Origin of the sequence: Klebsiella sp. KE9456, from assembly GCF_043832615.1 — a bacterium.
In the GTDB taxonomy this organism is placed as follows: Bacteria; Pseudomonadota; Gammaproteobacteria; order Enterobacterales; family Enterobacteriaceae; genus Klebsiella; species Klebsiella indica.
The window spans coordinates 1-57,671 of record NZ_JBDYQK010000018.1; the positions used below are offsets into that span (position 1 = coordinate 1).

The 57,671-nt window shown below is 54.9% G+C and carries 51 protein-coding genes and 1 other RNA gene (1 of these 52 running past the window's edge); 30 read left to right on the forward strand and 22 right to left on the reverse strand.

Annotated features, from left to right (window positions below):
- Positions 1–104: hypothetical protein (locus ABK821_RS17800; protein WP_244500604.1), on the forward strand; the 104-nt coding region annotated here is incomplete at its 5' end.
- A gap of 136 nt (positions 105–240) precedes the next feature.
- Positions 241–1,683, forward strand: a complete 1,443-nt coding sequence (gene selO / locus ABK821_RS17805; protein WP_343178277.1) for a protein adenylyltransferase SelO — start codon at positions 241–243, stop codon at positions 1,681–1,683.
- A gap of 36 nt (positions 1,684–1,719) precedes the next feature.
- On the opposite strand, the gene hemP is transcribed toward selO, so the two are convergent.
- From hemP to ABK821_RS17820, 3 genes are all read right to left on the reverse strand, one after another.
- Positions 1,720–1,899, reverse strand: coding sequence for a hemin uptake protein HemP (hemP, locus tag ABK821_RS17810; RefSeq protein WP_138360403.1), 180 nt, complete (start codon positions 1,897–1,899; stop codon positions 1,720–1,722).
- A gap of 159 nt (positions 1,900–2,058) precedes the next feature.
- A complete protein-coding gene (gene aroH, locus ABK821_RS17815; protein WP_343178278.1) occupies positions 2,059–3,105 on the reverse strand; it encodes a 3-deoxy-7-phosphoheptulonate synthase AroH in 1,047 nt (348 codons plus the stop codon).
- A 156-nt stretch (positions 3,106–3,261) separates the two neighbouring features.
- Entirely contained in the window at positions 3,262–4,095 is an 834-nt protein-coding gene (locus tag ABK821_RS17820; protein ID WP_138360383.1) for a pyruvate, water dikinase regulatory protein, read from the reverse strand.
- A 464-nt stretch (positions 4,096–4,559) separates the two neighbouring features.
- Between ABK821_RS17820 and ppsA the strand changes: the two genes are divergently transcribed.
- The 3 genes from ppsA to ABK821_RS17835 all read left to right on the forward strand — a co-directional run bounded on the left by ppsA (position 4,560) and on the right by ABK821_RS17835 (position 11,381).
- Entirely contained in the window at positions 4,560–6,938 is a 2,379-nt protein-coding gene (gene ppsA / locus ABK821_RS17825) for a phosphoenolpyruvate synthase (protein WP_138360384.1), read from the forward strand.
- A gap of 671 nt (positions 6,939–7,609) precedes the next feature.
- Complete coding sequence (locus ABK821_RS17830) at positions 7,610–9,010, forward strand: MFS transporter (protein ID WP_142501423.1); 1,401 nt, start codon at positions 7,610–7,612, stop codon at positions 9,008–9,010.
- A gap of 1 nt (position 9,011) precedes the next feature.
- The gene (locus ABK821_RS17835; RefSeq protein WP_343178279.1) at positions 9,012–11,381 is read left to right on the forward strand and encodes a glycoside hydrolase family 3 N-terminal domain-containing protein; all 2,370 of its coding nucleotides are present in this window, start codon (positions 9,012–9,014) and stop codon (positions 11,379–11,381) included.
- Here the strand turns inward: ABK821_RS17835 and rprA are convergent.
- Together rprA and ydiK are read right to left on the reverse strand one after the other, a co-directional pair.
- An RNA gene (gene rprA, locus ABK821_RS17840) (antisense sRNA RprA) lies at positions 11,381–11,488 on the reverse strand. The genes ABK821_RS17835 and rprA overlap by 1 nt on opposite strands.
- A gap of 324 nt (positions 11,489–11,812) precedes the next feature.
- Positions 11,813–12,934 carry an AI-2E family transporter YdiK gene (gene ydiK / locus ABK821_RS17845; RefSeq protein WP_138358681.1) on the reverse strand — a complete coding sequence of 374 codons (1,122 nt, stop codon included), beginning with the start codon at positions 12,932–12,934 and terminating at the stop codon, positions 11,813–11,815.
- Between the two features lie 203 nt (positions 12,935–13,137).
- Here ydiK and ABK821_RS17850 point away from each other — a divergent pair, with 203 nt between their 5' ends.
- The 3 genes from ABK821_RS17850 (at position 13,138) to ABK821_RS17860 (ending at position 17,347) form a co-directional block, all read left to right on the forward strand.
- Positions 13,138–16,194, forward strand: a complete 3,057-nt coding sequence (locus tag ABK821_RS17850) for an FAD-binding and (Fe-S)-binding domain-containing protein (protein WP_343178280.1) — start codon at positions 13,138–13,140, stop codon at positions 16,192–16,194.
- Complete coding sequence (gene menI / locus ABK821_RS17855; protein WP_138358685.1) at positions 16,191–16,601, forward strand: 1,4-dihydroxy-2-naphthoyl-CoA hydrolase; 411 nt, start codon at positions 16,191–16,193, stop codon at positions 16,599–16,601. Before ABK821_RS17850 ends, menI begins: the two co-directional genes overlap by 4 nt.
- Positions 16,602–17,098: 497 nt before the next feature.
- On the forward strand, positions 17,099–17,347 hold the full coding sequence (locus ABK821_RS17860) for a GlsB/YeaQ/YmgE family stress response membrane protein (protein ID WP_138358687.1): 249 nt from the start codon (positions 17,099–17,101) through the stop codon (positions 17,345–17,347).
- A 124-nt stretch (positions 17,348–17,471) separates the two neighbouring features.
- Here the strand turns inward: ABK821_RS17860 and ABK821_RS17865 are convergent, their stop codons facing one another.
- Both ABK821_RS17865 and ABK821_RS17870 read right to left on the reverse strand, forming a co-directional pair.
- The gene (locus ABK821_RS17865; RefSeq protein WP_138358689.1) at positions 17,472–17,789 is read right to left on the reverse strand and encodes a hypothetical protein; all 318 of its coding nucleotides are present in this window, start codon (positions 17,787–17,789) and stop codon (positions 17,472–17,474) included.
- Between the two features lie 550 nt (positions 17,790–18,339).
- Entirely contained in the window at positions 18,340–19,722 is a 1,383-nt protein-coding gene (locus ABK821_RS17870; RefSeq protein WP_343178281.1) for a formimidoylglutamate deiminase, read from the reverse strand.
- Between the two features lie 106 nt (positions 19,723–19,828).
- Here ABK821_RS17870 and hutC point away from each other — a divergent pair, with 106 nt between their 5' ends.
- Both hutC and ABK821_RS17880 read left to right on the forward strand, forming a co-directional pair.
- Entirely contained in the window at positions 19,829–20,590 is a 762-nt protein-coding gene (hutC, locus tag ABK821_RS17875) for a histidine utilization repressor (RefSeq protein ID WP_142501418.1), read from the forward strand.
- Positions 20,587–21,156, forward strand: coding sequence for a HutD family protein (locus tag ABK821_RS17880; RefSeq protein WP_138358695.1), 570 nt, complete (start codon positions 20,587–20,589; stop codon positions 21,154–21,156). Before hutC ends, ABK821_RS17880 begins: the two co-directional genes overlap by 4 nt.
- Here ABK821_RS17880 and ABK821_RS17885 read toward each other — a convergent pair.
- Genes ABK821_RS17885 through ABK821_RS17920 form a run of 8 tightly spaced genes read right to left on the reverse strand, consistent with a single transcriptional unit; the run spans position 21,153 to position 28,935 of the window.
- Positions 21,153–21,920, reverse strand: a complete 768-nt coding sequence (locus ABK821_RS17885; RefSeq protein ID WP_308561456.1) for an enoyl-CoA hydratase-related protein — start codon at positions 21,918–21,920, stop codon at positions 21,153–21,155. The two genes, ABK821_RS17880 and ABK821_RS17885, sit on opposite strands and share 4 nt — an antisense overlap.
- Positions 21,913–22,809 (reverse strand): 3-hydroxyacyl-CoA dehydrogenase family protein, encoded by an 897-nt coding sequence (locus ABK821_RS17890; RefSeq protein WP_343178282.1) that lies wholly within the window; start codon positions 22,807–22,809, stop codon positions 21,913–21,915. The genes ABK821_RS17885 and ABK821_RS17890 overlap by 8 nt, the downstream gene beginning before the upstream one ends.
- Positions 22,810–22,824: 15 nt before the next feature.
- The gene (locus ABK821_RS17895; protein WP_138358701.1) at positions 22,825–24,021 is read right to left on the reverse strand and encodes a CaiB/BaiF CoA-transferase family protein; all 1,197 of its coding nucleotides are present in this window, start codon (positions 24,019–24,021) and stop codon (positions 22,825–22,827) included.
- Positions 24,014–25,573, reverse strand: coding sequence for a histidine ammonia-lyase (gene hutH / locus ABK821_RS17900; protein ID WP_138358703.1), 1,560 nt, complete (start codon positions 25,571–25,573; stop codon positions 24,014–24,016). Before hutH ends, ABK821_RS17895 begins: the two co-directional genes overlap by 8 nt.
- A gap of 18 nt (positions 25,574–25,591) precedes the next feature.
- Entirely contained in the window at positions 25,592–26,479 is an 888-nt protein-coding gene (locus ABK821_RS17905) for an ABC transporter substrate-binding protein (protein ID WP_142501416.1), read from the reverse strand.
- Positions 26,480–26,512: 33 nt separating this feature from the next.
- Entirely contained in the window at positions 26,513–27,193 is a 681-nt protein-coding gene (locus ABK821_RS17910; protein WP_142501415.1) for an ABC transporter permease, read from the reverse strand.
- Between the two features lie 3 nt (positions 27,194–27,196).
- Complete coding sequence (locus ABK821_RS17915; protein ID WP_138358709.1) at positions 27,197–27,841, reverse strand: ABC transporter permease; 645 nt, start codon at positions 27,839–27,841, stop codon at positions 27,197–27,199.
- Positions 27,838–28,935 (reverse strand): ABC transporter ATP-binding protein, encoded by a 1,098-nt coding sequence (locus tag ABK821_RS17920; protein WP_138358711.1) that lies wholly within the window; start codon positions 28,933–28,935, stop codon positions 27,838–27,840. The genes ABK821_RS17915 and ABK821_RS17920 overlap by 4 nt, the downstream gene beginning before the upstream one ends.
- Before the next feature lie 494 nt (positions 28,936–29,429).
- On the opposite strand from ABK821_RS17920, the gene hutU reads away from it, so the two are divergent.
- From hutU to ABK821_RS17975, 11 genes are all read left to right on the forward strand, one after another.
- Positions 29,430–31,106 (forward strand): urocanate hydratase, encoded by a 1,677-nt coding sequence (gene hutU / locus ABK821_RS17925; protein ID WP_138358713.1) that lies wholly within the window; start codon positions 29,430–29,432, stop codon positions 31,104–31,106.
- A 58-nt stretch (positions 31,107–31,164) separates the two neighbouring features.
- Entirely contained in the window at positions 31,165–32,562 is a 1,398-nt protein-coding gene (locus ABK821_RS17930; RefSeq protein ID WP_138358715.1) for a cytosine permease, read from the forward strand.
- A 10-nt stretch (positions 32,563–32,572) separates the two neighbouring features.
- On the forward strand, positions 32,573–33,781 hold the full coding sequence (gene hutI, locus ABK821_RS17935; protein WP_138358717.1) for an imidazolonepropionase: 1,209 nt from the start codon (positions 32,573–32,575) through the stop codon (positions 33,779–33,781).
- Positions 33,774–34,577: an N-formylglutamate deformylase gene (hutG, locus tag ABK821_RS17940; protein WP_142501412.1), complete on the forward strand. Its 804-nt coding sequence runs from the start codon at positions 33,774–33,776 to the stop codon at positions 34,575–34,577. The genes hutI and hutG overlap by 8 nt, the downstream gene beginning before the upstream one ends.
- 626 nt (positions 34,578–35,203) lie before the next feature.
- Entirely contained in the window at positions 35,204–35,581 is a 378-nt protein-coding gene (gene sufA, locus ABK821_RS17945) for a Fe-S cluster assembly scaffold SufA (protein ID WP_343178283.1), read from the forward strand.
- A 2-nt stretch (positions 35,582–35,583) separates the two neighbouring features.
- Positions 35,584–37,071: a Fe-S cluster assembly protein SufB gene (gene sufB / locus ABK821_RS17950; protein ID WP_138358723.1), complete on the forward strand. Its 1,488-nt coding sequence runs from the start codon at positions 35,584–35,586 to the stop codon at positions 37,069–37,071.
- A gap of 163 nt (positions 37,072–37,234) precedes the next feature.
- Complete coding sequence (sufC, locus tag ABK821_RS17955; protein WP_138358725.1) at positions 37,235–37,981, forward strand: Fe-S cluster assembly ATPase SufC; 747 nt, start codon at positions 37,235–37,237, stop codon at positions 37,979–37,981.
- Positions 37,956–39,230: a Fe-S cluster assembly protein SufD gene (gene sufD, locus ABK821_RS17960; protein WP_343178284.1), complete on the forward strand. Its 1,275-nt coding sequence runs from the start codon at positions 37,956–37,958 to the stop codon at positions 39,228–39,230. Before sufC ends, sufD begins: the two co-directional genes overlap by 26 nt.
- Positions 39,227–40,447 carry a cysteine desulfurase SufS gene (gene sufS, locus ABK821_RS17965; protein WP_138358729.1) on the forward strand — a complete coding sequence of 407 codons (1,221 nt, stop codon included), beginning with the start codon at positions 39,227–39,229 and terminating at the stop codon, positions 40,445–40,447. Before sufD ends, sufS begins: the two co-directional genes overlap by 4 nt.
- An 11-nt stretch (positions 40,448–40,458) precedes the next feature.
- Positions 40,459–40,875, forward strand: coding sequence for a cysteine desulfuration protein SufE (sufE, locus tag ABK821_RS17970; protein WP_343178285.1), 417 nt, complete (start codon positions 40,459–40,461; stop codon positions 40,873–40,875).
- Positions 40,876–40,973: 98 nt separating this feature from the next.
- Positions 40,974–41,957, forward strand: coding sequence for a L,D-transpeptidase family protein (locus ABK821_RS17975; protein WP_138358733.1), 984 nt, complete (start codon positions 40,974–40,976; stop codon positions 41,955–41,957).
- 62 nt (positions 41,958–42,019) lie between these two features.
- Here ABK821_RS17975 and lpp read toward each other — a convergent pair whose 3' ends face one another.
- Positions 42,020–42,256 carry a murein lipoprotein Lpp gene (gene lpp / locus ABK821_RS17980; protein ID WP_001082307.1) on the reverse strand — a complete coding sequence of 79 codons (237 nt, stop codon included), beginning with the start codon at positions 42,254–42,256 and terminating at the stop codon, positions 42,020–42,022.
- A gap of 311 nt (positions 42,257–42,567) precedes the next feature.
- Positions 42,568–43,980 (reverse strand): pyruvate kinase PykF, encoded by a 1,413-nt coding sequence (gene pykF, locus ABK821_RS17985; RefSeq protein ID WP_138358735.1) that lies wholly within the window; start codon positions 43,978–43,980, stop codon positions 42,568–42,570.
- 508 nt (positions 43,981–44,488) lie between these two features.
- Here pykF and fumD point away from each other — a divergent pair.
- Complete coding sequence (gene fumD / locus ABK821_RS17990) at positions 44,489–44,701, forward strand: fumarate hydratase FumD (RefSeq protein ID WP_138358737.1); 213 nt, start codon at positions 44,489–44,491, stop codon at positions 44,699–44,701.
- A gap of 23 nt (positions 44,702–44,724) precedes the next feature.
- Here the strand turns inward: fumD and ABK821_RS17995 are convergent, their stop codons facing one another.
- Positions 44,725–45,363 (reverse strand): TetR/AcrR family transcriptional regulator, encoded by a 639-nt coding sequence (locus ABK821_RS17995; protein WP_138358739.1) that lies wholly within the window; start codon positions 45,361–45,363, stop codon positions 44,725–44,727.
- Between the two features lie 143 nt (positions 45,364–45,506).
- Here ABK821_RS17995 and ABK821_RS18000 point away from each other — a divergent pair, with 143 nt between their 5' ends.
- Together ABK821_RS18000 and ABK821_RS18005 are read left to right on the forward strand one after the other, a co-directional pair.
- A complete protein-coding gene (locus ABK821_RS18000) occupies positions 45,507–47,369 on the forward strand; it encodes a TIM barrel protein (protein ID WP_343178286.1) in 1,863 nt (620 codons plus the stop codon).
- Positions 47,370–47,461: 92 nt separating this feature from the next.
- Positions 47,462–48,202, forward strand: a complete 741-nt coding sequence (locus ABK821_RS18005) for a substrate-binding domain-containing protein (RefSeq protein ID WP_138358743.1) — start codon at positions 47,462–47,464, stop codon at positions 48,200–48,202.
- On the opposite strand, the gene ABK821_RS18010 is transcribed toward ABK821_RS18005, so the two are convergent.
- The 4 genes from ABK821_RS18010 to ABK821_RS18025 form a co-directional block, all read right to left on the reverse strand.
- Positions 48,186–48,935, reverse strand: a complete 750-nt coding sequence (locus ABK821_RS18010) for an ABC transporter ATP-binding protein (protein ID WP_138358745.1) — start codon at positions 48,933–48,935, stop codon at positions 48,186–48,188. The two genes, ABK821_RS18005 and ABK821_RS18010, sit on opposite strands and share 17 nt — an antisense overlap.
- Entirely contained in the window at positions 48,932–49,939 is a 1,008-nt protein-coding gene (locus ABK821_RS18015; RefSeq protein WP_395034004.1) for a FecCD family ABC transporter permease, read from the reverse strand. The genes ABK821_RS18010 and ABK821_RS18015 overlap by 4 nt, the downstream gene beginning before the upstream one ends.
- Positions 49,929–50,990, reverse strand: a complete 1,062-nt coding sequence (locus ABK821_RS18020) for an ABC transporter substrate-binding protein (protein WP_138358749.1) — start codon at positions 50,988–50,990, stop codon at positions 49,929–49,931. Before ABK821_RS18020 ends, ABK821_RS18015 begins: the two co-directional genes overlap by 11 nt.
- Positions 50,991–51,088: 98 nt before the next feature.
- The gene (locus ABK821_RS18025) at positions 51,089–51,895 is read right to left on the reverse strand and encodes a DNA-binding transcriptional regulator (protein ID WP_395034005.1); all 807 of its coding nucleotides are present in this window, start codon (positions 51,893–51,895) and stop codon (positions 51,089–51,091) included.
- A gap of 190 nt (positions 51,896–52,085) precedes the next feature.
- Between ABK821_RS18025 and ABK821_RS18030 the strand changes: the two genes are divergently transcribed.
- The 6 genes in view from ABK821_RS18030 to mhpE are tightly spaced (at most 17 nt apart) and all read left to right on the forward strand, a layout consistent with a single transcriptional unit that may run on beyond the window.
- Positions 52,086–53,750: a bifunctional 3-(3-hydroxy-phenyl)propionate/3-hydroxycinnamic acid hydroxylase gene (locus ABK821_RS18030; protein ID WP_138358753.1), complete on the forward strand. Its 1,665-nt coding sequence runs from the start codon at positions 52,086–52,088 to the stop codon at positions 53,748–53,750.
- 1 nt (position 53,751) lies between these two features.
- Positions 53,752–54,696, forward strand: a complete 945-nt coding sequence (mhpB, locus tag ABK821_RS18035) for a 2,3-dihydroxyphenylpropionate/2,3-dihydroxicinnamic acid 1,2-dioxygenase (protein ID WP_395034006.1) — start codon at positions 53,752–53,754, stop codon at positions 54,694–54,696.
- Between the two features lie 17 nt (positions 54,697–54,713).
- Positions 54,714–55,580 carry a 2-hydroxy-6-oxonona-2,4-dienedioate hydrolase gene (gene mhpC / locus ABK821_RS18040; RefSeq protein WP_308561554.1) on the forward strand — a complete coding sequence of 289 codons (867 nt, stop codon included), beginning with the start codon at positions 54,714–54,716 and terminating at the stop codon, positions 55,578–55,580.
- A 9-nt stretch (positions 55,581–55,589) separates the two neighbouring features.
- On the forward strand, positions 55,590–56,396 hold the full coding sequence (gene mhpD, locus ABK821_RS18045) for a 2-keto-4-pentenoate hydratase (protein WP_138358757.1): 807 nt from the start codon (positions 55,590–55,592) through the stop codon (positions 56,394–56,396).
- Positions 56,389–57,339: an acetaldehyde dehydrogenase gene (mhpF, locus tag ABK821_RS18050; RefSeq protein WP_343178291.1), complete on the forward strand. Its 951-nt coding sequence runs from the start codon at positions 56,389–56,391 to the stop codon at positions 57,337–57,339. Before mhpD ends, mhpF begins: the two co-directional genes overlap by 8 nt.
- A protein-coding gene (gene mhpE, locus ABK821_RS18055; RefSeq protein ID WP_395034007.1) for a 4-hydroxy-2-oxovalerate aldolase crosses the window boundary here: on the forward strand, positions 57,336–57,671 show its beginning. Its footprint extends 681 nt past the window's final position; 336 of the gene's 1,017 nt are visible here — the first part of the coding sequence; its start codon is at positions 57,336–57,338; its stop codon lies beyond the right edge, outside the window. Before mhpF ends, mhpE begins: the two co-directional genes overlap by 4 nt.

Here is a 57,671-nt window from a genome sequence, read left to right on the forward strand (position 1 = left end):
ATCACCAGTGCCGTTCAATGTGGCAACTGTTGAAAAAGGTTCGTCACTTTATGGATACCGTCAGCCCATTCCCCGGTGGAAAGCATGGGCTGGCTAAAGTGTAGCGGTATTAGGATCAGTTATTTAGCATCGAACAATTATCCGGAGGGAGGCGACGCTCTTGCCTTTTTAGCCAATATCCCTGAAATCGCTCCGTGTTAATAGTTTGTTGAAAGCACTACACTGAAGACAGGAGGAACCATGACCCTGTCTTTTACAACCCACTGGCATGATGAACTGCCGGATTTTTACACCGCTCTGGCCCCAACGCCGTTAGAGAATGCGCGACTTGCCTGGCACAATGCGTCGCTGGCGCAAACGCTGGGTATTCCCGAAACGCTATTCCGTCCACAGCAGGGAGCAGGCGTCTGGGGAGGCGAAACGTTGCTGCCCGGTATGTCGCCGCTGGCGCAGGTTTACAGCGGTCACCAGTTCGGCGCGTGGGCCGGTCAGCTTGGCGATGGGCGCGGCATTCTGCTCGGCGAACAGCAGCTATCCGATGGCCGTCGTTTTGACTGGCATCTCAAGGGGGCTGGGTTGACGCTCTATTCACGCATGGGCGACGGGCGGGCAGTACTGCGTTCGACGATTCGTGAAGCTCTGGCGTCGGAAGCGATGCATGCGCTCGGTATCCCCACCACGCGTGCGCTGGCTATGGTGACCAGCGATACCCCGGTGTACCGTGAAACCGTCGAGAGCGGAGCGATGCTGATGCGTCTTGCCGAAAGCCATGTCCGCTTTGGCCATTTTGAGCATTTTTACTATCGCCGTGAGCCGCAAAAGGTCCAACAACTGGCGGACTATGTGATCCGTCATCACTGGCCACATCTGCAGAACGAAGCGGATAAGTATATTTTGTGGTTCAGTGACGTTGTCACGCGGACGGCGGAAATGATTGCCGGCTGGCAGACGATCGGCTTCGCGCATGGGGTAATGAATACCGATAATATGTCGATTCTGGGGCTGACAATGGACTACGGTCCATATGGTTTCCTCGATGATTTCCAGCCAGGCTTTATCTGTAACCACTCTGATTATCAGGGGCGCTACAGCTTTGACAATCAGCCTGCTGTCGGGCTGTGGAATTTACAGCGGCTGGCGCAATCATTGTCACCGTTTATCAACGCGGAGGCATTGAATTGCGCTCTGGATAGTTACCAGCACAAACTACTGACGGCTTATGGTCAGCGTATGCGCGATAAACTGGGGCTGTTAACCCAACAGAAAGGGGATAATGAGCTACTGAATGGCCTGTTTTCCCTGATGGAACGTGAAGGCAGCGACTACACGCGAACGTTCCGGATGTTGAGCGAGAGTGAACAGGCCAGCGCCGCTTCGCCATTGCGCGATGAATTTATTGACCGTGCCGCCTTTGATAGCTGGTTTGCTGGTTACCGTTCGCGCCTGTGCGATGAGCAGATTGATGATGCGCGGCGACAGGCGCATATGCGGAGCGTGAATCCGGCGATCGTATTGCGCAACTGGCTGGCGCAACGGGCGATTGAGCAGGCGGAACAAGGGGATATGAGTGAACTGGCGCGTCTGCACAACGCATTATCTCAGCCTTTTGCCGATCGGTCGGACGATTATACCCATCGCCCGCCGGAATGGGGGAAACGTCTTGAAGTGAGCTGTTCCAGTTAGGTTTGGCCATCCCCGTCGCGCAAATGGCGGGGATCATTATTTAGTCAGGATCAGCTTACCGGCATGGGTCTGGCGGAGTAAATAACGCTGACCGCTGTGTTCAATGACCACTCGCCCTTCAGGGCCTAATAATTCAAGGCTGCTTATCACTCTGTCAGAGGGGACAGGATAGGGAGTATTGTCTTTTGTTATTTCTGCTGTGGCAGCGTTATCCATATGCGTCAAAGCACCCAAAATCAAATCAACAATGATAATCATTATCAATAATGTTGTTTTTCATCGCAAGGATTATTTAACCCGTGATGCCAGTTGGCCGGTGACAGACCGGAAATCAATGCGAGGGACTCCCCACCGCGGTGTCGGTGGGGGGAAGGGCTACAGGCGGCTGGCGGTTGCGTCGGCTAATTCATCAAGCAATCGTTCGCTATCTTCCCAGCTCAGACAAGGGTCGGTGATTGATTGGCCCCAGGTCAACGGCTGGCCGGGAATCACCTTCTGTGTCCCTTCTTGCAGGAAACTTTCGGCCATGATCCCGGCAATGGCGGTCGATCCTGCGCGGATCTGCTGGCAAATATCGGCGCAAACCTCCAGTTGGCGGCGGTGCTGCTTCTGGCAGTTGCCATGGCTGAAATCGACGACCAGTTGTTCCGGGAGGTCGAATTCCGCCAGCGCCCTTCCGGCGGCGGCAATATCATCAGCGTGATAATTCGGTTTTTTACCACCGCGCATAATGATATGACCGTAAGGGTTGCCGCTGGTCTGGTAGATAGTCATCTGCCCCTGCTTGTCCGGCGACAGGAACATATGGCTGGCGCGAGAAGCGCGAATGGCATCAATGGCGATACGTGTATTACCATCGGTGCCGTTCTTAAAACCTACCGGACAGGAGAGCGCGGAGGCCATTTCACGGTGGATTTGGCTCTCAGTGGTGCGTGCGCCAATCGCGCCCCAGCTTATCAGGTCGGCAATAAACTGCCCGGTCACCATATCGAGAAACTCGGTGGCGGTCGGTACGCCCAGCTCGTTCACTTGTAACAGCAGGCTCCGTGCCAGCTCAATACCGTGATTAACCCGGTAACTGCCGTTCAGGTCAGGGTCCGAGATGAGCCCCTTCCAGCCGACTACCGTACGAGGCTTCTCAAAGTAGGTGCGCATAACGATTTCCAGTTGTGGCTGATAGCGTCTGCGCATCCCTTGCAGGCGGCGAGCATATTCCATCGCCGCATCTGTATCGTGAATGGAACATGGACCGATCACCACCAGCAGGCGGCGATCTTCACCGGTGAGGATTTTCTCGATTCGGCGGCGTGTTGCGGAAACATGTGCTGCAACGGCGGCGGATATAGGGTGCCGTTGCGCCAGTTCCGCGGGCGTGACCAGGCCTTCAAGGCGCGCGGTACGCAATTCGTCTGTTTTATTCATTCGGGGGTCTCAAAAATCTGTTTCTTCCTCGGCGAAAATACCAGGAAGTGATGCGTATCACGATAAAGCAATCCCTGTTTATTGCAAGAGCAGGGCATAATCCTGTATAGGGTGCAAGTGATAGCATAAACAAATTTATAACATCGTACTAGTCTATTAGTACATTTTACGACTTAGACCCATAATGTCCATAATTTTGGTGGCGATCTCTTCCACGGAATAATTGGTACTGTTCAGGCAAGGAATTTTGTTTTTGCGGTACAGCGCTTCGACTTCGGTGACCTCCATGCGGCACTGGCGCAAAGAAGCATAGCGACTATTTTCCCGCCGCTCCTCGCGGATGGCCGCCAGGCGCTCCGCATTGATTGTTAAACCGAAAAGTTTGTGCTGCAGCGGCTTTAACGATGCAGGAAGAATCAGATTGTCCATATCATCGGCGATAAATGGATAGTTAGCGGCGCGGATACCATACTGCATCGCCAGATACAGACTGGTGGGCGTCTTTCCACAGCGTGAGACGCCAAGAAGGATCACCTGAGCCTGATCAAGATTACGCAACGAGATCCCGTCATCGTGAGCAAGGGTGTAATCAATCGCTGCGATACGCGCGTCGTATTTGTTCAGATTGCCCGGCGTCAGGCCATGAGTGCGATGGGCGATGGGCGTCGGGTCAAGGCGTAGCTCCTGCTGTAACGGTGCCACCAGCGCCTGGACAATATCCTGACAAAAGCCTTCGCTTTGCACGATGATGTCGCGGATTTCCGGAAGTACAATGGAATAGAAAACCAGTGGCCGAATACCGGTTTGTTCAAAAATGGCGTCAATTTGCTCTTTCACGGCCCGTGCACGGCTGATATTTTCAACAAAGGGCAGGGTCACGCTGCTGGTGGTAACCGGGAATTGCGACATGACCGCATGCCCTAAAACTTCTGCCGTAATGGCGGTTCCATCGGAAATATAAAACACGTGGCGATCGACAACACTTTCCATTTTGACCATCCGGTATAACACGATTAATTGTTTGAAAGTTGATATTAAATTTAAGCATATCGTGCCACTCTTTGTCTCAATTTTAAAAAATGAAATGCTATTTTTATTTTTAATGAAAAGGTGAGTTCATTTTTATTATTGGTCTGGCTTTGGTATTAAATCTCACCAGATTCCGAAAGAATCATGGAGTTATGTATAACCGGCAAAGAATCCTAAAAATGAAAAAATAATTTGCTTGAACGATTCACCGTTTTTTTCAGTCGCATAAATATGTCAGGATAAATCCGGTAGTTGATCGTGAATTATTTATACACAACACCATTCAGAATGCCGTCTGGCGGCGAGCGATGGAATCCCCGAGCGCGGTGATAACGCGGCGACAGGGATTCAATGCGCCGTTAACGGGAAAACAGTCTGAAAGGGCGTGTATATCACTGGTATTAAATCACAAAAGGATTGTCTCAATGTCCAACAATGGCTCGTCACCGCTGGTGCTTTGGTATAACCAACTCGGCATGAATGATGTAGACAGGGTTGGGGGCAAAAATGCCTCCCTTGGTGAAATGATTACAAATCTGTCAGGTATGGGCGTTTCCGTACCGAACGGGTTTGCCACTACCGCTGATGCGTTTAATCAGTTTTTGGACCAAAGTGGTGTAAACCAGCGTATTTATGAACTGCTGGATGCAACCGACATTGACGACGTTTCCGCATTAGCGAACGCCGGCGCGCAGATCCGTCAGTGGATCATCGATACGCCGTTCCAGAGCGAGCTGGAAAACGCGATTCGCGACGCGTATACCCGATTGTCCGCCGACAATGCTGAGGCCTCCTTTGCTGTGCGCTCTTCCGCGACGGCGGAAGATATGCCGGACGCCTCCTTCGCCGGGCAGCAAGAGACATTTCTTAACGTACAGGGCTTTGATGCGGTTCTGGTTGCCGTTAAGCACGTATTTGCATCGTTGTTTAACGATCGCGCAATTTCCTACCGCGTGCATCAGGGCTACGATCATCGCGGCGTGGCGCTCTCCGCCGGGGTGCAGAGGATGGTGCGTTCCGATCTCGCATCGTCCGGCGTCATGTTCTCCATCGACACCGAATCCGGTTTTGATCAGGTGGTGTTTATCACTTCCGCCTGGGGGCTCGGCGAGATGGTGGTGCAGGGGGCGGTAAACCCGGATGAGTTTTACGTTCATAAGCCCACGCTTGCGGCGGGTCGCCCGGCTATCGTGCGCCGCACGATGGGGTCGAAAAAGATCCGCATGGTTTATGCCGCAACCCAGGAACATGGGAAACAGGTGCGTATCGAAGATGTTCCGCAGGCGCAACGCGATGTTTTCTCCCTGACCGACGCCGAAGTGCAGGCACTGGCGAAACAAGCGGTGCAAATCGAGAAGCACTACAACCGTCCGATGGATATCGAATGGGCGAAAGATGGTCATACTGGTGAGTTGTTCATCGTGCAGGCGCGTCCGGAAACGGTCCGTTCCCGCGGCCAGGTGATGGAGCGTTACACCCTGCATGCGCAAGGGCAGATTATTTCTGAGGGGCGCGCTATCGGTCATCGCATCGGTGCCGGGCCGGTAAAAGTTATTCATGATATCAGTGAAATGAACCGCATTGAGCCCGGCGATGTGCTGGTCACTGATATGACCGACCCGGACTGGGAACCGATCATGAAGAAAGCGGCGGCGATTGTGACTAACCGCGGCGGGCGTACCTGTCATGCGGCGATTATCGCTCGCGAACTGGGGATCCCGGCGGTGGTTGGCTGCGGCAATGCGACCGATCGCATCCAGGAAAATCAGAACGTGACCGTCTCCTGCGCCGAAGGCGATACCGGCTACGTGTATGCCGAAATACTCGACTTTAGCGTGAAGAGCTCCTGCGTTGGCGACATGCCGGATCTGCCGCTGAAGATCATGATGAACGTCGGTAACCCGGATCGCGCCTTTGATTTTGCCTGCCTGCCAAACGAAGGCGTGGGCCTTGCGCGTCTGGAGTTTATTATCAACCGCATGATCGGCGTACACCCCCGCGCCTTGCTGGAGTTTGACGATCAGGAACCGGCATTGCAGGGCGAAATCCGCGAGTTGATGAAGGGTTATGATTCACCCAGAGAGTTCTATGTCGGTCGCCTGACGGAGGGGATTTCAACCCTTGGTGCGGCTTTCTTCCCGAAACGGGTGATTGTGCGTCTTTCTGACTTTAAATCTAACGAGTACGCGAATCTGGTCGGCGGCGAGCGTTACGAGCCGGAAGAAGAGAACCCGATGCTGGGTTTCCGCGGTGCCGGTCGTTATGTTTCCGAAAGCTTCCGTGACTGCTTTGCGCTGGAGTGTGAGGCGGTTAAGCGGGTGCGTAACGACATGGGGCTGACTAACGTCGAAATCATGGTGCCGTTTGTCCGGACCGTCGCACAGGCAAAAGCTGTGGTCGAAGAGCTCGCGCGTCAGGGGCTTAAGCGTGGCGAGAATGGCCTGAAGCTCATTATGATGTGTGAAATCCCATCGAATGCGCTACTGGCGGAGCAGTTCCTCGAATACTTTGACGGCTTCTCAATCGGTTCCAACGACATGACGCAACTGGCGTTGGGTCTGGATCGTGATTCCGGCGTGGTTTCTGAGCTGTTTGATGAGCGCAACGATGCGGTAAAAGCGCTGCTGTCGATGGCTATTCGTGCGGCGAAGAAACAGGGTAAATACGTGGGTATTTGCGGTCAGGGGCCATCCGATCACGAAGACTTCGCTGCCTGGCTGATGGAGGAGGGGATTGATAGCCTTTCCCTGAATCCTGATACCGTCGTGCAAACCTGGCTAGGCCTGGCGGAGCTGAATAAGTAAGCTGTTGATATACACTATTCCCGTCCAATGGCGTAATACTGGTCAGAGGCTTTCAGTTAAAGAGGTGGCTTTGGCGAAAATGGCGCATTTTTCGTTTTCGCCGGGTTTGGGTCGGTGAACTGTTCTGTTCACTGTCCATCCGAGGATATGGGTCATCTCCACAGCCTGTGAACGGCATGGGGGCGTTTCGCTCGCCCCCATAACCCGGCATTGCGCTGAAAACCTGCCGCTACGCGGTCAGTTCCACTCCGACTTCATCTGACGGCCAGTCCTGGATGCGTACCTGCGTTCTCGCCAGGTTTCCCTGATGCGCCCAACCCCCATGCGATGATCCCGCACTCAGTCAGCGGCTGTCCGGGTGCTGAATGCCATGAAAAAACAGGCAATATATATCAGCCATTGAACTGCATAGAGCAGCAAACAGAACAGCATAAAACGCCGATGGCGCGCTTAACTGACCGGTATTAGTCCAATGGCGGGGATTTTTTACACCCTCATCCTGCTTATTTGCGGTAAGTCACATAAAACGAAAAAAACAAAATACCGTAATCCATCAGTTAATTTCGACAATTGTTCCCGTGTTGTTCATTACTAATACTGACACCACGTTATCGAAACACTTGATAACGAAATACAGAAATGCCTTTTCTATCGTGTACAGGATAATAATAATGACACTTTCCTCGGTACTCACTACTAAAGATAAAATAGGTTATGGTCTTGGCGATATGGCCAGCGCGCTGGTATGGCAAACCGCCACGCTTTTTCTGGCCTATTTCTATACGGATGTATTTGGCTTACCGGCTGCCATCATGGGCACGATGTTTTTAGTTGTCAGGGTTATTGATGCGGTGGTCGATCCCTGCATTGGCGCGCTGGTGGACCGTACCCATACCCGTCATGGACGTTTTCGTCCCTGGCTGCTGTGGTTTGCTATTCCGTTCGGTGTAAGCTGTATTATTACTTTCTATGTTCCCGATGTCGGCGAAACGGCGAAAATTGTTTATGCCTGCCTGACTTACGCCATTCTGAGCTTTATCTATTCCGCAATTAATGTGCCGTATTGCGCCATGCCTGGCGCATTGACGATGGACCCGCATGAACGACATTCGCTCCAGTCGTGGCGCTTTGCGCTGTCGTTTATTGGTGGTCTGATTGTCACGGTGATTGCGCTGCCGCTGGTATCATATTTAGGGCACGGGGACGCGCAAAAAGGCTATTTTTATGCCATGAGTCTGATGGGTATTCTTGGCATAGTGCTTTTCTTTAGCTGCTTTTTCCTGACTCGTGAGCGTTATACTCCTTCGGGAGATAGTTCAGGATCGTTATTAAAAGATCTCAAATTACTGGCAGGAAATAGCCAGTGGCGGATAGTTTTTATCTTCAATATTCTATTATTAACCGCCGTGGTCACGCGTGGTTCTGCAACCATGTATTACGTAAAATATGTTATGCAGCGCCCGGATATGGTGTTCACTTTTATTGTGAGCGGGATGATTGCCGCGCTGCTTGGGGCGCTATTATCCGAGCGCCTGCTCGGGAAATTTGACCGCGTGCGCGCCTATCAATGGACGATTATCACGTACGTTATTTTTGCCGCCGCTATTTTCTTTATTCCCGCGAATCAACTGTGGTTAATATTTAGCCTTAACGTCATCTTCGGTTTTATGCAAAATCTGACCACACCGCTACAGTGGACCATGTTCTCTGATGTCGTGGATTACGAAGAACATCGTAGCGGACGCCGCCTTGACGGCCTGGTGTTTTCCACTGCACTGTTTGCCATTAAATTTGGCCTGGCGCTAGGGGGCGCTGTTGTTGGTTGGGTGCTGGGGATGGTTGATTACGCCCCCAATGCGCTTGACCAATCCTCCACGGTATTAAATACCATCAATGCGCTTTTCACTTTGGTGCCATCGAGCCTGTTTATCGCCATGGCGCTGCTGTTGATGTTGTACAAACTCAATAGCCGCACGGCGGACACGATTGCGCGTGAACTGACACGCAAACGCGAACTCCGTGCGCAAGAGTCCGGACAGAGAGCGCTGAATTCTGCACTACAGGAGCAATAATATGACCGTAATTTACAAGGATGCCCGGCGCCCTGTCCCGGAACGCGTGGCGGATTTGCTGTCGCGAATGACGACCGAAGAAAAATTTGCCCAAATGCATGCCTACTGGCTGGTGCTGGCGGAAAACGGCGAACATCAAGAACGCAGTGATTTGAGCGATGAATTTTCCGGTGCCAGCGAGCAGACCTCACTCGCGGAAAAACTGAAATCTGGCGTCGGGCAAATTACGCGTCCGCTGGGTACGCATATTGTCGACGCGCACAGCGCTGTGCGCGCGGCAAACCGCTTGCAAAAAATGCTGGTGGAAGAGACCCGGCTGGGGATCCCGGCTCTGTTTCATGAAGAGTGTCTGGTTGGACTGTTGTGCAAGAACGCGACGCTGTTTCCATCGTCGCTAAACTATGGATCAACCTGGGATCCCGAACTGGTAGCGCGTGCGGCGCGAGAAATTGGCGACGAGGCCCGTTCCACCGGCTGTAAACAGGGGCTGGCGCCGGTGCTGGACGTTTCGCGCGATGTACGCTGGGGGCGTACCGAAGAAACCTTTGGCGAAGATCCCTGGCTGGTAGGGGTGATGGCCTGCGCTTACGTCAATGGATTGCAGGGAGAGAAGCGCGATGTGCTGGCGACGCTGAAACATTACGTCGGGCATTCATTCAGTGAAGGGGCGCGCAACCATGCCCCGGTGCATCTTGGTTTCTGCGAACTCAATGACACCTTCCTGTTGCCGTTTGAGATGGCGGTAAAGCTGGCTAATGCGGGCTCGGTCATGCCAGCCTATCACGATATCGATAACCAACCGGGCCACAGCGATCGTTTCCTGCTGACCACTGTTTTGCGCGAACAGTGGGGGTTTGATGGCATTGTGGTCGCCGACTATGGCGGCATCAGCCTGCTTCATCAGCACCACGGCGTAGCGCAGGATGCGGCGGAATCGGCAGCGCTGGCATTCAACGCGGGCCTTGATGTGGAGCTGCCGAAAGATGATTGCGCGCGGCATCTGCAGGAGGCTTTGGATCGCGGATTAATCACTATGGCGAAGATTGATGAAATTGTCTCCCGCACGTTGACGGAGAAGTTCCGTCTTGGCTTATTTGAACACCCTTATACCGATGTTTCTGCCATTACATTGCAATCGGCCAGCGCCCGCCAGGCCGCCCGGGATGTGGCGACGCGCTCATTGACGCTGCTGGAAAACCGCGGGGCGATACCGTTGCAGGGCAAAGCAAAAGTCGCGCTAGTGGGGCCGACGGCTGACGATCCGCTGGCTTTGCTCAGCGGCTACAGCTTCCCGGTGCATCTGATCATCAGCGATATGGTGGATGAAGTCTCGCAGGTGACAACGCCGTTAACTGCGCTGCGTCACTATCTTGGTGAAGGGCGGGTTAGCTATGCCAAAGGGTGTCATATCATTGAGCAACGCATGGCTGGCGCGCCGGTATTTCCTGGCGACAGCGGCGGTAGGCCGATGCAGCAGTCTCCAGTATCACAGGATACCCGCCTGATCCCCGATGCGGTCAGCGCAGCCCTGGAGAGCGATGTGGTGGTGGCTTGTGTGGGCGACCTTGCGGGTCTGTTCCAGAGCGGCACCGTGGGCGAAGGTTCGGATACTGATAGCCTGAACCTGCCGGGGGTTCAGCAGCAACTCCTTGAAGCGCTGGTCGCCACCGGTAAGCCGGTGATTGTGGTGATGACCGGCGGGCGACCTTATAATCTGCAGGGGCTGGAGGAGCGCGTCGCGGCGTTGATAATGGCCTGGGCGCCAGGTCAGGAGGGAGGCTGGGCGATTGCCGATGTGTTAACCGGGCGCGCCGAACCGCAGGGCCGCTTAGTGGTCAGCGTGCCGAAAAGCGCAGGCGCAATGCCCTATTACTATAATCATAAGCTGAAAAGCGGCGGCACGCCGTTTGCGTTTCACTTTGGTTCTCGCTATCCGTTTGGGTATGGGCAAAGCTGGACGATGTTCGACTATTCCGCGCCGCGTCTGCTGACGCCGGAGGTTGCGGTGACAGGTGACATCGTCGTTCAGGTTGCTGTCCGTAATCGCGGAGAACGCCGGGGCAGCGAGGTGGTTCAGCTCTACGTTCGTGACAACGTGGCCTCGATGGTGCGTCCACTACAGGAACTAAAAGCGTTCCGACGCGTGACGCTCGACGCTGGCGAAACGGCGACGCTGAATTTCACGTTACCGGTGGATATGCTTAACTTCACCCGTCGTGACGGTAAGCGAATTGTCGAGCCCGGCGAGTTTGAGCTGCAGATTGGTGCTTCATCGGCGGATATTCGCGGGAAGGCAACCGTGACGGTGAAGGGAGAGGTTCGCGAACTGCCGCGAGACTGGCGCATGATCAGCCGCTGTGAAGTCAGTTGACAAAAAAAAGCCCATCGTGGGAGATGGGCAAAGACTACACACAGCAATTCATTGTTTCACTCAGGGGATTTCCATGCTTATAAATCAAGGTCTTGATCTATAACCGTAGGATAAATAGTAGGCAATGCGGCTTTTGGCGTCGATCGGATTCCTCCCAATAGTTAAATCGGGGTTAATAATCTGCGCCGTCAATGCGGACTGCGAGCTGAAACCAGAGGGCGGTTAGGTCTGATGTATCAGTTGTTCTTAAGGTTAAGACGAAATATGTTTGTTTACCCGGGCTGGGCAGAGGCATGTGCCATGTGCAATATGTCGCGACGATGTCTCATGCCCGGCGTATAAACAGTCGGGGGACGTTTCGCTCGTCCCCCTGAATTCCTGACATTGCGCTGAACCGCGGGATGGGTGATCGCTCCCGACAGCCTTTTCACTTACTTATCCAGTGATGCGCGGTTATTCAGTTCGCTGAGTTCCTCCAGTACCTGGTCGGGATCTTTCGACGGAGGCGGCGCTTCGTTAACCCACGCATCGTATAGCCGCCAGGAGACGGCCAGCAGCACCGGGCCGATAAACAGGCCTATCATGCCAAAGGCGACCAGACCGCCGATAACGCCGGAAAGAATAAGGATCATCGGCAGATCGGCGCCCATACGAATCAGTAACGGGCGGATAAAGCTATCCATGGTGCCCACCACACAACTCCATATCAGCAGTACGGTTCCCCAGGTGGTGTCGCCCGTCCAGTACAGCCAGATAATTGACGGCACCAGAACCAGCAATGGCCCCAGTTGCACCAGACAACTGAAAATCATCACCACGGTGAGCAGCGCGGCGTAGGGAACGCCGCTGACGGCGAGACCAATACCGCCCATGACCGCCTGGACCAGCGCGGTTACTACCACCCCCAGCGCTACGGCGCGGATAGCCTGACCTGCGAGGATCACCGCCGCATCGCCGCGTTTTGCTGCCAGACGCGTGGCAAAGTGGCGGAAACCATAGGCTACCTGTTCGCCGCGCCAGTAGAGCAATGCGCTAAATAGCAGCATCAGTCCGCAGTGAACCAGGAGTTTACCGATATGCGCCGCCTGCCCGACAAACCAGGTGGTGGTGGTGCCGATATAGGGACGAATTTTGCTCATAATCGTCGCGCCCCCCATTTCCAGCAGACTATGCCAGCCGAGATACAACTTATCGCCGACCAGCGGAATAGTGTTCAACCATGCCAAATCCGGCGGGGTAAAGTTGCCGCTGGTAATCACTTTTATTAATGGCGTGCTGTTATCCACCAGGCTGTTGACCAGCAACGCGATGGGGATGACGAACAGCAAAAACAGCAGCAGCGTCATCCCCAGTACGGCCAGGGAGCGTTTGCCTAAAAGCAGGCGTTGCAGGCGCAGGAGCAACGGCCAGGTGGCGATAACCACCGTACCGGCCCAGGCAAACGACAGGATAAATGGCTGCACAATCCACAGGCAGGAAATGATAATCAGGGATAAAAACAGCACCGATAACAGAATTTGCGGTATGTCGCGGGGCTGATGGGGGTTAATCATGGTGAAATTTTACCTTTGCAGTCGCGTCAGGATGCTGACGCAGCGTAATTCCATGTACTGATAATAATATCAATAAGTTTGCGCGCCTGATTTTGCATTTAATTCTGGCGGGCGCATATGAAAAAAATGTGATAAAAAGTTGAGTGCATAACGCAAACGTTTAATTACTTACAACACAACATAGTCGGGCAGGGTCGAGCGTCATGATCCCACAAATTTCTCAGGCGCCAGGTGTCGTTCAACTGGTGCTGAATTTTTTGCAGGTACTGGAGCAACAAGGTTTTACCGGTGATACCGCCACCAGTTACGCCGACAGGCTGACGATGGCGACGGATAACAGTGTATATCAACTGTTGCCGGATGCGATTTTATTTCCCCGTTCCACAGCAGATGTGGCTCTGCTGGCAAGGCTGGCGGCGGAAGAGCGTTTTAAAACGCTGGTTTTTACCCCGCGAGGCGGCGGGACCGGGACTAACGGTCAGTCGCTGAATGCCGGCATTATTGTCGATATGTCCCGCTATATGAACCGCATTATCGAAATCAACCCGGAAGAGGGATGGGTGCGGGTGGAAGCCGGGGTCATTAAAGACCAGCTTAATCAATATCTCAAGCCGTATGGCTACTTTTTCGCCCCGGAGTTGTCCACCAGTAATCGCGCCACTCTTGGTGGAATGATTAATACCGACGCCTCCGGGCAGGGTTCGCTGGTCTACGGTAAAACGTCCGACCATGTACTGGGCGTGCGTTCGGTGCTGATGGGCGGCGACATTCTCGATACGCAGCCGATTCCCGTGGCGCTGGCAGAAACGCTGGGCGAAGAACAGTCGGCGATCGGGCGTATTTACCGCACGGTCTATCAGCGCTGCAAAACGCAGCGGCAGTTGGTTATCGACAAATTTCCTAAGCTTAACCGCTTTCTCACCGGGTACGATCTGCGCCATGTTTTTAATGATGAGATGAGCGAATTTGACCTGACGCGCATTTTGACCGGTTCAGAAGGGACGCTGGCGTTTATCACCGAAGCGCGGCTGGATATTACGCGCCTGCCGAAGGTGCGCCGCCTGGTTAATATTAAATACGATTCATTTAATTCCGCGCTGCGCAACGCGCCGTTTATGGTCGAGGCGAAGGCGCTCTCGGTGGAAACCGTTGACTCAAAAGTCCTTAATCTGGCGCGGGAGGATATTGTCTGGCATTCGGTTAGCGAGCTAATCGCTGATGTCCCGGATAAAGAGATGCTGGGGCTGAATATTGTCGAGTTCGCCGGTGATGACGGCGAGCTGATTGACAATCAAGTCGCGACGCTGTGCCAGCGCCTGGATGAACTGATGTCGCGTAACGAGGCTGGCGTTATCGGCTGGCAGGTTTGTAGCGAACTGGACGGCATTGAGCGTATCTACGCAATGCGTAAAAAAGCGGTCGGGCTGCTCGGTAATGCCAAAGGGGCCGCTAAACCGATACCTTTTGCGGAAGATACCTGCGTGCCGCCGGAACATCTGGCCGATTATATTGTGGAATTTCGCGCGCTGCTGGACGGACATGGTCTGAGCTACGGTATGTTCGGTCATGTTGATGCCGGGGTGCTGCATGTGCGCCCGGCGCTGGATATGTGCGACCCGCAGCAAGAGATGCTAATGAAGCGGATCTCCGATGATGTCGTGGCGTTAACCGCAAAATATGGCGGTCTGTTGTGGGGCGAACACGGCAAAGGGTTCCGCGCCGAGTATAGTCCGGCGTTCTTTGGTGAAGCGCTGTTTGGCGAACTGCGTAAAATTAAAGCTGCGTTTGACCCGGATAACCGGCTGAACCCGGGGAAAATTTGCCCTCCCGAAGGCGTTGATGCGCCGATGATGAAAGTGGATGCGGTTAAACGCGGGACTTTCGATCGCCAGATCCCGATTGCGGTGCGTAGTGCATGGCGCGGCGCGATGGAGTGTAACGGCAACGGCCTGTGCTTTAACTTTGATGCAAAAAGCCCCATGTGTCCTTCGATGAAGGTGAGTAACCATCGTATCCATTCGCCGAAAGGCCGTGCAACGTTGGTGCGCGAGTGGCTGCGCCTGCTGGCGGATCGGGGCATTGACCCTAATCAGCTGGAAAAAGATCTGCCGGAAAAACGCGCGAGTTTGCGTACCTTGGTGGCGCGTACCCGCAATAGCTGGCATGCGCGTAAAGGGGAGTATGATTTCTCCCATGAAGTCAAAGAAGCGATGTCCGGCTGCCTGGCCTGTAAAGCCTGCTCGACCCAGTGCCCGATCAAAATTGACGTGCCGGAGTTTCGCTCGCGCTTCCTGCAGCTCTACCATAGCCGCTATCTGCGCCCGGTTCGCGACCATCTGGTGGCGACGGTTGAATCCTACGCCCCGCTGATGGCGCATGCGCCGAAGACGTTTAACTTTTTTATTAATCAGCCGTGGATGCGTAAGCTGTCGGAAAAGCATATTGGTATGGTGGATCTACCGCTGCTCTCCACGCCTTCGCTGAAACAGCAAATGGTCGGCCACCGCTCGGCGAACACCACCCTGGAACAGCTGGAAGCGCTGAGTCCTGAGCAGAAAGCGAAAAGGGTGCTGGTGGTCCAGGATCCGTTTACCAGCTACTATGATGCGCAGGTGGTGGCTGATTTCATGCGTCTGGTCGAAAAGGTCGGCTATCAGCCGGTGTTGTTGCCGTTTTCTCCGAATGGCAAGGCGCAGCATATTAAAGGCTTCCTGACGCGATTTGCGCGCACCGCGCAGAAAACCGCCGATTTCCTCAACCGTGTGGCCCGTCTCGGTATGCCGATGGTGGGCGTCGATCCGGCACTGGTGCTCTGCTATCGCGATGAATACAACCAGGTACTGGGTGATAAGCGAGGCGATTTCCGCGTGATGCTGGTACACGAATGGTTGCCGCAGGCGTTAACGGAAACCATCGCGCAGGATAAAGGCGGCGAGGCGTGGTATCTGTTTGGTCACTGTACCGAAGTGACGGCGCTGCCCGCATCGACGAAACAGTGGGCGGATATTTTCGCGCGTTTCGGCGCGAAGCTGGAGAACGTGAATGTCGGCTGTTGCGGCATGGCCGGGACTTACGGCCATGAAGTGAAGAATCATGCTAATTCGCTGGCCATCTACGCGCTCTCCTGGCAGCAGGCGATGCAGCGATTACCGCGCAACCGTTGCCTGGCCACCGGCTACTCCTGTCGTAGTCAGGTGAAGCGTATTGAAGGCAGTGGCGTTCGTCATCCGCTGCAGGCGCTGCTGGAGATCATCGGATGATCTGGCGGCGTCAGAGCAGCCTGGAGCAGCTGAATGCGATGAAGGACGGGAACATGCTCGGCTTGCTGGATATTCGCTTTGAGACGCTGACTGAGAATACCCTTGAGGCCAGCATGCCGGTAGATGAGCGTACTCATCAGCCCTTTGGCTTATTGCACGGCGGCGCATCGGTGGTATTAGCTGAAACGCTAGGCTCAGTCGCTGGCTATTTGTGCTGTGAAGGTGAACAGAAAGTCGTGGGTCTGGAGGTGAATGCCAACCACATTCGCGCGGTGCGCAGCGGCAGGGTTCGCGGCGTGTGCCGGGCGCTGCATATTGGCTCCCGTCACCAGGTCTGGCAAATCGATATTTCTGATGCGCAGGGGCGCCTCTGTTGTTCATCGCGACTGACAACGGCGGTGATATAAAGTGACTGAGAAGGGGGATCTTTCCCCCTGAGGCTGATGGCAAACCGGTTTAGATAGTGTGCCTGCATTTCCGCCGGATGGCGTCTGCGCCTTATCCGGCCTACAAAATTAATAATATCCGTATGTTCTGGTTTTTTCGTCGGCCCGCGCAAGTGCTGCCGGGCAATGGCTGAAAAACGCACTTTGTCAGCCATCTGAGGGGGAATTTCCCCCCGATCGTTTCCCCTTCCCGGGCCTGCCTGTTCAAACGGTTAACCGTGTTGTGCGGCGACTCGAATTATTCAGCGGATATACCCATGTTCTTATCAGGAATTAATCAGTAGATAATTTGTCCTTTGCGGTTTATTTGATTTCTCTCGTTCTGCTGTCTTTAGACCATTATCTTCCAGATGACAAGGTGTTGTCGGTGAAATATAAATTTATTAATCCCTCTTCATATTTATGCTAAGCTCTTAAATACGAGAGATTTACAAGGTAACAAGAGGACGGAGTTAGCTATGGGTATCATTTCATGGATCATTTTTGGTCTTATCGCCGGTATTTTGGCCAAGTGGATTATGCCGGGGAAAGACGGCGGCGGATTTATCGTTACTGTAATTCTCGGCGTCATCGGTGCGGTTGTCGGGGGCTGGATTAGTACCTTCTTCGGATTTGGTAAGGTCGATGGCTTTAATTTCGGCAGCTTTGTCGTGGCGGTGATCGGCGCACTGGTTGTGCTGTTTATCTACCGGAAAATTAAGAGCTAATTCTGCCTGCGCGCAACGTGTGCTATAAAATAAAAAGCTGCCAGTTTTGCTGGCAGCTTTTTTAATATCTGTAGATAACCGATGGCCTATTCGACACAGATAAATCCACAACGAAAATATGGGCTTATGCACCCGGGATATCAGGCACGGGAACCACTTCCACGCGGACTTCGTAATGTTTGGCTTTGTTTGCCGGAATAAGCGGCGTGAGTTTATTGATCGTTTCCACCGGATTATCCGTTGCTACCGTTGCGGAGAATATTACCGGCTTTTTCGGTGGAAAAGGGGGAAATGGCATTGGGCCGTGTCCCTGAGCCAGTTCAAATGGCGGATGCCCTGCATTGACGTCTGCCGGTGTCGGGGCTTCGGTTTTATCTGCAGCAAACGCGCTGGCGGCGGTGATCGAAACAAGGGTGAACAGTGCAATAAGCGTTTTATTCATTTCAGGTACCTCGTAAGTTTGTGAATGAAGCTTAGAGGCCTGGCTTTTGGCAAGCAATCCCCGGGCGGGTGAATCCTATGAATCTTCATATTTTATCACGAATGTGAAGGCCTGGCCGACGACGACGAGGCTCACAATTTTGGCGAGGAAGGGGTTAATCAAGCAAAACGCTTATAATTAACAATATAGCCATACACATCGACATAACGTCTGTTTCAATATCCATAATCCAGTACTACATACCTTCCTGATAATTTGCATTGCGACATTGCATTCAAAAATGAAAAAAATTTGACGAAATATTGTACACGAGTTGGATGGCAGTATAGAAATCTTTCTGCATTTTTTTCTCACGAAGGTTAGCGAGATCCACAGGCCGAATATCTCAGGCGGTGCCGCGCCATCGTATGTGCCGCCGTCGTCTATTGGGCTGCGCGGCAACATCGTGGGCAGGCATATCGGCGATTTATCCAGCCGGGTCGACGCCGCAGTCTGTGCGGCGTCACTCCGCGAAGCAAACAACGGGTTTCGTCGCAAGGCGTGAAAATATCTACCGGGAGGGTGCCACGCCAGTCAGCTGTTTCATAACCGCGATAAACTCTGCGGTAATTTTATCTTCATGAGCATGTCGACCATCTTCAATAACCCAGCGACCCCCGGTCATGACATTTTTAATTGGATTGGTAGCACAGGCAAATATCCAGCGATTCAGAATTTCGCGATCGCTGGCGGTGGCGAGAAACGGGTCGTGACCGTTAAGTTCCAGCATATCTGCGCGCTCACCTGCGGCAATCAGTCCGACGGGTTGCCCAAGAGCCTGGCGTCCGCCATTTAACGCCTCCTGATACAGTACATTGGCGATATAGGGTTCGTTTGCGGTATGAAGAAGATTGCGCCGCCGGTGGTTCAGTCGTTGGCCGTATTCAAACCAGCGTAAATCCTCAGCGACATTGACCGAGATATGGCTGTCGGAACCTATTCCCCAGTTGCCTTGATGCGCTAAATAATCCTGCCCCGGGAAAATACCGTCGCCCAGGTTGGCTTCCGTGGTCAGACACAGGCCCGCGACAGCGCCGGAGTGCGCAATCTGTCGGGTTTCCTCGGTTGTCAGATGGGTGGCATGGATAAGACACCAGCGCTCATCTACCGGCATATGGCGGTAGAGCCACTCCACCGGGCGCAGACCAGACCATGCGACGCAATCGTCCACCTCTTTTTGCTGCTCGGCAATATGAATGTGGACGGGCTGCTTATGCGATCTGGCGGCAAGTACAATACGCATCTGCTCCTCGGTAACCGCACGCAGGGAATGAAAGCACAGGCCGCTGCGCTGCATCGGTTCGTCGGCAAGTTGCGCGGTAATGGCATCGTAGATCGCCAGATAGCGATCGGTAGTGTTGATAAAGCGTGCCTGTCCGGCGGAGGCAGGTTGGCCGCCAAAGCCGGAGTAAGAGTAGAGTACCGGCAGTAGGGTCAGACCGATACCCGCCGTTTTTGCCGCCTGCGAAATGCGTAATGCCAGTTCCGCTGGCTGCGCGTAAGGTTTACCTCCCCGATCATGGTGCAGATAGTGGAACTCCGCCACTGAGGTATAACCTGCTTTTAGCATTTCGATGTACAGATAGCTGGCGATCGTTTCGAGTTGTTGGGGGGTGATTTTATCAACCAGCCGATACATCAATTCTCGCCAGGTCCAGAAGCTATCGGCGGGATTGCCGACCACTTCAGTAAGGCCGGCCATCGCGCGTTGAAACGCGTGAGAGTGGAGATTAGGCATACCCGGCACGAGCAAGCCGTTAAGCCTGATGCTATGCTCATCCGCGACAGTGTTGCTCTCCACTGAGGTAATGATGCCCTGGGCGGAGACGCTTATTTTGACATTGTTTTCCCAGCCCTGCGGCAGAAGCGCTTTCGCCGCAAAATATACCGCCATATTTCCACTCCGGTTTGATGATAATTAAATGTATATACATGTTTATATATATACATCCAATAGTGCATAGAGTAAACTTTAATAGTCATCAGGGGAGGAAACAGTTATGGCACAAAACGATGTGTGTAAAGTTGTCGTGGGTGAGGAATGCCTGGATCAACCAGCCCCTTTCTATGAAAGGGTAAAAAATATGATCAAAACCAATATCCATAGTGGTGTCTGGCCGGTGAACTACCGGGTGCCTTCCGAGAGTGAACTGGTTAGCCAGTTCGGCTACAGTCGCATGACCATCAACCGGGCGCTGCGGGAATTGACCGCTGAAGGGTTACTGGTCCGTATGCAGGGCGTCGGAACGTTTGTGGCGGAGGTGCGCGGGCAGTCGGCGCTGCTGGATATAAATAATATCGCCGATGAGATAGCCAGCCGCGGCCATCGCCATCACGCACGCGTCCTGGAGTTGACCCAGTTACAGGCCGATACTCAGCAAACGCTGCTGCTTAATCTCCCCATGGGCAGTCGTTTGTTTCACTCCTTGATTTGCCATTACGAAAATGGCGTGCCGATCATGCTGGAAGATCGGTTGGTCAATGCGTTGATCGCCCCGGACTATCTGCAACAGGACTTTACCCGTATCACGCCAAATGCCTATCTTTCCTCGATTGCACCTATCGTGGAAGGGGAGCATATCATTGAAGCGGTAAATGTCAGTCGGGTTGAGTGTGCCTACCTGGAAATTAATGAGCACACGCCGTGCCTGCAGGTTAACCGCCGTACCTGGACCGGACGGCAGGATAAAAAAATCGTTACCAGCGTACGTCTGGTCTACCCAGGATCGCGCTACCGTCTGGAAGGGAGTATGCGTAAATGATCCGCCATCTGCCCCATGCGCAATATACTGAGATGCGATGGAAAAACGGGCAGGGGATCACCCGTGAAGTGTTGCGTTACCCTTCCTGCGAACAGTATGCCTGGCGAATATCTCTCGCCACGATCCGTAATGATGGGCCTTTTTCCCGCTTTCCCGGTTATTTGAGAAATATCAGCGTGCTGGAAGGGGGCGGGATGTATCTGACGATCGACGGTCAGCAAAGCGCGTTTATTCCGCCATTTCAGGCGACCGATTTTCGTGGCGATAGCGATGTTTCCTGTCAGATCAGCGGTGGCCCGTTGCTCGATTTTAACGTTATCTATGATGCCGCCACGGTACGGGCGGCGGTGCGTTGGGTCGATGGCGGAGAATGGGCACATCATACAGGGACATTGCTGCTGTTTAATGCTGGCGATACGCTGGATATTCGGGTCGGCGAACACTGTCATTGTCTGCACCATTACGACAGCCTGCTGATTGACGCACCCGCAACGGTGATTCTGGCGAGGAGCGCCAAAAATCGCGTGGCGAGTGTCACGCTTAGCCCTTTGCCAGTAAGCGCTTAGCGCCCGGTAAATTGCGGCGTTTGCTTGTTTTTAAACGCCGTCATCCCGATGGCCCGATCGTCGCTATCCGCAATCAACGCCGAGAGCGCCCGCTCATATGCGATCCCGGCGCTAAGGGGCATTTCATAGCTGGCATTGACCGCTTTCTTAATCATCTGCACCGCCAGCGGCGCTGCGCGGGCAATCTGTTTTGCCACCGTCAGCGCGTGTATTTCCGACTCTCCGGCGTTGACCCGTTGGCTGATTAAGCCAGCCTGGTGCGCCTCTTCTGCGCTAATACGTCTGCCGGTCAGCAGCATCTCCATCGCCAGCGATTTTCCTACCGCGCGAACCAGACGCTGAGTTCCGCCAGCGCCAGGAATAATGCCGATCTGGCTCTCCGGTAAAGCAAATTTCGCGGTGTCATCGGCAATGATAATATCGCACAGCAACGCCAGTTCCAGACCACCACCGAGCACATAGCCGGATACGGCGGCAATAAGGGGTTTTTCGATGCAGGCGATCTGGTCCCATTTTTCACTAAAACCGCTGCGCCATAGCGTGGTGGCCGATGCAGCCGCCAGGGTGCCGATATCCGCGCCAGCGGAAAACGCGCGCGGCGCGCCTGATAGCACTATCGCCCTTACTTCAGGTTGCTGATCGAGTGTTTTTAGCGTGCTCAGCAGGGCGTCGAGCATCCCGGCCGTGAGGGCGTTATATTTTTCCGCGCGGTTCAGGGTCACAATAGCAACCGCCTCTTCATAGCGACAGAGAATTTCACTCATTTTCCACGCTCCTTGACGTGAGGCTATTCACCAGCGCATCACGCTGCCGCATGGCGTCCATCGCACTCTCTCCGGGCCATGAATAGAACCCCGCGCCGCTTTTGACGCCCAGCTTACCGGCGGAGATCGTTTCGTTTAGCCAGTCCGGTAGCGTGCTGCTGTTATCCAGCGCAGGCAACAGCAGCGCGGCAACTTTCTCTACCGTATCCAGCCCAGCGAAATCCATGAGCTTCATGGGCCCCATTGCCGCCCAGCGGGGGGCCAGCGTGCGTTGTACCGCCCGGTCTACATCTTCAATCGAACCGATACCCGCGCTAACCAGATACAGTGCTTCACGCAGCATGGCGTACTGTAATCGGTTGATAATAAACCCAGGAATATCCTGATTGACGGTGATGGTCTCTTTGCCAAGATGCTGACAAATTTCCCGTATCTGCTGACAAATGTGTTCGCTGGTTTTTTCGCCCCGCACAATCTCAATCATTGGCATAATATCCGCAGGGTTAAACCAGTGCATGCCAATCAGCCGCGAAGGGTCGCGTAGCGCGGATGCCAGCAAGGTAATAGAGATGCTGGACGTATTTGTGGTCAATAGGCAATCTGCGGAAATCTGTTGTTCAATGGTTTGCAGCAAGCTTTGTTTCAGCGACGTATCTTCGGCGATGTTTTCTGAAACGATATCGGCCTCCGCAAGGCAGGTTTCCAGCTGGCTACTGTAGTGAATCGAGGTCGTCACGCCCAGAGACTCAATTAGCGAGCGCGCCGTTTGCAGCGTGTGCGCCGAGCGTGACCACAGATGGACATGATACCCTGCGCGCGCCATGACCGCGGCGATACGCGCCCCCATGGTTCCCGCGCCAATGACCGCCACGTTTTTAATGACTGGCATATTTCTCTCCGCTGGTTAAATTACGCCCTGCGTGTGCAGTTGCGCTAAGGTTGCGTCATCCATACCGAGAATGTCGCGCAAAACGGCATGCGTATGTTCCCCGAGCAGGGGAGGCAGTAACGCGGGTTCCCCGCTGGCGCCGCTCATCTTGACCGGTTGCGGGACAATCGCAATATTTCCGGCCTGGGGGTGTTCAACCTGTTTGACCAGTTGGCGTTGCCGGGCATAGTCGCTGGCGAGGATCTGATCCAGCCGGAGTACCGGGGAAGCCGGTACTCCGGCGATATCCAGTATGGCCTGCGCCTGGCTGATGGTTTTCGTCGCCAGCCAGCATTCGATGACTTCCCGTAATTCCTGCTGATGAGCCAGGCGCTGAGGATCGCTGGCGAAGCGGGTATCGTCCATTAATGCGGGGTATTCCATCGCTTCAGCAAGCTGGCGAAAGAGTTTATCGTTGGCGACGGCAATCACAATATATCCATCCTGTGCGCGATAGCTGTCCATTGGCGCGCTGATCGGATGAGCGTTACCCAGCCTGCCAGCAGCGGGTTGCCCGCCAATCCACTGGATTAATGACACCATTTGTAATGTAACCATGGTGTCAAGCATCGATACATCCAGGTGCTGGCCTTTACCGTTGATACCGCGCTGCAATAATGCCGCCAGCACTGCCCAACTGCCGTACAAACCGGCGACCACATCGCCGATGGCATCGCCTACGCGTGTCGGCTCGCCATCCGCCCAGCCGGTAACCTGCATGATGCCGCCAATTGCCTGAATAATATGATCATAGGCGGGTTTGTGCGCAAGCGGCCCTTGTTGGCCAAAACCGGAAATACTGACGTACACCAGCCGCGGGTTTATCGCCTGCAGCGTCGGGTAATCAATGCCAAGGCGCGCGGTAACGCCGGGGCGAAAGTTCTCGACCAGCACGTCGGCGCTGGCCACCAGTTGTTTCAGGATCGCCAGCCCCTGTGGGTTTTTCAGATTTAGCGTGACGCTTTTTTTGCCATGATTGAGTTGCATAAAGTAGCTGCTTTCGCCGCCAATATGCGGTGTGAAGTGGCGGGAATCATCACCACTGCCAGGCATCTCAATCTTGATCACTTCCGCGCCGAGATCGTTGAGCAGTGAAGCGCACCACGGTCCGGCCAGCACGCGGGATAAATCGAGCACCCGTATACCATGCAGCGCTTGTAATGCTTCAGTCATCGTGTTTCTCCTCAAACAGGGCGCGTAACTGGTGGCTCAGTACACCGCTGGCAATCAGATCGCGCACTGCGTGCATATCCGGATAGAGCGCGGTATCACGTTGGCGAAATTCCACTATCTGGCGAACCTGTGACAGCGTCAGTTCTGTCCCGACCGAGGCACGTAACGGCCGATGAAATTCAATGGCCTGGCAGGCGCACAGCAATTCAATGGCCACTATATCCCGCGCGTTTTCGACAGCTTTTACGGCCTTACGGGCGGATGAGACGCCCATACTGATATGATCCTCTTGTCCGGCGCAGGTAGAGACGGTATGTACGCTGGCAGGCGCGGCAAGACTGCGGTTATCCCCGGCCAGCGCGGCGGCGACATAGGGTGGGATCATCATGCCGGAATTCGGGCCGCTCGCGCCGATCAGGAAAGCGGGCAGACCGCTGAGATGCACGTTCGTAATACGGTCGGAACGTGCCTGTGAAGCGGTGCTGATTTGAGCAATGGAGACGGCCAGCGCATCCAGGGCGAGCGCCAGGGGGGCGCCATGGCCATTGCCCCCCGGGAGAACAACTAATTCATTGTTTTCAATTAAAAATACCGGGTTGTCGGTCACGGCGTTGAGTTCGGTGGTCACAATTTGTCGGCAGTGGGCCAGTTGATCGCGCACCGCGCCGTGGATTTGGGGAATGCAGCGCAGACTAAGCGCATCCTGTACTCTGTGATCGCGATAGTGCGTAAGGATTTCGCTGTCACGCAGCAGACAACGCAAAATACGCGCGGTTTCCTGTTGTCCATCATGCGGGCGCAGGGCGTGCAATCGGGCATCATAGCCGCGGGTATTGCCTTTCATGGCTTCCAGACACATCCCGCCAGCCATATCAGCCACCGGCAGCAGTTGTTCAAAATCACCGATGGCCAGACAACCCAGGGCGGTAATTTCATAGGTTCCGCTGATTAACGCATGACCTTCACGAGGGCCCGGGGTATACGCAGCGATCCCCGCTCTGTCCAGTGCCTGACTGGACGGCAACAGTTGTCCCTGATACCAGCATTTTCCTTCACCGAACACCGACAGTCCGATATGGGCTGTGGCGATCAGATAACCCACCGAGCCGCCTGCGGGCGACCACGGGGTAACATGCTGGTTTAGCATCTGGCACATGCGGCGCGCCAGCTCGGCGCTGACGCCGCTATATCCCTGTAACAGGGATTTCAGCATCACCGCCATCAGGGCGCGGACCTCTCGCGCTGAAAGATCCGGTCCCATGCCGCAGGCATGGCTGCGCAGCATGTTCATTTGCATCTGACCAATTTGATCTGCGGATAGACGTTCGGTCACCAGGTCTCCCACACCTGTCGTCAGACCGTAAATCACCTTACCATCGGCAATCGCTTTGTGGATAAAACGGCTCACATTATCCATATGGGCCAGCGCGTCAGGCTCCAGTATAACTGGTGCTCCGTCGGCGATGCGTACCAGCTCTTCGATGGTGGTACGGGTTCTGCCTAATATCACGGCATCCCGTGGTTGTGCGGGAGAAGAGAGATGTGTCGTCATCAGCAAACCATTCCTTACTTACTTGTTAAGGCCGTGTTTCACCAGCCACTGATGCGCAACGTCATCAATGTTGGTGAATTCCGCGAGCTGTTCATTCATGGCGATCAGGTCTTTGGTGGTCAGTTGCGCCGAAATCTTATTCAACGTACTTTCGATTTCCGGGGTCAGCGTGTTGCTGGCGACAATCGGTACGATATTCTGCGCGGCAAATAAGTTTTTCGGATCGCCCAGCGCAACAAAGTGATCTTTCTGGATTTCTGGCGCGGTGGAGGTTAAATCAGCCACCTGAATCTGGTTGTTTTTCAGCGCGTTGATTGTCAGCGGTCCCGCGACATCCAGCACTTTAAAGCTTTTGAAATTCAGCCCGTACACATCACGCAGACCCGGAACGCCTTCATGACGTGTTTTCCACTCCGCGGGGCCGCCGAGCACCAGTTTGCCAGCGATCGGTTTCAGGTCATCAATCGTTTTCAGGTTGTATTTGTCCGCTGTTTTCCGGGTTACGACCAACACATCGCTGTCTTGCGCCATTGAGATATTAAGCATCTTCACGTTCTTCGGCAGTTTGCCCGCCAGCGCTGTTGCCACATCTTCTGGGCTGTGGGCCTGGTTGCTGGCATCCAGGTAGCTCAGCAGCGCGCCGCTATATTCCGGGATAACGTTGATCGAACCATCCAGCAATGCCGGGATATAAACTTCACGGCTACCGATATTGAGTTTTTTCTCGACCGGAATATGTTTCGCTTCCAGCGCGCCAGCGTAAATCGTTGCCAGCAGTTGGCTCTCAGGGAAATCGGCCGATCCGATAATCACTTTTGTGCTCGTCGTGGGCGCTGCCCAGACAGAAGAGGCGACAGATAAGATGGCGGCACTGAACAGCGTCAAATAGCGTTTTTTGATATTCATCGTATTAACCTTCTGGAGTTAAAGGGCAGGACATCACATGTTTTTGGTGCGTCGGGAAAGTCCCGGCGAGACGATCATTTTCTCGGAAAGCGAGAAAATAAAATCAATGAGCAGAGCCAGCAGCGCGACAAGCACGGCGCCTGCGGTCATCTGGGCAAAATCGTTTGCCGCCCGGCCATCAATAATCAACCGTCCCAGCCCGCCCAGCGAAACATAAGCGGCAATTGTGGCGGTTGAGATGATTTGCAGGGTGGCGCTACGAATACCTGAAATAATCAGCGGCGTGGCGCAGGGCAGTTCCACCTGCATTAACACCTGCAATGGCGTCAGGCCGATCCCGCTGGCCGCATCGTGGACGCTGGGATCAACAGAACGAATCCCGGCATGTACCCCCAATGCCACTGGCGGCAGCGCCAGCACCACCAGCACGACAATGCAGGGCAGCACGAAAGCCATATCCGATTCGAACCAGCTCGACATCAGGATCACCAGTAAAATAATCAGGCCAAACGAGGGCAGGGAACGTAACGCGTTTGTGGCGCCGATAAGCAGTGCTTCGCCTTTGCCTGTGTGGCCGGTGTAACAACCAACCGGGAAAGCGATAGCTATGGCAATAACCAGCGCCACTGCGCTATAGGCGATATGCTGTAACAGTAAAGGGATGATGCCGTCATCGCCGTACCAGTGGCTGAGATTGAAAAACCATTCAGACATACATCATCCTCTTTTCGGTTGCCAACGGCTTAACGCGCGGGTGCCCGCGACCACCAGGCAATCCAGTACAAACGCCAGCACAATACACAGCACGATGCCCGCGATGATTGGGGTAAGAAACTGCAGCTGGAATCCCTGGGTGAACAGTGAACCGAGCTGTGGGGTGCCAATCAGCGCGGCGACGGAGACAATACTGACGTTGGACACGACCGCAACGCGCATTCCTGAACCAATAACCGGTACGGCCAGCGGCAGATCGATCTGGAAAAACTGCTGTATCGGTTTGTAACCCAAAGCGCATGCCGATTGCCGGGTGTCGGTGGAGACGGAATCCAGACCGTCACAGACCGTGCGCACCAGGAGGGCGAAGCTATAAATAGTCAGCGCCACCACCACGTTTATCGGGTCGAGGATTTGTGTGTTTAATATGGCCGGTAGCAGCACAAACAGGGCCAGGGACGGAATGGTATAAAGTAAGCCAAAGAGATTGAGAATAACGCTTTTTGCTTTTGGCACGCTATATACCGCCCAGCCTGCGGGAATGGCCAACAACAGGCCAATCACAATCGGCGTAATGGATAAATAGCTGTGCCAGATCAACAAATTAAGAATATTTTCTCTTTGCCCCCACAACCAGTCAAATCTCATGATGCCTCCTGGGTCATTGACTTACAGGCATCCAGAACATGCTCCAGCGCCAGTGTTCCGACCGGCGCGTGCCGGGCGTCAACCACAACGGCGCGATGACAGGGCGAGCTCAAAGCCGAATCGAGCAATTGACGCAGCGTTCCCCCTTGCGGGAAGAAGGTGGCGCCAAGGTTGATGGTTTCCGGGGTAATCGCCCCAACCGGCTGATGGGTGTCAAACCAGCCGCAGGCTTTGCCATTATGGGTCACCAGCAGCCAGCGCTGAGGGGCGATATTGCACGCCTGAGCATGGGAGGCGCCCATTTCCACGGTAGGTTCCGGGCGGATACCGGACAGCGGGCCAGAGCTGTGGAAGCTCAGTTTGCGATAGCCGCGGTCGCGGCCAATAAAGTCAGCGACAAATTCACTTTGTGGCGCGTTGAGTAATTCCCCTGGGGTTGCCAGCTGTGCCAGTTTACCGCCGGGCTTGAGAACCGCGACCCGATCGCCCAGCTTCATGGCTTCATCAATATCGTGAGTGACCATGATAATGGTCTTACTCACTTCTTTCTGGATGCGCAGGAATTCTTCCTGTAATTGCTCACGGACTACCGGATCGACGGCGCTGAAAGGCTCGTCCATTAACATAAACTCGGGATCAGAAGCCAGCGCTCGCGCCACGCCGACACGTTGCTGCTGGCCGCCGGATAATTGCCACGGGTATCTTTTCGCCAGTTGCGGCGCCAGACCCACCACTTCCAGTAGTTCCGCGGCTCTGGCTCTGGCCTTACTTTTCGTCATGCCGTTAAGAATCGCGGTAGTGGCAATGTTATCGATGATATTTTTATGCGGGAACAGCCCGGCGTTTTGAATCACATAACCAATTCGCCGACGCAGGTGCACAACATCCATCTGAGCGGTGGTTTCACCATTGAGCAGGATGGTGCCGGAAGAGGGTTCAACCAGCCGGTTGATCATCCGTAGCGACGTGGTTTTCCCGCACCCGGATGGTCCCACCAGGACAGTAATTTTACCGCCTGGCGCAACCAGACTCAGACCGTCCACCACTACCGTGCCATCGTCGTAATGCTTGGTCACATTATTAAAAGTAATCATCGTCACGCCTTATGGTTTCTTCCTGCCGACAGGTAAAAACGGCAGTGTAAAGTCATTTATGTATATCCTTGTATGTACAACTAGCAAGCCCTGTGCCATTCACTCGGTTATCATTTTGTTAATTAATTAATTTGTTGAATAACAATAATTTTTTTATTTTTTTCTAAAAATAGAGAATGAATCCTCTACCATAAGCGGTATGAAATGCGCGCTATAGCTGTATTGCGATGTTAAATTTCTGTTTTATTGCACTTATATGGTGCGAATTATTGATTTATTTGCACTATATTGATGCTTTAATGGCGGATTATTACGGTGTTATATTATCCCTCTCATTCTTTATTTGTTTATCTAATTGTTTTTAATCAATAAAAAAATAAATCCCACTTTGGCATCATATGTGCTTATCATGTATATACAAGAGTATTGAAAAAGGCATTCGCGTTTTTCAGTGGACATCTTTCCTGATTCAATGAAGACAAAAGGTGAAGCGCATGAGCAGTGAATTTTCCCGTTATCGTGATGTTGAAATCAGAGCACCACGCGGTACCACATTGAATGCCAAAAGTTGGTTGACCGAGGCGCCATTGCGGATGTTGATGAACAACCTGGATCCCGAAGTCGCGGAAAATCCCAAAGAACTGGTGGTGTACGGTGGTATCGGGCGGGCTGCCCGCAATTGGGAGTGTTATGACAAGATCATTGAGACGTTGAAACAGCTCAATGATGATGAAACGCTGTTGATTCAGTCCGGTAAGCCTGCAGGCGTTTTCAGAACTCACACCAACGCACCGCGGGTGCTGATCGCCAACTCAAATCTGGTGCCGCACTGGGCAAACTGGGAGCACTTCAACGAACTGGACGCTAAAGGCCTGGCGATGTACGGGCAAATGACGGCAGGGTCGTGGATTTATATCGGCAGTCAGGGCATCGTTCAGGGGACGTATGAAACCTTTGTTGAAGCGGGACGTCAGCACTACAACGGCTCGTTGAGTGGCCGCTGGGTACTGACCGCCGGACTCGGCGGGATGGGCGGCGCACAGCCGCTGGCGGCAACCCTCGCGGGAGCCTGCTCGCTGAATATTGAGTGCCAGCAGTCACGTATCGATTTTCGTTTGCGTACTGGCTATGTGGATGAACAAGCCAGTGATATTGATGATGCTCTGGATCGCATCAAACGTTATACCGCTGCCGGGAAGGCGATCTCTGTCGCCCTGCATGGCAATGCGGCGGAAGTGTTACCCGAACTGGTGAAACGCGGCGTGCGTCCGGATATTGTCACTGACCAGACCAGCGCCCACGATCCGCTGAATGGCTATCTGCCCGCAGGCTGGCGCTGGGAAACCTATCGCGAGCGTGCAGTCACTGAACCGGCTGTGGTCATTCAGGCGGCAAAAGCCTCGATGGCTGAACATGTTAAAGCGATGCTCGCCTTCCAGCAGCAAGGCATTCCTGTTTTCGATTATGGGAATAATATTCGCCAGATGGCGAAAGAGATGGGCGTGAGCAATGCTTTTGATTTTCCGGGCTTTGTACCTGCTTATATTCGGCCTTTATTCTGCCGGGGCATCGGCCCGTTCCGCTGGGTGGCGCTCTCTGGCGACCCGCAAGATATTTATCGCACGGATGAAAAAGTCAAAGAGCTGATTGCCGATGATAGCCATCTGCATCGCTGGCTGGATATGGCGAAAGAACGCATCAGTTTCCAGGGGTTACCGGCGCGTATTTGCTGGGTTGGTCTGGGACAGCGCGCCCGTCTGGGGCTGGCGTTTAACGAAATGGTACGCAATGGTGACGTTTCCGCACCGATCGTTATCGGGCGCGATCACCTTGACTCTGGCTCCGTTGCCAGCCCTAACCGCGAAACTGAAGCGATGAAAGATGGTTCTGACGCCGTATCAGACTGGCCTCTGCTTAACGCGCTGTTGAACACCGCCAGCGGCGCGACCTGGGTTTCGCTGCACCACGGCGGCGGCGTGGGGATGGGGTTCTCTCAGCACTCCGGCGTGGTCATCGTCTGTGACGGCAGCGATGAAGCGGCAGAACGTATCGTTCGGGTTCTCAGCAATGATCCGGCCACTGGCGTAATGCGCCACGCGGATGCGGGTTACGACATCGCGATTGAATGTGCCCGAGAACAAGGGCTCAACCTGCCAATGATTACGGATTAATTTCCCCGGCGAAGGCGGCGGGCTATGCCGCCGTCTTCGCGCTGACCGGAGCGCAGCCATGAATAATAACAACACAACATACATCGAAACACGTTCTATTGAACCCATCCCCGATAGTGAACGCCACGGCAGTATTTTCAGCCAGTTCACCCTGTGGCTGGGGGCTAACCTGCAAATCACCGCAATGGTCACCGGTGCATTAACCATCGTATTCGGCGGGGATGTTTTCTGGTCGCTGGCGGGTCTGCTGCTGGGTCAGGTTGCCGGCGGGATTGTAATGGCATTACATGCCGCGCAGGGGCCGCAACTGGGGATACCGCAGATGATCAGCAGCCGGGTGCAGTTTGGGGTCTACGGCGCCTGTCTGCCAATTCTGCTGGTTTGCCTGATGTACCTGGGTTTTATCGCCACCGGTGCCGTGCTGTCCGGTCAGGCGATCTCGGCGGTGTTCCATACGTCGGAAACCGGCGGTATTCTGCTTTTTGCCGCCGCTACGCTGGTTATCGCTTATATCGGCTATCGCTTGATCCACCTGTTAGGTAAGCTGGCGAGTCTGGTGGGAATTATCGCGTTTATCTATTTGCTGTGTAAAATCAGCACCTCTTCGGCAATTGGCGACCTGCTGAGTATCCGACCTTTTAGCTGGAGCACGTTTTTGACCGCCACGGGTCTTGCTGCCTCCTGGCAGATCACTTTTGGTCCCTATGTCGCCGATTATTCTCGCTATCTGCCGCGAAGCACTTCGCCCGGAAAAGTATTTTGCGCTGTCGGAAGTGGGTCAGTGATTGGCGCGCAAATCGCCATGACCGTCGGGGTGCTGGCTGCCGCGCTCTCTCAGGGAAAGCTGGTCGGCCATAAAGTGGACTATATTGTTGGCCTGGGGGGTGTCGGCGTGATTGCCACGCTGCTGTATCTGAGTATCGCGTTTGGCAAATTGACCATTAATACCCTGAATGCCTACGGTAGCCTGATGTGTCTGGCGACGGTTTACAGCTGCGGGAAGCAGCGATCGCATGTGAGCCAGCGGGCGCGTCTGCTGGTGCTGGCAGTCATTATCGCCCTGGCGACCGGTGTCGCGATTGTGGGGCAGCACGCTTTCCTGCCGGCGTTTAAATCTTTCCTGTTATTCCTGCTGACCTTCTTTACGCCGTGGAGCGCGGTTAACCTGGTTGATTACTATTTCTTTAACCACCAGACAATAGATCTGGAGGCGCTGAATGATGCGAACGGGAAGTACCAGGCGTGGAACGCGACGGGAATTGGGGTTTATCTTTTTGGCGTGGCGGTACAGACACCATTTATTGATAGCGGGTTCTATTCCGGCCCGTTTGTGAAAATGCTGGGCGGTATTGATATCTCGTGGATAGTCGGGCTGGCGCTGCCCGCGACGCTCTACTACATCCTGCGCAAAGTTCAGTCCGCCCCGGCGGCGGCCGACACCGCCATCAGCCGTTAAGGAGAACGTTATGTATACTCTTTGGCACCATTGCCGTATTGCCACCATGGCTGGCGGTCATTATCAGTTGCTTGACGATGGCGCGATGCTGACGCATGACGCGGAGATTTTCTGGGTTGGCAATCGGGAAGATCGGCCTGATGTTCCCGTCGCGCAGCGGATTGATTTACAGGGGCGGGTGGTGACGCCGGGCATGGTCGATTGTCACAGTCATGCGGTCTTCGGCGGTAATCGGGCGCGGGAATTCGAAATGCGCCTCACCGGCGCAAGCTATGCGGAGATCGCCGCCGCTGGCGGGGGGATCGCCAGTACGGTGAATGCCACACGGCAAGCCAGTGAAAAGCAACTGTTTGACAGCGCACTGCCGCGTCTTAAAGCGCTGTGTCAGGATGGCGTAACGACCCTTGAGATCAAATCAGGCTATGGTCTGGATCTGGCTAACGAACGCAAAATGCTGCGGGTTATTCGCCAGTTAGGCGATGCTCTGCCGCTAACCCTGCGCAGCACCTGCCTGGCGGCCCATGCGGTGCCCGTAGAATATCAGGGGCGTGCGGATGCCTGGATTGACTATATCTGCGAGCAACTGCTGCCGGAGCTGCATCAGGAAGGGCTGGTGGATGCGGTGGACGCATTCTGCGAACACCTGGCATTTTCGCCATCCCAGGTGGAGCGGGTATTTCAGGCCTCCCGTCAGTTGGGCCTGCCGGTGAAGCTCCATGCCGAACAGCTATCACTGCAGCATGGCGCGGCGCTGGCTGCGCGTTACCAGGCGCTGTCGGCGGATCATCTGGAGTATTTATGTGAGGAAGATATTGCGGTGATGGCCCGTCAGGGTACGGTTGCTGTGCTGTTGCCTGGCGCCTATTACTTCCTGCGAGAGAAACAGTTACCGCCGGTAGCATTACTGCGCCAGTATCAGGTTCCTGTGGCCCTTGCCAGTGATTTAAATCCCGGAACCTCGCCAGTATTGTCTCTGCGTCTGATGATGAATATGGCCTGTACGCTGTTCCGTATGACGCCGGAAGAGGCGCTGGCCGGCGTCACGATAAATGGCGCGAAGGCGCTGGGGCTGGAGCGGAAGTGCGGATCTCTGGAAGCCGGAAAAGAGGCCAGTTTTGTGGTATGGGATATCGCCCATCCGTCGGAACTGAGTTACTGGCTGGGGGGCACGCTGACAAAACAGGTCATTTATCAAGGTAAGGAGGTATATCGTGATTAAGGCGTTTGATTTACGGCAGGGAAATCTGCCGTTACTGGTCAGTATGCCCCATGCGGGAACGTTATTAACTCCCGAAGTCTCGCGCGGCCTCACCCCCCGAGCGCAGCGTCTGGAGGATACTGACTGGCATATTCCCTTGCTCTATCAGACCATCGCTGACATGGGGGCCAGCACCCTGTGCGCGCGCTATTCCCGCTATGTTGTGGATCTTAATCGCCCGGCGGATGACAAACCGCTTTACAGTACGGCGACAACGGGCCTGTTTACGGACATCTTTTTTGACGGCGAAGCGCTTTTTCATCCTGGCGATGAGCCGGATGAAGCGACGAAGGCCGCGATTCTGGAGAATGTCTGGCGGCCCTATCATCAGGCGCTCGCGGATGAACTGGCGCGGCTGCGGGAGAAATTCGGCTATGCGCTACTCTGGGACGCGCATTCGATCAAATCGGTCGTACCGCGTCTGTTTGAGGGACGTCTGCCGGATCTGAACTTCGGCACCGCTGATGGACTCAGCTGCGCTCTGCCGCTCAGCGACGCACTGCTGGCAAGCTGTGACCGTTTCCCGCACTACAGCAGGGTTCTCAATGGCCGCTTTAAAGGAGGGTATATCACCCGCCATTACGGCGATCCTGATAACCATATTCATGCGGTGCAACTGGAAATGGCGCAATGCTGCTATATGGATGAAGAGAGCTTTGCCTATATAACTGAGAAAGCCGGGCAGATGCAGCGCGTGCTGGAAACCTTGCTTAATACAGCACTGCAGTGGGGACGAGAGCAGTATAAAGCGCGCTGAACGAGGAATACCGTTTCCGGGGGAGCGTTAATGCGCAGGCGCTGCGAGCGGCGGAGCGGTTCATCAATATCACCTGTATCTCATCAGTCGCGTGATGAGAACAACGTCTTCCCCGTCGTACCGATGGGGAAATCGCTTTTTGATGACATAACTCATGCAGCAAAACGCGCCGGAGCAGCGTGCAGGGGTAAGATACTAGCTGGCATTGACCAGCCCCGGAGATAACGCATCACGATTACAGCCAACCCATGGGCTGTTGCTACCTTACTCACCTTGACCATTAAAAGCGTCTGGAATGTCTTTGATTTCCCGCCAGTGTCTATTGAATACCCGATAAGTGGATGAAAACCCGTCTTTTCTGCTGCCTATTTTATAAATCGGTATTTTCGATGCATCTTTGTCATTGCCTGATATCTCTTCGTTACCTGGTAAATAACTATTTATTTTTCAGTAAATTAAAATAAAAGCATGTGGACTGAAAAGGCGAAGAACAGGGTCTATGCTTATAAAAAGGACAAAAATGAGACCTGTGGGGGGAATACCCCTTCTTTGAATGGGTTGAAGTGATAATCATTATCACTACCATAATGAGATGCCCTGAGGGCGTCAACCTATGAGGTAGAGCGATGGATTTACATGCAGGAACGTTTAACCCCGATGATTTTAGCTGGCGCGGCCTGACGATGACACCGTCGGCGGCGGCCCATATTTGCGATCTGATCCGCAAACAGCCAGATATGCGAGGGTTGCGTCTGAGCGTTAAAACCAGCGGCTGCGCCGGTTTTGGCTATGTTCTCGAATTAATCGCCGAACCGGCGAAAGATGACCTGTTGTTTGAGCGAGACGGCGCGAAGCTCTGGGCGCCGCTGCAGGCGATGCCGTTTATCGATGGCACCGAAATTGATTATGTCCGCGAGGGCTTAAATCACATCTTTAAATATCATAACCCGAAAGCGCAGCACGAATGCGGCTGCGGTGAGAGTTTTGGCGTTCAGGCGGAGTAACTATGTCTCGTAATACTGAAGCAACTGACGATGTCAAAACCTGGGGCGGCGGGCCACTCAACTATAAAGAAGGCTTTTTCACGCAGCTACAGACCGACGAGCTGGCGAAAGGCATAAATGAAGAGGTGGTTCGGGCGATTTCTGCACGCCGCAATGAACCGGAATGGATGCTGGCGTTTCGTCTTAATGCGTTTAAGGCCTGGCAGGCGATGGAAGAGCCGCACTGGTTAAAAGCGCACTATGACACGCTGAACTATCAGGATTACAGCTATTACTCCGCGCCTTCCTGTGGCAACTGCGACGACACCTGCGCCTCTGAACCGGGCGCCGTGCAGCAAACCGGCGCCAGCGCGTTCCTGACCAGTGAAGTGGAGGCGGCATTTAACCAGCTCGGCGTGCCGGTACGTGAGGGGCGGGAAGTGGCCGTTGACGCCATTTTTGACTCGGTCTCTGTGGCGACCACCTATCGCCAAAAACTGGCGGAGCAGGGGATTATTTTCTGCTCATTCGGCGAAGCAATCCACGATCATCCCGAGCTGGTAAAAAAATATCTTGGCACCGTGGTGCCCGGCAACGATAACTTCTTTGCCGCCCTTAACGCGGCCGTAGCGTCCGATGGCACCTTCATCTATGTGCCAAAAGGCGTGCGCTGTCCGATGGAGTTGTCGACCTACTTTCGTATCAACGCCGAAAAGACGGGTCAGTTCGAGCGCACGATCCTGGTCGCCGATGAAGGCAGCTACGTCAGCTACATCGAGGGCTGCTCGGCACCGGTACGCGACAGCTACCAGCTACACGCGGCGGTGGTCGAAGTCATTATTCATAAAGACGCCGAGGTGAAATACTCCACGGTGCAGAACTGGTTCCCCGGCGACAACAATACCGGCGGCATCCTTAACTTCGTCACCAAGCGTGCCCTGTGTGAAGGCGAAAACAGCAAAATGTCCTGGACTCAGTCGGAAACCGGCTCGGCGATCACCTGGAAATATCCGAGCTGTATTCTGCGTGGCGATAATTCAATCGGCGAATTCTTCTCGGTGGCGCTGACCAGCGGCCACCAGCAGGCGGATACCGGCACCAAGATGATCCATATCGGCAAAAACACCCGGTCGACGATTATCTCGAAGGGAATTTCGGCCGGTCACAGCCAGAACAGCTATCGCGGGCTGGTGAAAATCATGCCGACGGCAACCAACGCCCGTAACTTCACCCAATGCGACTCCATGTTGATTGGCCCGGACTGTGGGGCACATACCTTCCCGTACGTGGAATGTCGCAATAACAGCGCACAACTGGAGCATGAAGCCACCACGTCGCGCATCGGCGAAGACCAGCTGTTTTACTGCCTGCAGCGAGGGATCAGTGAAGATGATGCGATTTCAATGATCGTCAACGGATTCTGTAAGGACGTTTTCTCCGAACTGCCGCTGGAATTTGCCGTGGAAGCGCAAAAATTGCTGGCGATTAGTCTTGAACACAGCGTCGGTTAAAAGTCTGGTCCATCTGGCTATCTTAACTTGCCATTTTGGGCCTGGGCAGTGCTCGAAATCCTCAAGTACTTTGTGTACGTTCCGGTTTCTCCGCGCTGTCCGCACCCAAACTGGCTGCAACGATTACGCCAGATGAATCAGACATTCGAATTAAGGAATAGACATGTTAAGTATTAAAAACCTGCAGGTTGCCGTCGAAGAGAAAGCGATCCTGCGTGGACTCAACCTGGAGGTTCGCCCCGGCGAAGTGCATGCCATTATGGGGCCGAACGGTTCCGGGAAAAGTACGCTGTCCGCGACGCTCGCCGGACGTGAAGACTATGAAGTCACCGGCGGTAGCATTGCGTTTAATGGTAAGGATCTGCTGGAACTGGCCCCTGAAGATCGTGCGGGCGAAGGTATCTTTATGGCTTTCCAGTATCCGGTGGAAATTCCCGGCGTCAGCAATCAGTTTTTCCTGCAAACCGCGCTCAACGCCGTGCGCAGCTACCGCGGGCAGGAGCAGCTTGACCGTTTTGACTTCCAGGATCTGATGGAAGAGAAAATTAAACTGTTGAAAATGCCGGAGGATCTGCTGACCCGCTCGGTCAACGTTGGCTTCTCCGGCGGCGAGAAAAAACGTAACGATATCCTGCAGATGGCGGTGCTTGAGCCTGAATTGTGTATTCTGGATGAGTCAGACTCCGGGCTGGATATCGACGCGCTGAAGATTGTCTCTGAGGGCGTTAACTCCCTGCGCGATGGCAAACGCGCGTTTATTATCGTCACCCACTATCAGCGCATTCTTGACTATATCAAGCCGGATTATGTCCACGTGCTGTACCAGGGGCGGATTGTGAAATCCGGCGATTTTACTCTGGTCAAACAACTGGAGGAGCAGGGTTATGGCTGGCTTACCGAACAGCAGTAACGCGCTGCAACAGTGGCATCATCTGTTTGAAGCTCAGAGCGAACGGCGCAGTCCGCAAGCGCATCAGCACCTGCAACAATTGTTACGGCTGGGCCTGCCAACGCGTAAGCAGGAAAACTGGAAATATACGCCGCTGGACGCCTTGTTTAACCAGACCTTTGTGACCGCCTCGCCGCAGGCGCTGACGATAAACCAGCGCGACGCGCTGGCGCTGGCTATTGATGCCTGGCGTCTGGTGTTTGTCGACGGTCAGTTCAGTGAAAGTCTGAGTGACGATCTGGCGGCAAGCGGCTATGAAGTTAAGATTGACAACCAGCGTCAGTCGCTGCCGGATGCCCTCCAGCCGGAGGTCTTTCTCCATCTGACCGAAAGCCTGGCGCAGACGGTTACCCGCATCCGCGTCAAACGCAATCAGCGGCCGGAAAAACCACTGCTTATCATGCATCTCACGCGCGGTCTGGCGGGCGATGAGATGAATACCGCTCACTACCGCCACCATCTGGAACTGGAGAGCGGCGCAGAAGCGACCATTATCGAACACTATTTGAGCCTTAATGAGCAACGGCACTTTACCGGCGCACGGCTGACCATGACGGTGGCGGATAACGCCCACCTCCAGCATATCAAGCTGGCATTTGAGAATGCGCAGAGCTACCACTTTGCCCATAACGATCTGGCGCTGGGGCGCGACGCCTCCGCTTTCAGCAGCAGTTTCCTGCTTGGCGGCGCGGTGTTGCGTCACAACACCAGCGCGCAACTGAATGGTGAAAACAGCAACCTGCGTATTAACTCGCTGGCGATGCCGGTGAATAACGAAGTCTGCGATAGCCGTACCTGGCTCGATCACAAAGTGGGGTACTGCAACAGCCGTCAGTTGCACAAAACCATCGTCAATGACAAAGGACGGGCGGTGTTCAATGGGCTGATTAATGTCGCGCAGCATGCGATTAAAACCGATGGTCAGATGACCAATAACAATCTGCTGCTCGGACGCTTGTCGGAAGTGGATACGAAACCGCAGCTGGAGATTTATGCCGATGATGTTAAGTGCAGCCACGGCGCGACCATTGGACGCATAGATGACGAACAGCTGTTTTACCTGCGTTCACGCGGCATTACGCAGCAGGCGGCGCAGCAGATGATTCTTTACGCCTTTGCCGCCGAGCTAACGGAAGCGATCGGCGATGAGGCGCTCAGGCAACAGATACTGGCGCGTATCGGCCAGCGTTTGCCAGGAGGTAAAGCATGACATTTTCTGTGGAACGGGTGCGCGCGGATTTTCCGGTACTGAATCGCGAGGTTAACGGCCAGACTCTGGCCTACCTTGATAGCGCCGCCAGCGCGCAGAAACCGGAAGCGGTAATCAACGCCGAGGCGGAATTTTATCGCCACGGCTATGCGGCGGTACATCGCGGTATTCATACCCTTAGCGCGGAAGCCACGGCGCGGATGGAACAGGTGCGCCAGCAGGCGGCGACCTTCCTTAATGCGCGATCGGCGGAAGAACTGGTGTTCGTTCGTGGCACCACAGAAGGGATTAACCTGGTGGCGAACAGCTGGGGTAACGCCAACGTTGGCGCGGGCGACAATATCATCGTCAGCGCCATGGAGCACCACGCCAATATCGTCCCGTGGCAGATGCTGTGCGCCAGAGTCGGCGCTGAACTGCGGGTGATACCGCTCAATCAGGACGGCACCTTGCAGCTGGATGCGATCCCCGGGCTGTTTGACGAGCGGACCCGCCTGCTGGCCATCACCCAGGTTTCCAACGTGCTGGGTACTGAAAACCCGATCGCCGCCCTGATTACGTTAGCCCATCAGCATGGGGCTAAAGTGCTGGTGGATGGTGCGCAGGCGGTGATGCATCACCCGGTGGATGTCCAGGCTCTGGCGTGTGATTTCTACGCGTTTTCCGCACACAAACTGTATGGCCCGACCGGGATTGGCGTGCTCTACGTTAAACAGGCGATATTACAGGATATGCCGCCGTGGGAGGGAGGCGGTTCGATGATCGCGACCGTCAGTCTGACGGAGGGCACCACATGGGCTAAAGCGCCGTGGCGTTTTGAGGCGGGGACGCCCAATACCGGCGGTATTATCGCTTTTGGGGCGGCGCTGGATTACGTCAGCGCGCTGGGGCTTACCCATATTGCGGAATATGAACAAACGCTGATGCGCTATGCCCTGCAGGCGCTGGCGAACGTGCCGGACCTGATCCTCTACGGTCCGCAACAGCGCCTGGGCGTGATAGCCTTTAATCTTGGCAAGCATCATGCCTACGATGTCGGCAGCTTCCTGGATAATTATGGTATTGCCGTCCGCACCGGCCACCATTGCGCCATGCCGTTGATGGCATTCTACGGGGTACCGGCTATGTGTCGGGCATCGCTGGCGATGTACAATACAATGGAAGAGGTGGATCGGCTGGTGACGGGGCTACAGCGGATCCACAAATTATTAAGCTAAAGGAAGCAACCATGGCGGCGTTACCGGACAGAGATAAACTGCTGCGCAACTTTAGCCGTTGCGCGAACTGGGAAGAGAAGTATCTCTATATTATTGAACTGGGCCAGCGTCTGGCGCCGCTTGGCCCGGAGGAACATATCGCACAGAACATCATCCAGGGCTGCCAGAGTCAGGTGTGGATCGTGATGACGCAGGAGGAGAGCGGCGCCATTGTGCTTCGCGGCGACAGCGACGCGGCGATCGTCAAGGGGCTTATTGCGGTGGTGTTTATCCTTTATGACCGGATGACGGCTAAAGATATCACCGCGTTTGATGTGCGCCCGTGGTTTGAAAAAATGGCCCTGACACAGCATCTTACCCCCTCGCGATCGCAAGGGCTGGAAGCCATGATCCGCGCAATTCGCGCGAAAGCGGAAAATCTTAGCTAGAATAAAACAGTAGATATCATTCTGTTATGCGCGTCGGGAGAGGGGCTGTCGGCGTGTATAACAGGTTTGCGTTTTATCAGCAAAGAAGGAATCTGAGTATGAAACGCGCGTTTCTCATCACTACGGCTCTTCTGAGCGCCTTCAGTGCGTCACACGCGGCCTGGGCCGTTGATTATCCGCTTCCTCCCGCGAACAGCCGTCTAATCGGAGAGAACCAGACCTGGACGGTACAGGAGGGAGACCGTAATTTGCAGGCGATCGCCCGTCGTTTTGATACGGCGGCGATGCTGATCCTCGAAGCGAATAATACCATTGCGCCGGTGTATCCTGAGCCCGGCACCAGGGTACTGATTCCCTCGCAAATGCTGCTGCCCGACGTGCCGCGTGAGGGGATCGTCGTCAACCTCGCTGAACTGCGTCTTTACTACTTTCCACCGGGCATGAATCAGGTGCAGGTGTATCCGCTGGGCATTGGTCAGCAGGGGCTGGAAACACCGGAGATGACGACCCGCATCGGGCAGAAAATCCCTAACCCGACCTGGACGCCGACGGCGGGTATTCGCGCGCGCTCTCTTGAGAAGGGCATTACCTTGCCGCCGGTAGTCCCTGCCGGGCCAAATAACCCGTTAGGGCGTTTTGCATTGCGTCTGGCGTACGGCAACGGCGAATATCTCATTCATGGCACTAATGCGCCGGACAGCGTCGGCTTGCGCGTCAGTTCCGGCTGCATGCGTATGAATGCGGCGGATATTCAGTCTCTGTTCAGTCAGGTGAGGAGCGGGACGCCGGTGCGGGTGATTAACCAGCCGGTGAAATTCGCCGTAGAGCCGGATGGTAAGCGCTATGTTGAAGTTCACAGGCCGCTGACGCCGGATGAGGGAAAGAACACCCAGACGATGGCCTATACGCTCTCTGCGTCGTTTCATCAGTTTGCTGACGATAAATCTGTCGATGAGGCGCGGCTGAAACGCGCGCTGAACAGACGGGCAGGTTATCCGGTGGTGGTATCGAGCGAGGGCAACGCGACATCGATGCTGTCTGTGCAAAACAGGCCGGATGATGGGGCGAAAAGAACCCAGTAAGCGGGTGATACAGAAATAAAAAATGGCGCACATTGTGCGCCATTTCTGTTACACAGGTACTATTACTTACGGTATTTAGTAGCCTGGTTGTCCAGACGCTGGTTAGCGCGAGCTGCGTCGTCTTTAGCAGCCTGAACGTCGGAACGCATTGCGTTCACGTCGTTGCTCAGCTGGTCAACTTTAGCGTTCAGAGTCTGAACGTCAGAAGACAGCTGATCGATTTTAGCGTTGCTGGAGCAACCAGCCAGCAGAGTAGAACCCAGGATTACTGCGCCCAGTACCAGTTTAGTACGATTCATTATTAATACCCTCTAGATTGAGTTAATCTCCATGTAGCGTTACAAGTATTACACAAACTTTTTTGTGATGAGAATATTTTTTTACTGGAACACACTTATTTTTGATCGTTCGCTCAAAGAAGCATCGAAATTTTCGCGAGAGGTGAAAAAGGCGAGTGAAAACAGCATGCTTCCATCGGATTCATCTTAGATAATCTCGCATTAAATAGTAAAATTCGATTTGCATTTTTATTAGCAGTGTCTAGTACTGGAATAAAAAAAGCGCCCCTAAGAGGCGCTTTTAAAGGTAAGGTTAATTAACCTGTAAATTATTACAGCACGTGCACGGATGCGGTATTGGTGGTGCCACTCGGAACTAATGCGCCGGAGACCATAACCACCACATCGCCTTTACGCGCCAGGCCACTTTGCAGCGCCAGTTCTTTGCCCTGAATATAGAACGCGTCAGTGGAAGAGATCTCTTTAACCAACTGAGCGACAACGCCTTTACTCAGTACCAGTTGACGGGCGGTGGTTTCGTTGGTGGTCAGGGCCAGGATGGTGGCATCCGGGAAGTATTTACGTACGGCGCGGGCGGATTTGCCCCCCTGGGTTGCCACGACAATCAGCGGCGCTTCCAGTTTTTCCGCCGTTTCGACGGCGCCCCGGCAAACCGCTTCGGTGATACGCAGCTTGCGGTTGTCGTTGTTGTACTCCAGACGGCTGGTCATGACGCGGTCGGTACGTTCACAGATGGTCGCCATGATGGTGACGGCTTCCAGCGGATATTTACCTTTTGCGGATTCACCGGACAGCATTACAGCATCGGTGCCGTCGAGGATAGCGTTCGCAACGTCGCCTGCTTCCGCGCGGGTCGGACGCGGGTTTTTGATCATGGAATCCAGCATCTGCGTCGCGGTGATAACCACTTTACGCGCGCGAATACATTTTTCGATCATCATCTTCTGGGCAAAAATAACTTCTTCAACCGGGATTTCAACGCCCAGGTCACCACGCGCGACCATAATGCCGTCAGAAGCCTCAAGGATTTCGTCGAAGTTATTCAGGCCTTCCTGGTTTTCAATCTTAGAGATGATCTGAATCCTTTCACCGCCATGGGCTTTCAGGTGCTCACGGATTTCAACCACGTCAGAACGTTTGCGGATAAAGGAGGCCGCGACGAAGTCAACGCCTTGTTCACAACCGAAGATCAGGTCCTGTTTGTCTTTTTCCGCCAGCGCTGGCAGCGCGATAGACACGCCCGGCAGGTTGACCCCTTTGTTTTCGCCAAGATCGCCGTTATTCAGCACCTTACAAACCACTTTGTTACCTTCGATCGCGGTGACTTCCATCCCGATCAGACCATCGTCCACCAGTACGGTGTTGCCGACGCTCAGGTCGCTGGTGAAGCCTTCATAGGTCACCGCAACGATTTCGTTATTACCCACAACGGATTTATCGGTGGTGAAGGTGAATGTCTGGCCGGCTTTCAGGGAGACGTCGTTGCCGCCTTCCAGCTTAATCGTACGAATCTCTGGCCCTTTGGTATCCAACAGGATAGCGGCTTTTTTGCCGGTGTTGCTCATCACATTGCGCAGATTCTGGATGCGTTGCCCGTGTTCAGCGTAGTCACCGTGGGAGAAGTTGAGACGCATAACGTTCATGCCTGCGTCCAGCATTTTGGTCAGCATCTCTTCAGATTCAGTTTTCGGACCGATGGTACAAACAATTTTGGTCTTTTTCATGACAGTTCAATCTTTAAGTTGTGAAGGATAAGGATGGAGGAATCTCACTCCGCGGGCGAACTGCCACAGAGTTAAACCGGGTTTACGAAAGTTGCGATGCCACGCTCTAAGGATAGGCGACAACATAAGAGCGTGCAGAAGAATGTGTGCTGGCGGTTCAGCCCATGAAAAGAGGCGATTTGTTATGCGTTGAGTTATGCAATCCAATGCGCTGAAACCATTCAATAAGTATTTGTCGGCATTATACGTTGCCCAAAGCAAAAAGAAAATGAAAACCATGTTTCATTTCTATAGTCATATACTTAACAATATGCAAACTAATTTAATGAATATTCGCAACACATTTTTTCAGCGACTGATAACATAAATGGTGTGGAAAACGAGGTTTATTCACAAGTTTCACTGAAAAAATCGCTCTCTGACCCACAAATACCACGCTGGTTTGATTTTGTCGGGAAATATATCAATAATGAATTGATTGGTAATGAAAATTTGTGGGTTAACTTGCATGGGAAATAAAGCCAAAGACGATGAACTGTACCAGGAAATGTGTCGCGTAGTCGGCAAAGTGGTGCTGGAAATGCGCGATCTGGGTCAGGAACCGAAACATATTGTCATTGCGGGCGTGGTGCGAACGGCCCTCGCAAACCTGAAAGTCCAGCGCTCCGCGCTGACCCGGGAAGCGATGGAAAAAGTGGTCGACGCCCTTTCGGGGAACTGACCGCGCCTGCGTTGTGCCGCAGATCAGGAAATGACGAAACGAATCACCGCTTTTACCGCAATATCGCTGTGGTGTTCAATCATCGCTTCGTCGTCAATTTCTGGTAACGGATCGTCCATAAACAGGCTGCTGAAGGTATAAAAATTTGATACCTGGTAAAAACTCACGCTGCTGATCAACCGGTGAACATCGCGCGCTTCCAGCCCCGCCTGAAATATTCCCTGCTGCTGGCCGCGCTGCAGAATATCTTCGAGAATCGACAGGGCGGTGCGGTTTAATGGTTTCAGTTGACCGGATTTTTTCAGCCACTTGCCGCGCTGCATGTTTTCCATACAAATCACGCGAATAAAATCGGCGTGCGTGGCGTGAAAGCGCACGCTCCACTTCACCAGTTGTACCAGCGCTTCGACCGGCGGCACATTTTCCAGACCAAGCTGCTGCTCCGTTTCGCGGATCCGCGCGTAGACATGTTGTAATACCGCCAGATAAAGCTGTTCTTTAGTTTTGAAGTAATAGACCACCATACGCTTGGTGGTTTGCGCCTCGGTGGCGATCTGTTCCAGTCTCGCGCCCGACACGCCATGCCCGGCGAATACGGTAATGGCGGCCGCGAAGATCTTCTCTTTCAGGGAGAGTGCATCATCATGAGCAACGGGGGGCATAACGGCTCCTTTTCTGAGTTCTTAAGCTGAAAAAATAGGCATAGTGGTCGCAATGTCGCAACCCATCATGGCGCAATTGAACCAAATGATACATATTCAGATCTTATTCAGATCTTAGCGCTGATAATGACACGAGGATACGTATGCTGCGCTCCATCGCGACCGTCTCGATCTCCGGTACGTTACCTGAAAAGCTGCACGCGATTGCTGCGGCAGGCTATCAGGGCGTTGAAATCTTTGAAAACGATCTGCTCTATTATACCGGCACGCCGGCAGATATCCGTCATCAGGTGGCTGATTTAGGGCTAAAAATCACGCTTTTTCAACCCTTTCGTGATTTTGAAGGCGCCAGCCGCGACCAGTTTGCGGCGAATATGGAACGGGCCAGGCACAAATTCGCGCTGATGCATGAGCTGGGCTGTGACACGATGTTGCTGTGCAGTAATGTCCAGCCGGATTGTTCTGCGGATGTTGAACTGCAGGTGGCGGATTTACGCGCTCTGGCTGAACTGGCAGAGCGCGAGGGCATCGCCATCGGCTACGAGGCGCTGGCCTGGGGCACGCACGTCAACCGCTGGCATCAGGCCTGGGAGCGGGTTAAAAGCGTCAACAGTCCGGCGCTGGGAATTGTCCTCGACAGTTTCCATGTTCTGGCGCGGGGCGACACGCTTCAGCGGCTGACGGAAGTCCCGGTGGAGAAAATCACTTTTGTGCAGATGGCCGATGCGCCGCGGATGAAAATGGATATCCTGGAATGGAGTCGGCATTTCCGCTGTTTTCCAGGGCAGGGACAACTGCCGCTGGTGGATTTTGCCTGCGAGCTGACCCGCTGCGGCTATCGCGGCCCGTGGTCGCTGGAGATTTTCAACGACAGCTTTCGCGGATCGCCCAACGGCGCGACGGCGAAAGACGGCTATCGCTCGCTGTTGTGGCTGGAAGAGCAGACCCGCCAGCGGTTACCGCAGAGCGACGCGCCGCTGTTTAGCCTGGCTGAACTCCCCGTTTATGCCGGGCTGGCGTTTATTGAATTTACCGCTGGTCCCGCGGAAGCTAACGAACTGGGACAAAGGCTGGCGCAACTGGGATTTGCCGAGGAGGGGACGCATCGTTCTAAATGCGTCTCCCTCTGGCGCAATGGCGGGGCTCGGGTGGTGGTCAACGCCCAGCCTCACAGTTGGGCCGACCATTTCTACCAGCGGCACGGGGTCTCACTCTGCGCCATGGCGCTGCGTGTCAGCCACAGCAGCGCGATCGTGGCGCGCGCCCGCGCCTACGGTTACGCCACCTGGCAGGGGGATGCCGGGCCAAATGAAAGCTCAATCCCGGCGATTTGCGCCCCGGACGGCAGTCTGATTTACCTGATTGAAACGGGCGAGGATATTTACGCTCGCGATTTTCATCTGCGAACGGATCTCACCCTGCGTGAGGATTATTGTGGCATTGACCACCTGGCGCTCGGCATGGAAGCAGACAGCCGCGATAACTGGATTATCTTTTTCCGTACCGTATTCGGTTTCACCCTTGAGCATGAACAGACGCTGCCAGATCCCTACGGGCTGGTGCGCAGCCTGGCAGTGCGCAGCCCGCAGGGGGATATTCGCCTGGCGTTAAATATTTCACAAAGCCGCGCGACTCAGATCGCCCGCTCGGTGGCCTGCTATCAGGGAGCCGGTTTACAGCATGCGGCTTTTGCCTGCCACGATTTACCCGACACGCTTGAACACGTGCCGCAGGTCTCCGTGAACGCGCTACCGATCCCGGCGAACTATTACGAGGATCTGCTGGCTCGTTTTGGCGACAAAGACTGCATTAACCAGCTAAAACGTCTGCACATTCTCTACGATCGCGACGATAGCGGCGGTGAGTTCCTGCACCTCTACACCCGTCCATTCTCATCCGGTCGTTTTTTCTTCGAGTTAATCGAGCGACGCAAAGGTTATGCGGCATATGGCGCGGTAAACGCGGCGGTGCGCCTGTCGGCGATGCGTTTGTCGGAGAAGCCGTGATGATTTCCTCCGTTTGTGGAAATTGGCTGCTGAAACAACCTGAACCCGGTTAATATATCGCTATATTTTCTGGAATATAGCGATGGGTGCTTATGACAACCTCTTTAAGGCTGTTAGCGGCGGGGAGCCTGAAAAGCGCGTTCCTTCCGCTGCTGGCGCGTTTTCAACAACAGTGTGGGATAACGGTCGAAGCGCAATTTGGCCCGGCAGGCCTGCTGCGTGAGCGTATCGAGGCCGGGGAGCCATGCTCTGTATTTGCTTCGGCTAATCGCCAGCATCCGCAGGCGCTGCGCCAGGCCGGGCTGGCCGGAGAGTGCCAGTTGTTCGCCCGTAACCAACTGATGCTGACCGCCCGCCGTGGCGCGGACACTGAAGCGCGGGACTGGCTGGCGCTGCTCAGCGATCCCGGATTGCGTCTTGCCACCTCCACGCCCGGCTGCGATCCATCCGGCGATTACACCTGGCAGCTTTTTTCTCGTATTGATGCGCGTTGTCCCGGCACTGGCGCCGCCATGATGGCCCGCGCGCAGCAGCTGGTTGGCGGACGAGACTCTTTGCGGGTGCCTGCGGGAGAAATCGCCGGGGCATGGCTGCTTCATGAAAACGTAACCGATCTGTTTATCGGCTATGCGCATTATGCCATGCAGATGACGGCGTATGACGACCTGCGCATGCTGGTCATCCCTGCGCCGTGGAATATTTGCTGCGACTATCACCTGACGCAAATTGACCCCTGCGCCGGTGCCCGGCAGCTGTGCCGTTTTATCCTCAGTACCGAGGGCCAGCGCTATCTGAAAAACGCGGGGTTTTTGGGCATCAACGACGAATCGTAAACTGAGGAGCCAGCAGCGGTACCGCCGAGCCGGGATGATTGATTTTATGTACCGGCAAACCATAGGCATGCTGAAGATTCTCTTCCGTCAGCACGTCTGTTGATTTTCCCGCCAGCCACTGAAGGTTCGGCAGCAGGAGCAGAGTGTGGCTTGCCACCTGCAGAGCATGGGTCGGATCGTGAGTGGTAAAGAGCACGGTGCGTTTGTGGCGATGGGCAAGGTCGCTAATCAACTGCAATACCACCTGCTGGTTGGCGAGATCCAGCGCTGAGCAAGGTTCATCCAGTAACACATTCTGGCTGGCGCCCACCAGCGCCCGGGCGATCATCACCAGCTGCTGCTGTCCACCGGAAAGGGAGCGAAATACTTTGCTGGCCAGCGGCGCGATCCCCAGTTGCGCCAGCGCCTCCTGTACCCGGCGCTCATCTTGCGCTGAAGGCTGCGCAAACAGATTAACGTGGCGTGCCCGTCCCATCAGCACCACATCGCGTACCTGCCAGCTGAAAGCCGGACGAAATGACTGCGGCACCATTGCGATACCGCCCTGGCTGGCAAACTGACCGCCGAGCGGCGTCAGCACCCCGGTCAGGGTATCAAGCAGGGTGCTTTTACCGCGCCCGTTAGCGCCGAGTACCGCCCAGGTCTCGCCGGCGCGGCATTGCAGGCTCAGCGGCGCAAATAATGGCTGACGATGGCCGTAGCGTAATTCGGTTAAACGCAGAGAAGTGGTCATCCGTGCGCGCCTCTGCGCCGGGAGTGTACCAGCAACCAGGTAAACAGCGGCGCGCCAAGCAGAGCGGTAATAATACCAATGGGAATTTCCGCCTGCGTCAGCGTACGAGCAAGGTCATCGACAATAATCATAAAACTGCCGCCGAGCCAGAAAGCGGTTGGCAGAAGACGCCGATGATCGGCGCCTGCCAGAAGCCGGGCCAGGTGTGGGATCACCAGCCCGACCCACGCAATACTGCCGCTCACCGCGACCTGAGCGGCGACCAGAACCGCGCAGCACACCAGTACGCCGCGACGCAGGGCGGTGGCGGAAACCCCCAGTCCGCGTGCGTCCTTGTCTTCCAGCGCCAGCAGGTTAATCCGCCAGCGTAGTTTAATGAGCACCGCTGCTGCGCAGGTTAGCGGAATCGCCATGATAAACACTTTGTGCCAGTTTGCCGTGGCGAAACTGCCGAGCAGCCAGAAGACAATATTCGGCAGCGTTTCTTCTGTATCGGCGAGGTACTGCATCAGGCTTACCAGCGCGGCAAAAAAACCGCTGAGAATAATGCCCGAGAGAATCAGCGCCAGCGTGTTTTCCCGTCCCTGCAGTGCGGCAATCAGGTAAACCAGGATTAGCGCGGCAAGACCGAAGAAAAAGGTCGACGTCATCATCAGCGGGATATTGAGCCCCAGCAGAATCGCCAGCGTGCCGCCAAACGCGGAGCCGGAGGTCACGCCGATAATATGCGGGTCCACCAGCGGGTTCTGGAATACACCCTGCAACGTGGCCCCGCACAGCCCCAGCGCGCCGCCGGCCAGCAGCGCCATTACGATTCTCGGCAACCGGATCGACCAGACAATCTGCCCGGTCACATCGCCAGTGGCGGAAGCATGCCCTAACTGACGCAGAACTTCCGTCAGGCTCAGGGGATACTGGCCAAAACTGATCGAGGCGACGGCAATCAACAGCGTCGCCAGCGCGAGGGTATATTGCAGCAGGGCTGGATGACGCTTACTGAGCATCCGGTGTCCACTTCACGCGATAGAAACGCTGATAGTAATCCTGCGCTTGTGCATTGACATCAACGTTGTTATAGCGTGAGGGGTAGAGTTTTTTCGCCATCCACAGTTCGCCGATCGCCAGCGCTTCCGGCATTGGGTAGCCCCAGGCTTTGGCATATTCCGGCATCAGCCACACGCGGTGATTTTTCACCGCGTCAATGCGCTGCCACTGGGGATCGTTTTGGATCTGTTTCACTACGTTCGGGTAACGGTCCTGGACGAAAATGACCTGCGGATTCCATTGCAGCACTTGCTCCAGCGAGACCTGACGCGCGCCTTTTACGCTGGCGGCGGCGACATTTAACGCTCCGGCGTGCTTCATCATCAGCCCGGTATATTTGCCGGAACCATAGGTGTTGAGATCCGGGTTAGCCATATACACGCGCACCCGCTGGTTTTCCGGGATATCGGCCACCGGCGCGTTGGCTTTTGCGCGCGCGCTGAAGGTGTAATTGATCAGATCTTCAGCCTGTTTTTGACGATCGACGACGGTACCGATCAGGCGGATACCTTCTTTCAGGCCTTCATTGTATGCCTGCTCTTCGTTGACCATCGTCGGGTTCATTTTGTTTTTTTCGCCTGCGGCATCCTGGCGCAGCGAAATCGCCACCACCGGGATCCCGGCATTCTGAATCTGCTGGATCATCGCCTGCGGGGCATAGTTAGCGACGAACACCACCTGCGGGCGCAGCGCCAGCAGGCTTTCGATGTTGACCTGGGTCAGATCGCCCGGCGTCGGCAGTTTCTCAATGTTCGGCATAAAGCGGGCAAACTGCGGGCCGAGCTGTTTTTTCCAGCTGCTCAGGACGCCGACGATATCCTCTGCGGCGTTAAGCTGTACCAGCAGGTTTAAGGTCTGATGCTGGAGTACCACGACGCGGGTGACATGGTCGGGAAGGGTGACCTGACGGCCTATCTGGTCGGTAATGGTTCGGTCGGCAAAGGCCGAATTGACGAACAGACTGGCGCTTAATAGCGTCAGCGTGAGCAAAAAGCGCGGGTGTTTGAACATGGCGTGACTCGATAGCGAATGAATTAACGTTATGCATTAGAATATATAGCGAAGTCAGGCGCAATGGTTATCGGCGCTTTTCCCTTTCAAAATGCGGGTTATTCGTAAAACACTTCTTCGTCAGCCATCCGTTCTTCGAGCTGGCTGGCTACTTTTTGCAACGCGACAAGGTATTTTTGCGCAGCCTGCTCAATGGTCATTGCTTTAGCCATATACACCAGATTCAGGCAGCCGATAACCCGCTGCTGGCTGCGGATTGGCACGGCAATGGCAGCGATTTTTTCTTCCTGTTGCCAGCCGCGGAAGTTTTCGCCATAACCATTTTGCCGGGTGCGTTCAAGAATCTCCGCCAGCTTTTCCGGTTCGCGGGCCAATTGATACTCCGCTTCCGGGCGTGCGGCCAGCATGTCGATGAGTGGGTTTCGCTCATGCTGTGGGGCGAAGGCCAGCCAGGTTAATCCGGACGCGGTCAGCAGCAAAGGCAAACGGCGGCCAACCATCGCCCGGTGAAAGGAGAGCCGACTAAACCGGTGCGTTGTTTCGCGCACCACCATCGCATCGACATCAAGGGTGGTGATGTCGGTGGGCCACAAAACTTCCCGCAACAGCTCGCCAAGCAGTGGGGTGGCGAGGGCAGAAATCCAATGTTCGTCACGAAATCCTTCGCTTAACTGGCGAACTTTGATCGTTAACCGAAAGCTGTCATCGGAACGGCTGCGGCGAACATATCCCTCCTCCTGTAGCGTTTCCAGTAGTCGTCTGACGGTGGTGCGATGCAGACCGCTAAACTCGGCCAGCGTGCTCACCGTCGCGCCTCCATCGAATTTATTTAACAAATTTAATAACAATAATCCGCGGCTTAATCCGCGCACTGTTTTGTAATCCGTCGATGAGTTTTCGATCATGCTACCTCAACAAAAATCAATTTAAACAACTCTGTGCACCTGGTGCACATCTGATGATGTTTTGATTGTAGCGCAAATCATCGAACCTATACTGACCTCACAATAAAAATATATTCACATTTAATTAACAAAATGCCGGGCGGATATTGTCCGAATGACGGCAATTTGTCCGAAGCGTGAGGTTCTGAACATGACAACATCGAATCCTGATATCCAGCCTGCCGTACAGCATATTGCTCAGGTTGCCATTGCCGGCGCGGGTCCGGTTGGCCTGATGATTGCCAACTACCTGGGGCAGATGGGGGTCAGCGTACTGTTGATTGAGAAGCTGGCATCGCTGATCGATTATCCCCGCGCCATCGGTATTGACGATGAGGCGCTGCGCGCGATGCAGGCGGTGGGGCTGGTGGACAATGTGCTGCCGCACACCACACCGTGGCACGCGATGCGCTTTCTTACCCCGAAAGGGCGCTGCTTTGCCGATATTCAGCCGATGACCGATGAGTTTGGCTGGTCGCGCCGGAATGCCTTTATTCAGCCGCAGGTTGATGCGGTGATGTACGACGGCCTGAAGCGTTTTCCGCATGTACGCTGCCTGTTCTCCCGTGAAGTCGAAGCCTTTACCCAGAATGGTGACAACGTCACCCTGAATATAAAAGGTCTCAATGGCGAGCGAGAAACAGTACGTGCCGACTGGCTGGTAGCCTGCGATGGCGGGGCAAGTTTTATTCGTCGCACACTGAATATTCCCTTTGAAGGTAAAACCGCGCCCAATCAGTGGATCGTGATCGATATCGCCAACGACCCGCTCGCGACGCCGCATGTTTATCTGTGCTGCGATCCGGTGCGTCCGTATGTGTCCGCCGCGCTGCCGCACGGGGTGAGGCGGTTTGAATTTATGGTGATGCCCGGCGAAACCGAAGCCCAGCTTAGCGAACCGGACAATATGCGCCAGCTGTTGAGTAAGGTGCTGCCGGACCCGGATCGCGTCGAGCTGATTCGTCAGCGTGTTTATACCCATAACGCGCGCATCGCCGAACGCTTTCGCGTAGACCGCGTACTGCTGGCGGGCGATGCCGCGCACATCATGCCGGTCTGGCAGGGGCAAGGTTATAACAGCGGCATGCGCGATGCGTTCAACCTGGCGTGGAAACTGGCGCTGGTGGTGAACGGGAAAGCCGGGGACTCGCTGCTGGACAGCTACCAGCAGGAGCGACGGGATCACGCCAAAGCAATGATTGACCTGTCGGTTACCGCCGGTAATGTCCTGGCGCCGACGAAACGCTGGCATGGCGCAGTGCGCGACGGTATCTCGTGGCTGCTCAACTACCTGCCGCCGGTTAAACGCTACTTCCTCGAAATGCGATTCAAGCCGATGCCGCAGTATCGCGACGGCGCGCTGCTGGCCGAAGGCGAAAGTAAGACTTCACCGGTCGGCAAAATGTTTATCCAGCCGAAAGTGACGCTTGAGGGCGGCCAGGTGACGCTGCTGGATGAAGTGATTGGCGCCAGGTTCGCCATTATCGCCTGGGGCTGCAACCCGCTGTGGGGGTTAAACGATGAGCAGATTTCCCGTTGGCGCGCCGCTGGGACCTGTTTTATCCAGGTGGTGCCAGACATACAAATTCACCGCCAGCAGGACAACGTTCCCGGCGTCATCCGCCTCGGCGACGCACAAAACCGTCTGAAAAGCTGGTTTGCACAGCATGGTACCGCCATCGCCGTTGTGCGACCGGATCGCTTTGTCGCGACGGTGGCGATACCGCAAACCCTGGGCAACAACCTCGACGCGCTGGCGAACAAAATGCAGCTGGCGCCCGCACAACCCGCAACAACCATTGAACAGGTGGCTTGATATGAATGTCTGGCTTCATTGTCTTTCTCATACCCCGCTGGTGGGCTACGTAGACCCGGAACAGGCGGTGCTGGACGAGGTCAACGGTGTCATTGCCGAAGCGCGGGCGCAAATTGCCGCCTTTGACCCGGAACTGGTGGTGCTGTTTGCCCCCGATCACTACAACGGCTTTTTCTACGATGTGATGCCGCCGTTCTGCCTGGGGATCGGCGCAACCTCCATCGGCGATTTCAGCAGCGCCAGTGGCGTTCTGCCGGTGCCGACGGCGCTGGCAGAGGCCTGCGCCCATGCGGTGATGAAAGACGGGATCGATCTGGCGGTTTCTTACTGCATGCAGGTGGATCACGGCTTTGCGCAACCGCTGGAGTTCCTGCTTGGCGGGCTGGATAAGCGGCCGGTTCTGCCGGTGTTTATCAACGGCGTCGCCACGCCGTTGCCGGGATTTCAGCGTACCCGCATGCTGGGCGAAGCCATTGGCCGCTTCCTTACCACCCTGAATAAACGGGTATTAATCCTTGGCTCCGGCGGATTGTCGCATCAGCCGCCGGTGCCGGAGCTGGCGAAGGCCGACGCCCATATGCGCGACCGGTTGTTGGGCAGCGGCAAGCAGTTGCCGCCGGATGAACGGGAACGTCGCCAGCAGCGGGTCATTAGCGCAGCGAAACAGTTTACTAAGGACCAGAACTCGCTCTATCCGCTCAACCCCATCTGGGACAACCGCTTTATGAGCCTGCTGGCGCAGGGGCGGCTGGCGGAGCTGGACGCCATCAGTAATGAAGAACTGTCGGCAATGGCAGGGAAATCGACGCACGAAATTAAAACCTGGGTGGCCGCCTTTGCCGCGCTATCCGCTTTTGGCAACTGGCGCTGCGAGAGCCGTTATTACCGACCTGTCCCCGAGTGGATCGCCGGATTTGGCTCGCTGAGCGCCACCACGCTGAACTGAATTAAAGGGAGAAGATGATGAGCTACCAACCACAAACTGAAGCCGCCACCAGCCGTTTCCTCAACGTCGAAGAGGGCGGAGAAACATTATGTATCCATTTTAACGACTGCGGCCAGGGGGATGAAACCGTGGTCCTGCTGCACGGTTCCGGCCCCGGCGCCACCGGCTGGGCCAACTTCAGCCGCAATATCGATCCGCTGGTCGAGGCGGGCTACCGGGTGATTTTGCTGGATTGCCCTGGCTGGGGGAAAAGCGATTCCATCGTCAACAGCGGCTCCCGTTCTGACCTGAACGCCCGGGTGTTGAAAAGCGTTATTGACCAACTGGATATCAGCAAAGTGCATCTGCTGGGCAACTCCATGGGCGGCCACAGCGCGGTGGCCTTTACCCTGAGCTGGCCGGAACGCGTCGGCAAGCTGGTGCTGATGGGCGGCGGAACCGGCGGGATGAGTCTGTTTACCCCGATGCCAACGGAAGGCATCAAGCTGCTGAATGGCCTGTACCGTGAGCCGACTATCGAAAACCTGAAAAAGATGATGAATATCTTTGTCTTCGATCCCCGCGATCTGACCGACGCGCTGTTCGAAGCCCGACTCAACAATATGCTGTCCCGCCGGGAACATCTGGATAATTTCGTCAAGAGCCTGGAAGCCAATCCTAAACAGTTCCCGGATTTTAGTCCGCGGCTCGGCGAAATTAGCGCACAAACCTTAATTGTCTGGGGGCGTAATGACCGCTTTGTGCCGATGGACGCCGGGCTACGTCTGCTGGCCGGGATCAATGGCTCAGAACTGCATATCTACCGCGACTGCGGCCACTGGGCACAGTGGGAGCATGCGGACAGTTTCAATCAACTGGTGCTCGATTTTCTGGCGCGAACCTGAGGAACCATCATGACTTCGTTATCTCTTGAACAACTGGCGCAACGGTTGCGTGAGGCGGAAACCACGGGCCAGGCGATGGAACCGCTGCGCGATATTCCTGGCGTCGATAATGCCGAGGCGGCTTACGCCATCCAGAAAATTAACGTGCGGCATCACGTCGCGAATGGTCGCCGGGTGGTGGGGCGTAAGGTGGGGTTGACCCATCCTAAAGTGCAGCGACAGCTGGGCGTTGACCAGCCGGACTTTGGCACCCTGTATGCCGATATGTGCTACGGCGATAACGCCGACATCCCGTTTTCCCGGGTGCTGCAGCCGAAAATTGAGGCAGAAATTGCCCTCGTGCTCAGGCACGACCTGCCACACACCGATACCACCTTTGATGAACTCTATGCCGCTATTGACTGGGTGCTACCTGCGCTGGAGGTGGTTGGCAGCCGCATTCGTGACTGGTCGATTGGTTTTGTCGATACCGTGTCCGATAACGCCTCCTGCGGCGTCTACGTGCTTGGTAGCCCGGCGCGACGCCCGGACGGGTTGGATTTAAAAAACTGCGTCATGCGTATGACCCGTAATCAGGAGGAGGTTTCCAGCGGGTGCGGCAGCGAATGTCTCGGTCATCCGCTAAATGCGGCGGTGTGGCTGGCGCGCAAAATGGCCAGCCTCGGCGAGCCGCTACGGGCCGGGGATATTGTGCTGACCGGGGCGTTAGGCCCAATGGTGGCGATTAACGCCGGCGATCGTTTCGCGGCTGATATCGACGGTTTAGGTTCAGTCGCGGCCACTTTTGTCGCCGAAGAGGAAGGCAGTGATGAGTAAACGTAAAGTCGCGATTATTGGTTCCGGCAATATCGGCACCGATTTAATGATCAAAATTCTGCGTCACGGGCGACATCTGGAGATGGCGGTGATGGTCGGCATCGATCCTGAATCCGACGGCCTGGCCCGCGCCCGGCGCATGGGGATTGCCACTACCTACCAGGGGGTTAGCGGCCTGCTGCAGATGGCGGAATTCGCCGATATCGATTTTGTTTTTGACGCCACCAGCGCCGGGGCGCATGTGAAAAACGACGCCGCGCTGCGGGAAGCCAAACCGGGGATCCGCGTTATCGACCTGACGCCGGCGGCTATTGGCCCGTACTGTGTACCGGTGGTCAACCTTGCGGCCAATCTTGCCGAGGGCAACGTTAATATGGTGACCTGCGGCGGTCAGGCGACTATCCCGATGGTGGCGGCGGTATCCAGGGTGGCGAAAGTGCACTACGCGGAAATTATCGCTTCGATTGCCAGTAAATCCGCAGGGCCGGGAACGCGGGCCAATATTGATGAATTTACTGAAACCACCTCACAGGCTATTGAGAAAGTCGGCGGGGCGGCGAAAGGCAAAGCGATTATCGTGCTGAACCCGGCGGAGCCGCCGCTAATGATGCGCGATACCGTTTATGTACTCAGCGAAGCGGCGTCGCAGCAGGAAATTGCCGCTTCGATCGCGGAGATGGCGGCGGCAGTGCAGGCTTATGTGCCGGGATACCGCCTGAAGCAGCAGGTACAGTTTGAGGTGATCCCCGAAGATAAGCCGGTGAATCTGCCGGGCGTTGGCCGCTTCTCCGGCCTGAAAACCGCGGTTTACCTGGAAGTTGAAGGGGCGGCGCACTACCTGCCAGCCTACGCCGGTAACCTCGATATTATGACCTCGGCGGCGCTGGCAACGGCGGAAAAAATGGCCCAGGCGATGAACGACACGGCGGGAGACGCGGCATGAACGGTAAAAAACTCTATATCTCAGACGTGACCCTACGCGATGGCATGCACGCCATACGCCACCAATACTCTCTCGATCATATCCGCCAGATTGCCCGGGCGCTGGACAGCGCAGGCGTGGATTCAATAGAAGTCGCCCACGGTGACGGTTTGCAGGGATCGAGCTTCAATTACGGCTTTGGCGCACACAGCGATATTGAGTGGATTGAAGCGGCGGCGGAGTCGGTCAGTCAGGCGAAAATCGCCACGTTATTGCTGCCGGGCATCGGAACGTTGCACGATCTTAAAAATGCATATCAGGCCGGGGCGCGGGTGGTGCGGGTCGCGACTCAC

What these genes read in the sequence shown, in the direction of transcription:
- selO (WP_343178277.1), top strand. Translation starts at nt 241, where the DNA reads ATGACCCTGTCTTTTACAACCCACTGGCATGATGAACTGCCGGATTTT.
- hemP (WP_138360403.1), bottom strand. Translation starts at nt 1,899, where the DNA reads ATGGATAACGCTGCCACAGCAGAAATAACAAAAGACAATACTCCCTAT.
- aroH (WP_343178278.1), bottom strand. Translation starts at nt 3,105, where the DNA reads ATGAATAAAACAGACGAATTGCGTACCGCGCGCCTTGAAGGCCTGGTC.
- ABK821_RS17820 (WP_138360383.1), bottom strand. Translation starts at nt 4,095, where the DNA reads ATGGAAAGTGTTGTCGATCGCCACGTGTTTTATATTTCCGATGGAACC.
- ppsA (WP_138360384.1), top strand. Translation starts at nt 4,560, where the DNA reads ATGTCCAACAATGGCTCGTCACCGCTGGTGCTTTGGTATAACCAACTC.
- ABK821_RS17830 (WP_142501423.1), top strand. Translation starts at nt 7,610, where the DNA reads ATGACACTTTCCTCGGTACTCACTACTAAAGATAAAATAGGTTATGGT.
- ABK821_RS17835 (WP_343178279.1), top strand. Translation starts at nt 9,012, where the DNA reads ATGACCGTAATTTACAAGGATGCCCGGCGCCCTGTCCCGGAACGCGTG.
- ydiK (WP_138358681.1), bottom strand. Translation starts at nt 12,934, where the DNA reads ATGATTAACCCCCATCAGCCCCGCGACATACCGCAAATTCTGTTATCG.
- ABK821_RS17850 (WP_343178280.1), top strand. Translation starts at nt 13,138, where the DNA reads ATGATCCCACAAATTTCTCAGGCGCCAGGTGTCGTTCAACTGGTGCTG.
- menI (WP_138358685.1), top strand. Translation starts at nt 16,191, where the DNA reads ATGATCTGGCGGCGTCAGAGCAGCCTGGAGCAGCTGAATGCGATGAAG.
- ABK821_RS17860 (WP_138358687.1), top strand. Translation starts at nt 17,099, where the DNA reads ATGGGTATCATTTCATGGATCATTTTTGGTCTTATCGCCGGTATTTTG.
- ABK821_RS17865 (WP_138358689.1), bottom strand. Translation starts at nt 17,789, where the DNA reads ATGAATAAAACGCTTATTGCACTGTTCACCCTTGTTTCGATCACCGCC.
- ABK821_RS17870 (WP_343178281.1), bottom strand. Translation starts at nt 19,722, where the DNA reads ATGGCGGTATATTTTGCGGCGAAAGCGCTTCTGCCGCAGGGCTGGGAA.
- hutC (WP_142501418.1), top strand. Translation starts at nt 19,829, where the DNA reads ATGGCACAAAACGATGTGTGTAAAGTTGTCGTGGGTGAGGAATGCCTG.
- ABK821_RS17880 (WP_138358695.1), top strand. Translation starts at nt 20,587, where the DNA reads ATGATCCGCCATCTGCCCCATGCGCAATATACTGAGATGCGATGGAAA.
- ABK821_RS17885 (WP_308561456.1), bottom strand. Translation starts at nt 21,920, where the DNA reads ATGAGTGAAATTCTCTGTCGCTATGAAGAGGCGGTTGCTATTGTGACC.
- ABK821_RS17890 (WP_343178282.1), bottom strand. Translation starts at nt 22,809, where the DNA reads ATGCCAGTCATTAAAAACGTGGCGGTCATTGGCGCGGGAACCATGGGG.
- ABK821_RS17895 (WP_138358701.1), bottom strand. Translation starts at nt 24,021, where the DNA reads ATGACTGAAGCATTACAAGCGCTGCATGGTATACGGGTGCTCGATTTA.
- hutH (WP_138358703.1), bottom strand. Translation starts at nt 25,573, where the DNA reads ATGACGACACATCTCTCTTCTCCCGCACAACCACGGGATGCCGTGATA.
- ABK821_RS17905 (WP_142501416.1), bottom strand. Translation starts at nt 26,479, where the DNA reads ATGAATATCAAAAAACGCTATTTGACGCTGTTCAGTGCCGCCATCTTA.
- ABK821_RS17910 (WP_142501415.1), bottom strand. Translation starts at nt 27,193, where the DNA reads ATGTCTGAATGGTTTTTCAATCTCAGCCACTGGTACGGCGATGACGGC.
- ABK821_RS17915 (WP_138358709.1), bottom strand. Translation starts at nt 27,841, where the DNA reads ATGAGATTTGACTGGTTGTGGGGGCAAAGAGAAAATATTCTTAATTTG.
- ABK821_RS17920 (WP_138358711.1), bottom strand. Translation starts at nt 28,935, where the DNA reads ATGATTACTTTTAATAATGTGACCAAGCATTACGACGATGGCACGGTA.
- hutU (WP_138358713.1), top strand. Translation starts at nt 29,430, where the DNA reads ATGAGCAGTGAATTTTCCCGTTATCGTGATGTTGAAATCAGAGCACCA.
- ABK821_RS17930 (WP_138358715.1), top strand. Translation starts at nt 31,165, where the DNA reads ATGAATAATAACAACACAACATACATCGAAACACGTTCTATTGAACCC.
- hutI (WP_138358717.1), top strand. Translation starts at nt 32,573, where the DNA reads ATGTATACTCTTTGGCACCATTGCCGTATTGCCACCATGGCTGGCGGT.
- sufA (WP_343178283.1), top strand. Translation starts at nt 35,204, where the DNA reads ATGGATTTACATGCAGGAACGTTTAACCCCGATGATTTTAGCTGGCGC.
- sufB (WP_138358723.1), top strand. Translation starts at nt 35,584, where the DNA reads ATGTCTCGTAATACTGAAGCAACTGACGATGTCAAAACCTGGGGCGGC.
- sufC (WP_138358725.1), top strand. Translation starts at nt 37,235, where the DNA reads ATGTTAAGTATTAAAAACCTGCAGGTTGCCGTCGAAGAGAAAGCGATC.
- sufD (WP_343178284.1), top strand. Translation starts at nt 37,956, where the DNA reads ATGGCTGGCTTACCGAACAGCAGTAACGCGCTGCAACAGTGGCATCAT.
- sufS (WP_138358729.1), top strand. Translation starts at nt 39,227, where the DNA reads ATGACATTTTCTGTGGAACGGGTGCGCGCGGATTTTCCGGTACTGAAT.
- sufE (WP_343178285.1), top strand. Translation starts at nt 40,459, where the DNA reads ATGGCGGCGTTACCGGACAGAGATAAACTGCTGCGCAACTTTAGCCGT.
- ABK821_RS17975 (WP_138358733.1), top strand. Translation starts at nt 40,974, where the DNA reads ATGAAACGCGCGTTTCTCATCACTACGGCTCTTCTGAGCGCCTTCAGT.
- lpp (WP_001082307.1), bottom strand. Translation starts at nt 42,256, where the DNA reads ATGAATCGTACTAAACTGGTACTGGGCGCAGTAATCCTGGGTTCTACT.
- pykF (WP_138358735.1), bottom strand. Translation starts at nt 43,980, where the DNA reads ATGAAAAAGACCAAAATTGTTTGTACCATCGGTCCGAAAACTGAATCT.
- fumD (WP_138358737.1), top strand. Translation starts at nt 44,489, where the DNA reads ATGGGAAATAAAGCCAAAGACGATGAACTGTACCAGGAAATGTGTCGC.
- ABK821_RS17995 (WP_138358739.1), bottom strand. Translation starts at nt 45,363, where the DNA reads ATGCCCCCCGTTGCTCATGATGATGCACTCTCCCTGAAAGAGAAGATC.
- ABK821_RS18000 (WP_343178286.1), top strand. Translation starts at nt 45,507, where the DNA reads ATGCTGCGCTCCATCGCGACCGTCTCGATCTCCGGTACGTTACCTGAA.
- ABK821_RS18005 (WP_138358743.1), top strand. Translation starts at nt 47,462, where the DNA reads ATGACAACCTCTTTAAGGCTGTTAGCGGCGGGGAGCCTGAAAAGCGCG.
- ABK821_RS18010 (WP_138358745.1), bottom strand. Translation starts at nt 48,935, where the DNA reads ATGACCACTTCTCTGCGTTTAACCGAATTACGCTACGGCCATCGTCAG.
- ABK821_RS18015 (WP_395034004.1), bottom strand. Translation starts at nt 49,939, where the DNA reads ATGCTCAGTAAGCGTCATCCAGCCCTGCTGCAATATACCCTCGCGCTG.
- ABK821_RS18020 (WP_138358749.1), bottom strand. Translation starts at nt 50,990, where the DNA reads ATGTTCAAACACCCGCGCTTTTTGCTCACGCTGACGCTATTAAGCGCC.
- ABK821_RS18025 (WP_395034005.1), bottom strand. Translation starts at nt 51,895, where the DNA reads ATGATCGAAAACTCATCGACGGATTACAAAACAGTGCGCGGATTAAGC.
- ABK821_RS18030 (WP_138358753.1), top strand. Translation starts at nt 52,086, where the DNA reads ATGACAACATCGAATCCTGATATCCAGCCTGCCGTACAGCATATTGCT.
- mhpB (WP_395034006.1), top strand. Translation starts at nt 53,752, where the DNA reads ATGAATGTCTGGCTTCATTGTCTTTCTCATACCCCGCTGGTGGGCTAC.
- mhpC (WP_308561554.1), top strand. Translation starts at nt 54,714, where the DNA reads ATGAGCTACCAACCACAAACTGAAGCCGCCACCAGCCGTTTCCTCAAC.
- mhpD (WP_138358757.1), top strand. Translation starts at nt 55,590, where the DNA reads ATGACTTCGTTATCTCTTGAACAACTGGCGCAACGGTTGCGTGAGGCG.
- mhpF (WP_343178291.1), top strand. Translation starts at nt 56,389, where the DNA reads ATGAGTAAACGTAAAGTCGCGATTATTGGTTCCGGCAATATCGGCACC.